Here is a 57671-nt window from a genome sequence, read left to right as displayed (position 1 = left end):
GACCTTGGTGCGACGCTTATCGAAGATGATGAGAAAGCTATTATTACAGGGTTTGGCAAACATCCAAAGGATGTTAAAGAATTGAATGTTGGTAATGCAGGAGCTGTTCTACGGTTCTTGATGGGGATTGCTACGCTCTGCCCAGATGTTACATTTGTGAATACATATCCAGATTCTCTAGGTAAAAGACCTCATGATGATCTAATTGTAGCCTTATCTCAACTGGGAGTTGAGGTTGAACATAATGCTGGACGATTGCCGATTACCATTCGTGGAGGTCATCCAACTGGTGGTAAGATCAAGGTGTCTGGTGAAGTTAGCTCTCAATATCTAAGTGCGTTACTATTTCTAACGCCGTTGTTGGAAGAGGACAGTGAGATTGAAGTTCTAGGTGATTTGAAGTCTAAGGTAGTTGTTGGACAGACACTTGAAGTTCTTGAACAGGCAGGGATTGTTATTCATGCTCGTGAGGACTATACGGTGTTCCAAGTTCCTGGTAGACAGTCCTATGAAGCAAAGACATACACGGTACAAGGCGATTATCCGGGTTCGGCAGCGATATTAGCAGCAGCGGCTGTGACGCAATCTGATGTTATTGTAGAACGTTTGTCTGCAACAAGTAAGCAGGGTGAACGTGCCATTGTGGATGTATTGAAGATGATGGAAGTTCCACTTACCCATGAGAATGATATTGTTCATGTTCAAGGTAACGGTACATTAAAAGCTATAGAATTTGACGGAGATGCAGCTACGGATGCAGTACTTGCTATGGTTGCGGCAGCAGTATTTGCTGAAGGGACATCACGATTCTATAATGTTGAGAACTTAAGGTATAAAGAATGTGACCGTATCACAGACTACTTGGCGGAGCTTCGTAAAGCAGGTGCTAATGTAGAGGAACGTCAGGCTGAGATTATTGTACATGGACGTCCTGAAGGGGTTGAAGGTGGTGTGGAGATCAATGCACATTACGATCATCGCGTGATTATGGCTTTGAGTATCGTTGGATTGAGATCTAAACAACCGATTCGTATTAAGGATGCTCATCATGTTGCTAAATCGTACCCACAGTTTTTTGATCACATGAAGACGCTTGGTGCACAGGTGGAATGGGTAGAATCTTTATAGACCAATAGGCTTAAAGAAATGGGGATGAAGCATGTCATTTATGAACCCAACACAGGAGCAAATAGGTCAAATACTGAAACAGGCTGGAAATATCGCAATCGTTGGTCTGTCCGATAAGTCGGATCGGATCTCGTATATTGTTGCCTATACGATGCAACAAAGAGGATATCGTATTATTCCAGTTAATCCCGCTGCAAGTGGAACGGAAATCCTTGGGGAAATGTGTTATGCGTCACTTCGTGATATTCCAGACAAAGTAGATATTGTAAATGTATTTCGTCGCAGTGAATATTGTGCTGAAGTGGCACGTGAAGCAGCTGAAATTGGTGCTAAAGTGCTATGGCTTCAACAGGGGATTATTAGCGAGGAATCCGCTGTGATCGCTGAAGAGAATGATATGGTTGCGATTATGGACCGTTGTATTAAAGTTGAGGATGCTATTTCCTTAAGGGATTCGTAAGCGAAATAAAGTCGACCTTTCGAGGTCTTCTTTTTGTTTTTGACAAAATGTCTATCAAGGCTTACGATTTAATGTACATAGGATCAACGATAAATGAAGAATCATTTGCTGTTGATCGTGTGGAGAAAGGGGAGTGTCACCTTGAATTGGTTGGGTTCTTTACAGCAGCTCGGTAGAGCAGTTATGCTCCCTACAATGGTGTTGCCTGCAGCAGCTATTCTGCTTAGTGTGGGCAGTTTGCCTTGGGACGCTTGGGGACTTCCATCCATTGGTGATGTTAGTACATGGGCAGGTCAAGGGATTTTCTTCTTCTTACCCTACTTTTTTGCGGTAGGAGTAGCCTGGGGACTTGCCAATCAAGCGGGACCGGCGGGGCTTGCTGCGCTGTCGGGCATGTTTATTTACGATCAGGTCACAAGGCATTTTAGTGATGGAAGCATTCAGCCATCTACGTTAATCGGAATTATCTTTGGTATGATGGCTGGTGGATTATATAATCGATTTAAACATATCAAGCTTCCGGAAGTAGTTCAGTTCTTTGGTGGATCGCGATTTGTTTTGCTGATTATGGGATTATCGTCCGCTGTATTCTCATGGTTTATGTTAGGGGTTGCGCCCTTTTTACAACGTGGTCTTGATGAACTTACGCAATTGATGCTTCATTTAGGTGGGTTTGGACTCTTTTTATATGGGATGATATATCGTATTCTTACCGCATTTGGTCTGCATCATTTGTTGAATAACGTGTTCTGGTTCCAAATGGGTACGTTTACTACGCCAGATGGAAGTATAGTGCAAGGGGATTTGCCGCGGTATTTCGCAGGCGATCCTACAGCAGGATCATTTATGGCAGGGTTATTTCCAATCATGATGTTTGCTTTGCCGGGTATTGCTTTAGCTATCATACATGAAGCTCGTGAGGATCTTAAGCCTAAAATTAAAAAGACATTTCTAACTGCAGCCTTAGTCTGTTTCGTTACAGGTGTATCTGAGCAAATTGAGTTTGCATTTTTGTTTGTTGCTCCTTATATGTTTATCGTTCACGTCATATTATCCGGAGTAGCAATGTGGATAACGTATGCGTTAGACATCCATCATGGATTTTCTTATTCAGCGGGTGTCATTGATTACATCCTCAATTTTCACTTATCACATAATGCATGGATGCTGATCCCTATTGGATTAGCGTATGGCGTGGTATATTACGTGTTATTTAGATGGGCCATCCACAGATTTGGGATCCCAACACCGGGACGTGAAGAAGGATCAACATTAGAAGATTGGGCGGGTAATATTCCTTATCAGGCTCCACTTATACTGGAAGCTCTTGGGGGTAAGGAAAATATTGTGCGGTTAGAATCTTGTGTTACTCGTCTTCGTCTTACGGTGAAGAATGATAGGCTTATTGATACTAGCGCACTTAAACTGCTGGGTTCCGCAGGATCGATGAAGTTGGGCGGTGGCAATGTTCAAGTGGTGTTTGGAACGTATTCAGAATTAATTCGTGAGGAAGTTAATAAGCTTATGCAGAGGGACTTACCTCAAGTGTTATTCTGTGCGCCAGTGCAGGGACGAATGTTACCCATTGGTGAGGTGCCAGATCATATATTTGCGGCCAAGTTAGTAGGCGATGGGGTAGCTTTTATACTTGAAAAAGACGAATTAGTCTCGCCGGTCTTTGGAACGATTCTTCATATATATCCGACGATGCATGCCATTGGGATATCGACACCTGAAGGTCTTGAAGTACTTCTTCATATCGGAATTGATACATCCCAACTGACTGGCGGGGATTTCCAAGCCGTAGTCAAAGAGGGGGATGTGGTAGTTCCGGGTCAGTTACTTATCAAATTTAATTTAGCGTATATTCGCAAGCACGCAGCATCTTTGGCCACTCCGATGGTCATTACCAATCCGCAACTAGTGAAATCATGGAGCTTTGCTCCTTTTAAAGGCGTTAAGAAAGGGCAGGCATCCGTGATGTCTGTTGTATTACACGACAGGAACGTTGGAGGGCACGAATCATGATACAAGGCATCGGAGCGGCAGCAGGGGTCGCAATAGGTAAAGCATTTGTTCTTCCAAGTTGGGAATGGGATTTGCCTGAATCTCGATTGGAAGCTATAGATCTAGCTAAAGAATTTGAAAGACTGTATGAAGGAATACGTACCTCAAAGCATGAAATTGAGTTCATAAGAAATGAATTCAAAGAGGTCGTGGGTGAAGAAGAATCGAGTATTTTCGATGCCCATCTTGCTATCTTGGAAGATCCGGTATTTATGAATGAAATTCAAGGTATCATCGAACGTCAATACAAAGCAGCTGAAGTTGCTGTAAAAGAAGCAATTGACCACTTTGTGACGATGTTCGATCTGCTGGATGATGAATATATGAAAGAGCGAGCTTTGGACATTAAGGATGTAGGAAATCGATTGTTAAAACATCTACTTGGTGCTCCTGAGATTACGTTACCGGTGGATACGCAACCCTATATTTTGGTTGCTAAGGAGTTATCACCTTCGCAGCTTGTGCATTTGAATCCTTCACACGTGCTTGGCATTGCCACACTCATTGGGGGGAAGACTTCTCATTCCGCCATTATGTCGCGAGCCATGGGTATCCCCCTTGTATGTGGATTAGAGAATAATCTTAAAACACCGATTCAGACAGGTGATATGCTCATTGTAGATGGTGACCAGGGTCATGTGTACGTTCATCCCAATGAATCAACGATAGCTCAATACTGTGAGATACGTACCAAGCAACAACACAAAAAAGAGCAACTTCAACTTCTAGCCTCTGTAGAAGCTGTGACTAAAGATGGGGTCCAAATTAATCTTTCTTCCAACATTAGCTCTGTCAAAGAAATGGATATTGCTTTGAAATATGGAGCTGTAGGCGTAGGACTATTTCGGACTGAGTTCTTATATATGGATCGTGTTACGTTCCCAAGCGAGAATGAGCAGTTCGAGGTATACCGCCATGTAGCAGAGAAGATGGGTACCGGTTCGGTTGTCATTCGTACGTTGGATATCGGAGGGGACAAGCATTTGGATTATTTCTCTCTTCCAGAAGAAGATAATCCATTCCTTGGGTATCGCGCCATTCGAATTAGTCTAGACCGTAAGGAACTGTTCAAAACCCAGTTGAGTGCGATTTTACGTGCAAGTCATTATGGTCATGTGAAAATTATGTATCCTATGATTTCATCGGTTGAAGAGGTGCGAGGAGCGAATGAACTTCTTCGTGAAGCGATGACTGAGTTAGATGCAAGAGGAATCGCCTATAACCGCGATATTCAGGTAGGGATTATGATTGAGGTACCTGCAGCAGTTGCGATCGCTGATTTGTTGGCAGAAGAAAGTGACTTCTTTAGTATAGGTACCAATGATCTCGTACAATATGTACTCGCGGTTGATCGGATGAATGAACAAATTGCTCATATGTACCATCCCTATCATCCAGCTATTCTGCGTATGCTTCGATCGACAGTGGAGGCTGCAAGAGATGCAGGAATCCCAGTTAGTGTGTGTGGTGAAATGGCTGGTGACGAGAGATCTATTCCTTTATGGATCGAACTCGGAGTGCATGAACTCAGCATGTCCCCACAATCATTGCTTAGGATCAAACATCGTCTTCTAAATACATCTGCTGAAGAAGATAAGCTCGTAGCTAAAGAATGTCTAAAGATGCATACGAATACAGAGATTGAGCAGTTGTTGAATGATTACCAAGCTTCTCATAGAAGTAGTCGTTCCATGACTGTAGAACAGCCATAATTATATTTATAAAAGAACAGCCTCCTTGAGATCCCATGTGGATTGAAAGGAGGCTGTTCTTATTTTGTTTCCTCTATATCTTGTTTCTTATTCACCTGCTAAAGCATCACAAAAGGCTTTGCCGTAGGGAGGAAGATCGGGAGGTCTACGAGCAGATATAATGTGTCCGTCAACGACAACAGCTTCATCTTTCCAAATCGCACCAGCATTCTCCATATCGTCTCGTATGCCTGGCGTTGATGTTACAGTTACGCCATCGAGTATACGCGCCGAGATGAGGACCCAACCTGCATGACAGATTTGTCCGATGGGTTTACGGTCTGCGTTCATTTCACGAATAAGTTCTAATACTTTGGTGTAACGACGTAATTTATCAGGAGACCAGCCTCCTGGAACAAGAATACCATCATAATGTTGGCTATTTACTTCTTCAAAGGCGTAGTCACTTTTCGCAGGGACCCCATATTTACCGATATACGTCTTATCTTTTTCTTCTGCTACAAGATGAACTTCGGCTCCTTCTTCGCGTAATCGATAGATTGGATACCATAATTCCAAATCCTCAAAGTCCTCGCTAACAAGAGCAATTACTTTTTTACCGGAAAGTCTCATTATATAATCACTCCATTTTTTGAGTATTTCAAATATTCCACACTTAGATAGAATGAACTTAAGGCGGACCCTTATCTATTCTAACAAAAAGGTTACCCTCAATCATAGTGAAGCATTCGTCTATTTGGAATTATTTGCATAAAGGGTGTTCTGCTATTTTATGCAGGATTTAATCTATCTAAGGTCGAATAGATGGATAGCAACTTATTTATTATTTTCTCAAGATATATATAGAAATATATGAGGTGTTAATAATGGATACACAATGTCATTGCGGTCAATGGATGAGACTAGAGTTGCGTACAATTCTCGCAGGTAAAGTACAAATTCTTCATGTACCCATGCGAGCATGTGAAGCGTGTTCTGCGTATCATCTTTTTCCACCTGTTAAATCTGTATTGACGGACTATGTGAGAGATCTTGGAAAAGAGTCAAGTAAGAAAAAGAGATCCTTCACAGAAGTGAATGAGATATCACAAATTATCTACGATGTGTTCTTACAAGAGACGTATGAGTCCTCTTCTGCAGATATGGAGAATGCAATGAAAGCTGCTATAAAGGATCGGATTAATCTATTACTTGATTTATTCCAACATGCGGAGAGTATACAAGATAGTATTTGGTTAGAGGATCTTCGACAAAGATTAAGTCAACTTTCGAGTCTGTTGGTAGAACTTGATCGAGATAAAGTTCATTCCCATAAATAATAGGTATATTTCATGTAGATTATTAGCTTTTTCCGTCTGTTTTTGTTACGATAGTAAAAGCATACCATGCTAGAGGAGGATGTATATCGAATGGCTACAATGACAAGACTGACTTCTATTGAACAGTTAAATGATGCATTGGGAGCTTCACATGATAGACCTCTATTTTTATTCAAACATAGCACTCGTTGTCCTATTAGTGCAGCTGCTTATCAACAGGTAACGTCCTATTTGGAGGATGAACCTAATGAGTCCATAGATTATCGAATGATTTATGTCGTCGAAGATCGTCCGGTTTCTCTCGAGGCTGCTGAACTGATCGGTATCCAACATGCATCACCACAAGTTATTCTAGTGAGTGGTGGTAATCCGATATGGAATACATCCCATTCTTATATTACATCTCATGCTCTAAAAGATGAGTTATTATAGTTGATGAAGCGCTATCATTGCGTAAAGCATTAAATTGTCGTAATATTAATAATATTAGGTTGAACGAATGAAAATTTATTTATAATGGAGCGAAAGAAATTGACAGTAACCATTTACGATGTGGCACGTGAGGCAGGCGTATCTATGGCTACGGTATCTAGGGTTGTCAATAACAACCCCAACGTTAAGCCACAGACCCGGAAGAAAGTATATGAGGCGATTGAACGTTTAGGATATCGTCCGAACGCTGTGGCGAGAGGCCTTGCGAGTAAGAAGACTACAACGGTTGGCGTTGTAATTCCTGATATTTCGAATTCTATTTTTGCTGAAATTGCTCGGGGCATAGAGGATATTGCGAATATGTACCATTACAATATCATTCTATGTAATGCGGACAAGAAGAAAGAAAAAGAAATACGTGTTATTAACACTTTGTTGGAGAAACAGGTCGATGGATTGTTGTTCATGGGCGGAACTGTAACAGAAGAACATATTCAAGCCTTCCAGACATCTGCAGTACCGGTTGTACTCTGTGCAACTAGTGATGTGAACGGTAACTATCCTTCGGTTGATATTGACCATGAAGCTGCTGCGTTTGATGCTGTGAATACGTTGATTCGACATGGACACCGTGAAATTGGGATGATTAGTGGAACACTACAGGATCCAGCGAATGGATTTTCCCGTTTCCAGGGTTACAAGCGAGCGTTAGAAAAAGCAGGAATCGATTATCGGGAAGACTGGGTCCGTATTGGTAATTATCGTTATGAATCTGGTGTAGAGGCTATGAAATACTTCCTTGGTCTAAGAAAGAAACCGACTGCAATCTTTGCTGCAACAGATGAGATGGCCATTGGAGCGATACATAGTATCCAAGATGAAGGACTTAAAGTGCCAGATGATTTCTCTATTATTAGTGTAGATAACATTCATATGGCATCGATGGTACGACCGCAACTGACAACAGTAGCTCAACCTATGTATGATTTGGGTGCTGTGGCCATGCGCCTTCTGACAAAACTAATGAAGAAAGAGAATGTTGATAATCCGCGGGTTATTCTACCGCATGAAACAATTCTCCGACTCTCGGTTAGTCATGTTAATGAGGACTAAGATTGTAATATCATAACATCGGTTTTATTGAAAGCTCCGATAAGGGGCTTTTTTTAAAAATATAAAAAAGTATAAGGTTCACTTGATACGCTACTTCTTATATTTTCGAAGAGACGGATACTCGCCCTTAAGGGACGGTGTAGCCGTTTCTTCTTGAGTGGAATGATATAGCATAGTACGAGTAATAAGGGTAATCAGATAAAGGAGGTTCATAGACTTGAACACAAATGAATTAACTATAGGTTTGATTGGTGCGATGGATGAAGAAATAGAGTTGTTGTTGGCTGGAATGGAACAAAGTGAGGAAATAACAAGAACGGGTATACGTTATGTTAAAGGGACCTTTCAAGGTAAATCGGTCGTTGTATGTAAGTCTGGTGTCGGTAAAGTAAATGCAGCGGTTACGACACAGATCTTGATTGATCACTTCGGAGTTTCTAAAGTATTGTTTACAGGTGTAGCGGGAGCTGTACATACTGATTTGAACATTGGTGATATCGTAATCTCTACCGAGTGTATTCAGCATGATATGGATGTGTCTGCACTAGGTTACCCTCGTGGTGTTATTCCTTATCAAGAGATCTCTGCATTTCCTGCGAATAAACAATTAGTAGATCTAGCTGAACAGGCTTGTCGTGAAATCTCAAATGGAAATTACAAGTTGGGGAAAGTGCTATCTGGAGATCAATTCATCGCAAGTAGAGATACGGTTGCTTCACTTCGTGAAGAATTGGATGGCGCTTGTGTGGAGATGGAAGGTGCTTCGGTTGCACAAGTGTGCTATATGAACGGTGTTCCGTTTGTCATTATTCGTTCGATGTCTGATAAGGCGGATGGATCGGCCCATGTCAATTTTGCTGAATTTACCATTGAAGCATCGCAACGCTCACATGCTATTCTAGAATATATAATTAGTCATATATAAAAGTGTTTTCATAAAAGCCCTTACCCTTCTGACCGTGATTTAGCGCCTTAAACGCTGAACTAGTAGGAAGAGTGAGGGCTTTTTATTATTTTGGAAAATATCAAAAGGTCAATACATGAAACGTTGTTGAAATCGGATATGATCGAATTGTTCTTTTGAAGAGAGAGGAACATCTCTTCCCATTCGGACCATGAGACAATTGGCTGGATGAGAGCATATCTCAGGATCGTCTGTAGCATACCATTCCATGTCAACGATTTTCATCAGTCGCTCCATCATTTTACGATAATCCCATACACTAAGGCCGCTGCCCTTGAGGTCCCAATGCCAATAATATTCTGTTGTAAATACAATATATTGTTCCATTTGATTATCTTCAAAGGCCGTTTTAATCATTTTTTGGCCAAGACCTAATGAACGGTATTCGTCAGCTACTTCGATGGCACCAAGCTCTATTAAATCAGTCATATGGTCTTGAGACCAACGTTCCTGCTCATCTGCATAATGGAATGTGACATATCCAACAATAGTATCTTCATCGCGGGTGATGATAATCCGTCCTTCTGGTAGGCCGGCAATTTCAATTAAAGCCACGTGTTGTTCCTTGGGACGACGAAAGGCATCAAGATCAGGGTGCAACGTGAATTGTAATAGAGTCTCGGCAGGAACAGGACCTTCAATGATGAGGCTACGCTCAAGAAAGGGAACAGAGTGAATATGATAGTGTTTAAGGTGATCCATAGCAGTGTCTCCTTCCTTTTATATCTACTTATAACAAATAAATAATTAAATGAAAAGTGATGACAGGGATTTAATACCTATGCTATAATCATTTTGACATAATTTAGTCACATATAATATTGCTAATATAATTGTTATTATGACAGAAGTTTACTAGATATGCGATCCTATACGACAATAAATAGCGATTATTGTAAGCGTTTTTTTAAGTATAGCTAAGAAGCTAACTATCGGAGGGATATAGGCGGATGGAAATCAATCATAATAATGAGTTACTACCTAGTGTTAACAGTTTAACCAATATGGACGATTATGAGCAAACTTACAAAGATTTTAATTGGGAAGATGTTGAACGTCATTTTACATGGTATGAAACAGGCAAGTGTAATATGGCGTATGAAGCTATTGATCAGCATGTAGAGGCAGGACGAGGAGATAAAATCGCGCTTATATATAGTGATGCTAAACGAGAAGAATCATATACTTTTAGACAATTAAGAGATAAATCGAATCAGTTCGGGAATGTCCTGCGTAAACAAGGTATTGGTAAAGGGGACCGTGTTTTCATATTTATGGCCCGTAGTCCAGAGTTATATATTTGTTTGCTTGGGATTCTTAAGATAGGTGCGGTGGTAGGTCCTTTATTTGAAGCTTTCATGGAGACAGCGGTGAAAGATCGCTTAGTAGATAGTAGTGCGGTAGCTTTGATTACAACGCCACAGTTATTAGGTAGAATTTCCAAATCAGAAACACCAGATTTAAAGCATATCATTGTTGTAGGTGAATTAGAGAATCCGGATGATTCTGTGATTAGTTATCATGCTGAAATGGAAGTAGCGTCTGAAGAGTTGGAGCTCGAATGGTTGAATCGTGATGACGGACTCATCATACATTATACTTCAGGGTCTACGGGTAAACCAAAAGGCGTGTATCATGTTCAGAATGCTATGATTCAACATTATTTCTCAGGTAAAGTAGTACTAGATTTACGTGACGATGATGTTTACTGGTGTACGGCAGATCCGGGTTGGGTAACAGGTACTTCGTATGGTATCTTTGCTCCATGGCTTCATGGCGTGACGAATGTCATTCGTGGTGGAAGATTCAGTCCGCAGGATTGGTATTCAACTATCGCTAAATATAAAGTAACGGTGTGGTATAGTGCTCCAACAGCCTTCAGGATGCTGATGGGTGCAGGAGATGAAGTTATATCGCAATATGATCTTAGCAGTCTACGACATGTTCTCTCTGTGGGAGAACCTTTAAACCCTGAAGTTGTACGTTGGGGATATAAGACTTATGGGCAACGAATTCATGATACATGGTGGATGACTGAAACTGGAGCTCAAATGATATGTAACTATCCAGGGATGGGAATTAAACCGGGTTCAATGGGACGTCCTCTTCCTGGAATAGAAGCTACGATTAAAGATGACAAAGGAAATACAGTACCTCCATATACTATGGGTAATTTAGCGATTAAGGCACCATGGCCATCCATGATGAATCGCATTTGGAATAATCCTGATAAATATGAAGAATATTTCCGAGTGCAGGGCTGGTACATCTCAGGCGACTCCGCTTATATGGATGATGAAGGTTATTTCTGGTTCCAAGGAAGAATCGATGACGTGATTAACTCTTCAGGGGAGCGGATAGGACCATTTGAAGTGGAAAGTAAACTATTGGAACATCCTGCTGTAGCTGAAGCTGGCGTTATTGGTAAACCAGATGCGATACGAGGAGAAATTATTAAGGCATTCATCTCACTTCGGGAAGGATATGTTGAATCACCCGAATTGAAAGAAGATATTTATCGTTTTGTTAAAGAAGGATTATCGGCACATGCTGCTCCTAGAGAAATTGAATTCAAGGAGAAGCTGCCTAAGACCCGTTCTGGTAAAATTATGCGTCGCGTGCTGAAGGCATGGGAGCTTAATCTTCCAACAGGTGATCTATCTACGATTGAGGATTAGATAATAATAAGGGGTATCCCAAAAGTCATTGATGAAATGGCTAGGGATACCCTTTTTATATTGGAGAAAAATAGATGCTGTGAAATCGACCGGAAAATCAAAATAGCAGGTAAAGGGTAACCCCTTAACCTGCTATTTGTAGTTGATCATTTTTGGTAACATAACGAATAGGTGTGCATCGACAGATTAAACTATTCTAGTCTAGCGACAGTTCAATTGTACTGTCTGTTAGAGTGATAAGCAGGCTATTTCCTCTCGAAATAGGTCGATGAAGAAGGCATGGATTCTCCGATACTATTGTTAGCTGTTACACGGAACCATCCTGAGATAGGGACATTGATATTGAATAAATAAGACGTTGATTGGCTTGAACCTAACTGTTCATAATGTCCATTCTGATCCTTACTGAAATAGATATTGTAGTGGTCTACCAGATCACTACTGTTAGTAGCCCAGTTCAACTGAATACCACTCTCTGTAGCCAACATAGCGGGCTGCCCAGGGGATGTAGGGATCGTCTGGACAGTCTCATCAACCGGTGGATCAATTGGAGTGCCTTGATCTGTCTCATCAGGAGGAATCACTTCTCCAGGGATGGTGCCATTGGGTTCAGTAGGTGGTTGGTAACCACCACTCCCAACAATCGCACTCGGTGACGATTCTTTACCAGCTACATCAACTGCTGTAACGTAAAAGTCATAAATGCCACTTGTGGAAATGGTACTTGTGAATACCCTAGGATCATCACTAAATATAGGAGTTCCTTGATATACAAAGGGACTACCATTTAATGACCGGTAAAGACGATATCCCACGACATCCTGCGATCCACTACGACTAAAGTTAATCTTGGCCGATCCATTATTAAGGGAGAAGATAACATCTCTAGGTGATGTAGGGATGTTACCATCATCCACTCTTGGATCGATTAGCGTTGGCATATCACTTGTTGCGTCTTTAGGTAAATAATATTCTAAAGATTCATGCTTTTTCATAATGGTGAATGCGGCTTGAAGCTCTTTAATTAAGTCTTGAATAGGATGTTCACGTTTAATAACAACCTTTTCTTTTAACATATCTTCTGGCGTAGTATCCTGAGGGATATAATTCACGCCATTATACGTAATATATTTCGCCTTAGCGATCCCATCATCACTTTCTTTAGGAACATATTTAGCATTAAACAAGTCCGTCACAAATTTATTAGTAAGTGATGTTGGAAGTTTACCGCTGTATGCTGACACTGTTTTCGTTGTAATTCCTGTAGGTCTTTCGAATGCGTTCGTGACAAATAGCTCTGGTTTCTTCGCTATCGTCTCATTCATGATGAGAGTCCAAATGTTTTGCGCATTCTTTCTCTGGTTACCTTCTAACGCGTTTATAGGCTCTTTGTAGCCGCCCCAGACTCCAAGAGTGATATCTGGAGAATAACCTACAAACCATACGTCAGCGTAGTTCTGCGTCGATCCTGTCTTACCAACGATGGGAACCGTTTTCCAATGTTTATAATTTTTCTTAACATTACTTGCAGTACCTTCAGTAATAACAGTACGTAACATATCCGTCATGAGATAAGCTGTTTGTTCAGAAAAAGCTTTGACAGGTTCTGGTGTATGCTGATAGACGATCGCACCATTTGAATCCGTAATCTTCTCAATCATATAAGCATCTAGAAATGTCCCGTGGTTAGCAATTGAACTATAGGCATTCGTCAGTTCTTCAACAGATACTCCATGTGCTAAGCCGCCGAGCACGCCTGTTGTTGCACCATAATCCTCTTTTTCAAGCGTTGTAATTCCAAGTTTCTTCGCAAATTCCCAAGCTTTATCAATAGTTATGACATTATTAAATAATTTCAATGCAATCGTATTCTTGGACTTATTGAGTGCATAACGAGCTGTGATGAGACCTTCGTACCCTCCCGATGAGTTTTTAGGGATATGGAATCCTTTTTGGCCATCTTTGAGAATAATAGGTGCGTCATCCACAATGCTAGCGGGCTGAATAGCTCCTGATTCAAGCGCTGGTAAATAAGCTGCAATTGGTTTCATGGCCGATCCTGGTTGGCGCACCATTTGTGTAGCGTAGTTCATTTGCTCCTGGTAGAAGTCACGTCCTTCAATCATGCCTAGAATAGCTCCGGTTTTGTTATCTATCATCATAGCGGCTGTTTGCTCCATACCTTTAGTTTTACTATCAGGACTGAAGTTATCGTCGTTCTCAGCAATGGCATGCATCGAATTATAGACGCTCTTATTAATGGTAGTATAAATGCGATAGCCGCCAGTCGTTAGTTGGAGTCTGGCTTCTTCTAAAAGATCGGCATTACCTTTAGTGGTAGGATCAATTTCCTCAGAAGATGTGGTATTTAATTTCATCAGAATTTCTGATGCTTTTCGTTCCGTTTCCATCATGAGATAAGGGAAGGTAGAATAAGCTTTTTCCGTTTGAGAAGCTAGAGATGATTTGATGTCGAACGCAACAGCTTCATTATATTGGCCGTTCGTAATTTTATTCTCTTCAAGCATACGGCGTAATACTAACTTTTGTCGGTCCATTGCACGTTGGAATGCAGTTGGATTGAATTCGCCTTTCCCATTAAATGCGGAATACTTAGATGGGAGTTGCGGCAGACCTGCTAAATAAGCAGCTTGAGCAATATTTATTTTGTTTAAGTCACCAATATTGAAAATTCCCTTTGCAGCAGCTTTGATACCATAGACATTGTAACCATTTGCGCCGTTACCGAAAGGTACCTTATTCAGATAAGCTGCAAATATTTGATCTTTGGTCATAATACGTTCGAGCCGTAAAGAGAGAAGCATTTCTTTGATTTTACGGTTATCTGTCCGATCTAGATTAAGAAATACGCGTCTGGCAAGTTGTTGCGTGAGTGTACTTCCACCTGTTTGGACAGATTCATTGAGCACTCTTTCCTTAACCGCCCGCAGTGTACCGCTCATATCCACCCCCATGTGCGTAAAGAAATTGTTATCTTCAATGGCGATAACGGCTTCTTTCACTATCGAAGGGATTTTTTCATACTCCACAGGCCGTCGATCCTCATCTGTACGGAGTTGGCCAATGGCCTGACCATCGCTGAAATAGGCGAATCCAGTAATGGAGTTCTGACTCATCTTCTGCAATATTTCAGCCCTTGTTCGTACAGGTTCATCATGAACGATAGAAGAAACATAGCCGAATCCAGCACCTGCCACAAACAGTGCCCCCATGATGATGAAGACAGTTAACCAAAGTAGCGTACTTCCTAGTATACGTCCAATCGATTTTTTCGAACGGAGCTCTTTTTTAGGTACCTTTTTATTTGTTTCAACCATTCGTAGTAGTGCCTCCTTTTAACGGAACTATTATAGCATAAAAAGCGACATTTGAATCTCTTTATCCTACGACCGCTAAAATAGTCCTAAAAGAGGACTGATTTGAGAGAGTGTAGGTACACATCTCTATATTATATCATGAAGTGAAAGGGGATTGTTGTAAGATATTATGCGAAATGTTGGATGTGTTGATGAAATAGTGAGAAATATCGGAGTATTAGCAACAAGAAGTGAAATGCCAGTTATTTATCGCAGAAAAAAAGCCTGGAACATGAGTTCCAGGCTTGTCTGAACTAGATCTTAACGGTTGTAGAATTCGACGATTTGTTTCTCATCGATATCTTGTGACAATTCAGAACGTTCAGGGAAACGAATGAATTTACCTTCTAAAGCTGTATCATTGAATTCCAAGTACGCTTGAAGGTGGCTACGGTTCTCAAGAGCTTCCTTGATAGAAGAAAGACCACGACTTTTTTCACGAAGACCGATAACATCACCAGTGTTCAACATGTAAGAAGCAATGTTTACTTTCTTACCGTTTACAGTGATATGACCGTGAGATACCAATTGACGAGCTCCTGCACGGGAATTTGCGAAACCTAGACGGTAAACCAAGTTGTCCAAGCGGCTTTCTAATTGGAACATGAAGTTCTCACCAGCAATACCTTGCATTTTTTGAGCTTTGTTGAAAAGTGTTTTAAACTGTTTCTCACCCAAACCGTACATGTGACGCAATTTTTGCTTCTCAAGCAACTGCATACCGTAGTTGCTGATTTTTCTGCGTTGGTTAGCGCCATGTTGACCCGGAGGGAAAGGGCGTTTCAAATCTTTACCTGTACCACTTAGTGAGATGCCTAGACGGCGACTTAGTTTAAATTTAGGACCAGTGTAACGTGCCATTGTATAGTAGACTCCTTTATAGTTGAAATTTCAGTAGGGTTCTATTTGTGCCGTATTTTGTTTAATGTGCTGCGGCTCATGGGCCCAAAACACAACTGATAGAGAGTTCAGCCGCTGTCTATTCAGTAACAAAATACGTGAGGGTGACACAACGTTACGCCCAAATTCTCTCGAACAAAAAATCGCTTGTTCAACAATTGATTCTATATGATAATGTGGGTAAAAGTCAAGTCTTATATATTTAGAAAAAGGTCTTATTTTGTCGATAGGGCTTTGGTCCTAATAAATTAGATAAATACATGAAATTTAGGTGCAAATATAGCGTGGAAAGAGTAGAATATGGTTATTGATACTAGTTCTTTTAACTTATGTCTTTAGACGTATTTTATTGTTGGGTTGCTTGTTATTCGCGGATCATAAAAGTGACATACAGATGACCTTTTCAAAACAGTGTAAAGGAGCAATATTTTTATGTCAGAATATCAAAGTAACGTTTCAAAGCATGAGAGGTTTCTTAAAAATAGTAAATCGGAGGAAGACTCCTTAGAATCGGTTAATTTCTGGATGAGTAATCTGGACATTACGACATATGATTTTCCTTATATCTATCATCTTTTGGTAAAAAGTTTCTTGGATTGGCAGCAGTTATCGTCTTCACAACCTATGATGGAATATTCAATGTGGACAATTCTAGGATTTGATGGTTCTTGGGTTACTGGGGATGTTACAATATCGGATTATCTGAAGAATGAAGCTCCACAGCTTTTGGACGAATGCTTAAAAGGTCAAATAAAAGTCATCGCGGATTGGAATTCGGAACTGAGTCCTTATTCGGAACTGAGTCCTTATAATGAAGAGCATACGATTTGTTTGTTTCCTTTGTTCACAAGGGGATATCAAGAACTCTACGCTATTATGGTGTGTGTTCTTCCAAGGCAGAAAGTTGAAAGTGGAGGCGTGGAAATTGCTTCTTCTATGTCAATTCTCTTTCAGAATTGTTTCTACAAAAGATTTGAATACATATTTGTAGAAGATATGATGAGTGAACAAAAAAAGGCTAACGATGAAGCAGCTCGTACAGCTATCTTGTATCAAATTGTAGAACGCATGCACGATCAAATTGATGTCGATATGATATTAACGGAAGTGCTGGACAGTATAGCTTTTCTGTACCCTACAGCTTCACTACAATTGTTCATGTCACAAGATCATCAGAGTAATAACCCACGTGTCAAACCACTCATTCTACAAACGTGGAAAGATGATGTCAGAGTGCGTACCTTTATGGATGGTAAATTGACGATTCAGGAAACGAAACAGGAGAATGGTGAGGACAAGCTGGAAATAGGATTTCCACTTGGAGGTACACAGGGAGTATATGGCGTGTTTTACTTGCTTGCAGACAAAGATTTCTTGAATGAAGTGGATTTACAATTAGTAACGACATTGGTCGATACTGCGGGTACCGCCTTTGAGAAATCTAAGTTATATGAGCAGTCTAACTTACTTATACAAGAGTTACGATTGATTAATGAGCTAACACAGCGGGTGAATCAAAGTCTTCGTTTATCTGAAATTTATCAATTTTCAAACGAAGAACTTTTAAATATTTTTAAAGCAGACTTTTGTTGTATTCTTCAGTTTAATAAGAAACTGGATGGATTAGAGGTCGTGTCTAGTAACGTACCTGCCCTGGCAAAAGAAGTCTTTGAAAAAGATTATGGCTTTGGTGGTTTGGTATATGGAAAAGGAGAACCGGTTATTCTTTCAGGTTACACGGTGAATATGAGGATTCCCTCTAAATTCATGGAATACTCCGGATCGGAATCACTTATTGCAGCTCCGCTAACTGTAAAAGGAGAAGTAATGGGGGCCATTCTGTTATCACACCGTAAATCACATTATTTCACTTATGATAATTACAGATTACTTCAAACATTATCTATTCATATTGCACTTTCAGTGAGTAATGCGTTGCTACATGCTGAGGTAAAACGAATGGCTAATCGGGATGTATTAACGGATCTTTATGTTCGACGTTATCTGGATGAAGTGATCCATGAGAGGCAGACGCATGATTTCTGTGGATCGTTGATCGTAGTGGATATTGATCAATTCAAACAAGTGAATGATATGCACGGACATCAGCAAGGAGATAAAATCCTTAAGCAGGTCAGTGAAATTGTCAGAACATCCATTCGAAAAAGTGATCTAGCCGCTCGTTGGGGTGGAGAGGAACTTGCTATATATTTACCTCAACTTGGGGTGAAACAGGCAATTGTTGTTGCAGAACGGATTCGAAGACGTGTGGAAGAAGAGACGTCTCCTTCTGTAACCGTGTCCTGTGGTATTTCTGAATGGAACTGGATGGATGATCAAGTGAGTGTTGATTCATTGTTTTATTTGGCAGATATGGCACTTTATCGAGCGAAGAACAATGGACGTAATCAAATTCAAACCGAAGATAAAAATATAACGAAAGCACCTGGATTGTAAAAGGTGCTTTTTTTTTTGGAGATTTAATAGAATCTTTTTTATATTCCAGATGAGATAGGGAACGATAAAGCAAAGTAAAGTGGTCAATATGTAGAGAAATTTAACTGGAATAAATATACGTATGAGGAGCAGATCAGGATGACATATGGTGTTTTGAAATTGCGGTCTTGGATCTCTATTGCAGGTTTATGTTGCTTATTATCTGGTTGTAACTCGATCTCGACTAGTGCGTCTCCTGAAGAGCAATTTCAAGTCTCAGTAAGTGGCTTGGCTGGTAGTGAGACCTTTTCCTTTGTAGGTGAAGCTGCGTTAAGGAGGAATGAACAGCGTCAGTTTGAACAACAATTCTCGTATGAAGGACAATTAACAAATCATGATGAGTTGGCTATGCAAAGTACATTACCTGTGCAAACTGCAACGAAAGCAAGTGCATCTGTGGTTCGAAAAGAGAAAAATAATTCAACTCCTATTTCCGCGGATTTCCGACGTATGAATGGGGGGTGGATTCATACGTCAAGTGCCAATGAACAAGCGGATCAGGCTCTTGTTAGATTTAATCCATTAGATCAATTAGAAGAGATTAGCGGATTGGATAAGATCATTACAAAGGAAATGGGTGCCTCAAGGGGGACTAGAGTTCTTCGGATTGAACTGAAATCTGAAGCTGCACTGAAATGGTTAGACAAGCAACTAAGTAGTGAAATGGATGGTTTACGAGATGAACTGGACAAGCAACAAACGACGTATTCTTTGAAGGTCCGTTCTGAGTTAGAGTCCATTTGGCAGCAAGGAAACAGGCAGTTACAGACGATGTTGAAACAGGCCAAGGTGGGTACTGTGTACCATATGACGATTGATACTAGAAGTGATCTCCCATTAAGGCTGACTTCGGAAAGTAAAATGTCCTATCTGGATCTTGAAGGAAATGAACAGAGTGAAACCGTGGTGAACGATGTTTCTTTTCAATTGTAAACCTTGTGTAGTCAGGCTATTTCCTGCTGACTTGGGACTTCGATCATGGTACAATGGTGTAAGAATTAACCGTTGTTCAAATAGATATGGATAGATTTGAAGGAGGAGAAATAAGTATGAAAGATCCTAGAATTCAAAAATTAGCGAAGAATTTGGTTGGATATTCTGTGAATGTGCAACCTGGTGAAAATGTATTGATAGAAATGATTGGTAATGAAAGAGATCTTCTAAAGGCTATTATTGAAGAGGTAGCTAATAAAGGTGGTAACTCTTTCGTTGAACTGACAGACAAATCAGTACAACGTACAATGTTTACTCATGCATCCTCGGAGCAAATGGAGACATGGGCTGAGCTTGATTTGGAACGCATGAAAAAAATGGACTGTTACATTGGTATTCGTGCAGGAGAAAATGTAAATGATATGTCTGATGTACCAGAAGAAAAAATGAAATTATACAATTCCATTTATAGTCATAAGGTACATAGTCAACAACGAGTTAATCACACGAAATGGGTTGTTCTTCGCTACCCGAACGCAAGTATGGCTCAATTGGCGAACAAAAGTACAGAAGCTTTTGAAGACTTCTATTTTGACGTGTGTAACCTTGATTATGCCAAGATGGATGTTGCTCAAGATCCCCTTGCAGAACTTATGAGAAGAACGGACAAAGTACGTATCACAAGTCCAGGTACTGACCTTACATTCTCTATTAAAGACATTGGTGCAGAGAAATGTTCGGGTGAAAAGAACATTCCTGATGGTGAAGTGTATAGCGCGCCTGTACGTAACTCGGTGAATGGAACAATTAGTTACAATACTCCGACTGTATATAATGGTATTTCTTTCGAAAATATCAAGTTTACATTTAAAGATGGAAAAATTGTTGAAGCAACAAGTAATGAAACTGCACGTCTTAATGACATCTTGGATTCAGATGAAGGCGCGCGTTATATTGGGGAATTTGCAATTGGTTTTAATCCATACATCCTTCATCCTATGAAAGATATTCTATTTGATGAGAAAATTGCAGGAAGTCTACATTTTACACCTGGCCAAGCTTATGATGTTACCAATAACGGGAACAACTCTTCGATCCATTGGGATTTGGTGCTAATCCAACGTCCTGATTACGGTGGTGGAGAGATTTACTTCGATGATATCCTAATTCGCAAGGATGGATTGTTTGTTATTCCTGAGCTTCAGGGACTTAACCCTGATCAATTGAAATAACATATAAATGACTTGCATCAGAAAGCAGATTCAAGGTATCATTATGGAGTTAATAACCATAATAATAAATTAAGTTACGGAGGGATCCTCTATGTCCAGTAACAATGCAGCAGTTGTAGAAATTGCTCAAACGGCAGGTAAGTTCAGTTCTTCCATCGTACTTCAAGCAGACAATAAGTACATCGATGTTAAGAGTATTTTGGGCTTATTTACTACGCTTGTCAGCCATAAGGACTATGAATTACATATTCATGGTACGGATGCTGAAGAAGCAAAAGCATCAATGACAGAAGTATTTGCAAAACATGGTTTGCAAATCGTCGTTATCACTGATTAATGTGAGTGAAAGCACCCTTACTTCTACAAGTAAGGGTGCTTTTTTTTCTGGGTTCTTGTATTGATGTGTATTATCGTCTAATATTAAGATTAGAATTAAAGCTGTGACTTTTGGACATAGGGGGAAGAGACATGACTTCGTCTGATTTACAGGAACATTTGAATCTCAAAGCGATCAATCTTCTACAAGAAGATGCAGATAAAATTCAAAAGCTTATTGAAGTACAAATGGAGAATTTAGCAACGCGTTACTGCCCTCTCTATGAGGAAGTGCTGGATACCCAAATGTATGGCTTCTCTAAAGAAGTTGATTTCGCGGTACGCATAGGTCTATTAGAGGAATTTGCGGGAAGACAGTTGGTTAGCCAACTTGAGCGTAACCTAGCCATTCTTTATGAGGCAATGAACAACAAAGAGTAGCCTGTGAACTACAGGCATACATAGAATTTTTAAAAAATGCATGCCGATAATCGGACATGCATTTTTATGATTTCAAAATATTGATCTAGACGAGATAAAAGGATACACCCAATATAACGTAGATGACTATCAGTAAAAGCCCTTCATACCAGTTGGTTGATCCATCTTGAATAATGGATTTAGCAATGAATACAGAGACCCCAATCGCCACCAATTCAATGGTTGTGAACACAATGTCCATGGTATTGCCTGTGAAATAACTGATGAAGATAAGTACAGGTGCTACGAATAGAGCAATCTGTAAGCTACTTCCGACAGCTATTTCAACAGAAGCACCGATCTTGTTCTTCATAGCGAGGAGAATCGCTGCACTATGTTCGGCTGCATTCCCGATAATCGCCACTAAGAAGGCACCTACGAATATCTCACTAAGGCCAAAACGAGCGGTTATTGAATCAAGCGTATCCACCATCCATTCACTTACAAACGCGACCATGACCGTTGCTATTATAAGGAAAACGATGGATTTTCGCTTAGACCAATGTACCGCATGTTCATGCTCAAGTTCTTCTTGAGATGCATCTGCAACATCGGATAAATACTTTTTGTGTGTGATCATAGAGAATAGAAGCCAAGCGATGTAGGCGAAGATTAGGATTCCTGCTACCACTAAGCTGAGGGTCGTTGTTTCGCTCGCCGTAATAGCGTGAGTGTTTAAGAAAACAGCGGGGATAAACAGGGCAATAACAGCTACGATCATGAGAGAACCATTAAGTCCTGCAAGCGTAACGTTGAAATTCTGTACTTTGAATTTCATTCCCCCAGCGAAGAGACTAAGCCCAAGAACTAAAAGAAGGTTCCCAATGATAGAGCCGGTTAAGCTGGCTTTTACCATATCGAAAAGTCCTTCTCTTACTAGAAAAATCGCAATGATAAGCTCAGCAGCATTCCCGAACGTAGCATTTAGAAATCCTCCTAGTCGCTGACCTGCATAATGAGCAACATTTTCGGTAGCTTTGCCAAGGAACCCCGCAACAAAAATGACGGAAATGGCTGACAAAATGAATTGGAGTGTAGGATCCCAACCTGCATAATGTCCTAATGCACTTAAAATAAATGTGATGACAAGCAGGGACGGAATAATCCGTTTTTTCATAATTAAACACCTCTATAGTTATGTATTTTCAAATTCTTATAAAATATACCCATTTAATGACATGCTGTAAACAATTTTTGTAAATGACTATTTGCATTTAGATCCTTTTGGATTTACAATTACGAATAATGAGTTATAAGGAGGGATGGGCATGACGGAACAACTTCGAGTGGAAGTAGGAAATATACGAATTTCGAATGATGTCGTCTCGAAAATTGCCGGCATGGCAGCACTGGAAACCCCGGGTATTGCTGCAATGTCTGGAGGGCTATCCGAAGGATGGGCTAAACGTCTTAGTGGGAAAAATGTTCAAAAAGGAGTTACGGTTGAAGTAGGTCAGCTAGAGGCTGCTATTGATTTACGTATCATCGTACTCTATGAGACACCTATACATGAAGTATGTCGTATGTTGCAGCAAAATGTGCGTGAAGCTGTAGAGAGTATGTCAGGTCTGCAAGTGGTTGAAGTAAATGTCAAAGTCGAAGGCGTTGCCTTCAAAGATGATGAGATTGAAGATTTAGTTATTCGAACTAAATAAATAATGATGGATTAAATCATACTAAAAAGACTATCGGGTTGCCCGATAGTCTTTTTGTGATTTAATATATTCCTGTTTCATAGGTTTGTTGCTTTCACGGGAAATACTCAATAGAACGCCCATACTCATTAACATAACTAGCGTAGATGAACCACCGTAACTTATGAAGGGTAGGGTAACCCCCGTTAGTGGTATGGTCTGAGTAACCCCGCCGATATTGATAAATGCTTGAATGGATATGAGTCCCATGACTCCTATGCCTACTAACGTTCCGAATGGGTCGGGACATCGAAGAGAAATCAATACCCCGCGCCAAATGAAGTATAAGTAGAATAAGAGAAAGAATGCAGTACCAATAAAACCAAACTCCTCACCAATGACAGCGAAGATAAAGTCATTATAGGAATTCGGGAGATAATGAAGTTTCTGAATACTTTTACCAAATCCAGACCCGGTAACCCCACCTTGTCCAATAGCCGTTAGGGATTGAATAAGATTGTATCCTGCGCCTTCCTCGTCTTCAAATGGATTTAAGAAAACAGAAATACGATCTTTCTTATAGTTCTGATTGGTAGTAGTTGGTGTATCTGAGTGAGAAAGAGAATCTATGAGTGAACTCATACCCAGTACTATAGCAGCCCCTAGAACAAATAATCCGATAGAGCCCATTATATGCTTCATACTAGCTCCACCTGCGTAGATAATAAGGCCGCAGGTACCGACCAGAATCATACAAGAGCCAAAATCAGGTTGCATCATGATGAGTCCCGCAACACCACCGGCAATCATCATAACAGGAATAAATCCTTTTTTGAGATCACGTAGTCGCTCACCTTTCTTGGTGATCAGAGCAGCAAGATAGAGTATGGTTGCAAGTTTAGCGAACTCAGTGGGTTGGATACTGAGCGGTCCGATACGATACCAGCTACGTGCTCCATTGACCAATTGACCAAGATAAGGTACTAGAGCGAGCATCACAATCGTGACTACAAAAAACGGTATAAACAATTTTTTGTATTTGTGATATGGAATATTCATCATGATAAGCATAAGAATGATACCGATACTAATGGAAACAAATTGACGCTTCGTGAAATACAGAGCATCATTGTTATATTTGGCATAGGCAATAGCTATGCTCGAACTATACACCATGACGAGGCCAAATCCCACGAGCAGTAAAGTAAGAATGAGTAATTGGAAATCGGGCGTCCCCTTGTTAGGCTGGGGCTTGTTTTCCTTCATAACTGTAATACCATATTAGGCTTCAAGTATTGCTTTGAATTGGCTCAATTTTTTATTTGCAATTGCTTGGATTGGTCCAGGAATCGGTGTTTCGTAATCCAGTCCATGAGGAAAAGTTCCCTTACCCATATACACAGCTTCTACTGCTAGAATCGTATCTGGTTTCTCTAATTTGCCCTCAATCGCGCGCGTATTAATACGTACGAAATATTCTTCCTTGTTATGCGCATCCTCAATTTTATATTCGTATGTAGCGCGATAATATTCCCATTGCCACCGGAAAAATCCTGATTTCTCTGCTGAATCATCCATATAAGCTAGGTCACACTTTAGGCCGTCTAGTCCTGAATTCTCAATAATCATCGCTTATTCATCTCCTTATTCGTTAACCTCTAAAGTTCTTTATTCATGATATTATGTTTCGAGAACTTCTGCAAGCAAGAGTGTATCGTGGTGAATACCCACTCGATAAGCCATTTCTGATACAATAGAAACAAGATAAGGATGGAATTTGGACTCTACATCCCGAAATGGAGCGGATTATGATGATTGAAGAACGGATTTTAAATGAAATACAGCTTAAAATGATCGCGTGGAGAAGGCATTTACACCGTCACCCAGAGTTGTCATATCATGAAAAGAATACAGCTGAATTCGTGGCTACGACATTACGTAAGCTTGGAATAGAGGTGCAGACGAGCTTCGGAGGGGGCTACGGTGTAGTTGCTTCTCTTAAAGGAGAACTACCTGGTAGGAAGATTGCATTGCGTGCAGATATGGATGCGCTTCCGATTCATGATGAGAAGCAATGTGAGTATACTTCAGAAGTAAAAGGCGTCATGCATGCGTGTGGTCACGATGGTCACACCGCCATACTGTTAGGTGTAGCGACTTACTTTAGCGATCATCGAAGTGAACTTCGAGGGGAACTTATATTTATCTTTCAACCTGCAGAGGAAGTGTGTCCTGGCGGAGCACAAGGTATGATTAAGGGTGGTGTGTTGCAAGGTGTAGATGTTATTTATGGTCTTCATTTGTGGACGCCACTTCCAGTAGGAACCATTGGGAGTGCTGCTGGCCCGTTTATGGCGGCTGCCGATGAATTCTTTATTGATATTATTGGAAAGGGTGGTCATGGGGGAATCCCTCATGTGACCATTGATAGTATCGTAGCGGGTTCAGCCCTTGTTATGCAATTGCAAAGTATCGTCAGTCGTTCTGTTGATCCGCTTCTACCAGCTGTTGTAACCGTAGGAACGATTAAGGGGGGGACTGCCCAGAATGTGATTGCAGAGAAATGTCAAATTTCAGGCACCGTTCGAACCTTTGATGAAGATACGAGGGGGCATATTCGACAAAGAATTGAATCGATGGCATCTCTAACGGCTCAAGCCTATGGTGCAGAAGCAATGGTAGACTATGTTATGGGATATCCTCCGCTTGTGAATGATACTAACGAAGTGCAACGTTTCTTTGATGAAGCATTGAAAATGTATGCACCTGAACATGTTCAGGCATTACCTAAACTAATGCCTGCAGAGGATTTCGCATATTATGTACAACAAGTTCCTGGATGCTTCATATTTATTGGAGCGGGTAACAAGGAAAGAGGAATGGACTATCCCCATCATCATGCTCTCTTTGACTTTGATGAAGCAGCAATGAGCGACGGGCTCAAAATGTTAGTAGCTATGGTTGAGTCACATAGGTTATAAGTAATGAATGCAAAACAAACTGAGTCTCCTAAGTATAGGGGCTCAGTTTGTTTTATATTGCATGATCCTCTCTGCTTTGGGAAAAGCTATAACAAGAAGTCCATCTCTAGCATGTTATGGAGATGGGCTTCTTCGCGACTAGAGAGGGAGGTAGTTATGGATAACAGCAAGCCATGTATTGTACAACATGATCGGATGGTGTTGCTCGAATGTGGACATTACGCATTTGAGGAGGCACGCGAACAGCTTTCCTGTTATGCAGAGTTAGTGAAGAGTCCTTCATCATTTCATACGTACAGAATTACGCCACTTTCTTTATGGAATGCTGCATCACTAGGATGGTCTGCGACAAGGGTTGTGGATAGTCTTCACTCGATGTCGCGCTGGGATGTTCCGTTAGGACTGATACAGGATATTCGCGATTTGGTCTGTCGATATGGAAAGCTGACGCTTGAAATAGATCCCCATGTCCCCTATCAACTCATACTGAAAAGTATTGATGCCCAACTGATGGATGAAGTCATTCAGAGGATCGGAATGCTTATGCTAGATATGCGAAGAATCTCTATGACAGAGATGGCTTTTCATGGCGCACGTCGTGGATGGATGAAACAAGAGTTAATAAGGCTAGGTTATCCGGTTATCGATCTGGCTGGTTACGATGATGGACAACGATTATCTTTTGCATGGAAAGAAGCGGGGGATAAAGAATCATTTCAATTGCGAGATTATCAGAAGGATGCGGTCAAAGCATTTGAAGGTTTACCTGGAAGTGGAGGCAGTGGGGTAGTTGTCCTTCCATGTGGTGGGGGAAAGACCGTAATCGGAATGGCTGTTATGGAACAATTACAATGTGAGACATTGATCTTAACGTCCAACACCACATCTGTTAGACAATGGATGGATGAACTAGCAGCTAAGACGACGCTTGTCTCTTCTGATATCGGTGAATATTCGGGACAGAAAAAAGAAGTTAAGCCTGTCACGGTAGCGACATATCAGATTCTTACACACCGCCGAACGAAAGAGAGTGAATTTGAACATATGAAACTCTTTAATGAACGGCAATGGGGTCTTATCATCTATGATGAGGTTCATCTTTTACCTGCGCCCGTATTTCGTGCGACGGCAGAAATACAGGCGACACGGCGCTTAGGCTTAACAGCGACATTGGTTCGTGAGGATGGTTGTGAACAAGATGTCTTCTCATTGGTTGGACCTAAACGTTATGATATGCCTTGGAGACAACTGGAATTAAAGGGTTGGATCGCAAAGGTTGACTGTGTAGAGATTAGAGTACCCATGACGATTGACCTGAAAGATAAGTATCACTGTGCTGAAGGTAAACATAAATTTAGGATTGCTGCGGAGAACCCAGCTAAATTAACGGTTATTAGCCGCATTATACAGCAACATCCGCAGTCGTGTGTTCTCGTGATCGGGCAATATTTAGATCAGCTTGAATGGATTGCAGCATCTATTGGGGCTCCGTTGATTAGCGGGAAAATGTCACAGCAGGATCGAAATGGTTTATATGATTCTTTTAGAAGAGGTGAGGTTCGAATTCTTGTCGTATCTAAAGTCGCTAACTTCGCCGTAGACCTGCCAGATGCATCTGTGGCTATTGAAGTGTCAGGAAGCTTTGGATCGCGTCAAGAGGAGGCTCAGAGGCTTGGGAGAATATTACGTCCAAAGTCAGCAGACAATCGAGCCTATTTCTATACGTTAGTGACTAAAGATAGTAAAGAGGAAGATTTTGCGATTCAACGCCAAATGTTTCTTATTGAACAAGGATATGAATATGCCATTCAGGTTCAACCGGATCCTGATATGTTGATGTCAATGGATTTGAAAGATAGCTATATAGAGGGAGGGCATATCCTCCAATGAACAGAGATCAACCCAATATGAACAAGGTCGCTGATTTATCATCATTAAGTGCTTGCGAGCAAGCGATATTGAGAAGAGTATATGCGTGTTTTGCAGGACAGTCATTTAATGATGCTAACTTTATGAAGTTACGATTACAGGGATATAGTGGGGCGGAACATCTTCTTTCGTTTCTAGTTCTTAGAAAAAAGGGTTATATACGTGCTCAAAAATGTTCTTGGGGGGAGCAGTTGTATTACATCCCATTAGATCAGCTACAGCTACTTCACCATATGTTGTACACACATGATTTACTAGAAGTGAAAGAAGAAGTGCAAATAATGAAAGAGGCTAAACCGGGGATCGTTCTTGACCTATTTCATACGCTAGTATTTGTTGCACTGGATCATCTGCCACTTACAACTAAAGGAACTGTACATAAAAAAAGTATTCAAAAGATAACAGAAAGATTGAATCTTAAAGAAGAGGATTTGAATGAGCTTATAATACAAATATCTGACGCTGAGAATATTCCTTTACATGTCGCAATCATCTTAGATTTACTTCACAATTTACAATTGGTTACGAGAGAACCGAAGCATATTGTAGTACAAGAGACACCGTTGTATAGGTGGCTAAACATGAATACGGAACAAATGACAAGTGTACTTGTTAAAATAGTAACCGAACGGTATGGGGCATATCATCCTGAAATGCAGCATTGGTGCAGTTTAATCTGCCAACCGGTATTTCTCTCAGGTCAGTGGGTTGAGATAGAACACCTGTTAGATTGGATGACTCGGGAAAAGATGATAAATAGCTCTCAGCGTGATGAGATGAGGATACGTGCTAAGGCGTGGTTACGGGCTCTTACTGGTTTCGGTTGGATGGATGTTGGGGTAGTATCAGGCAATCGTATTTGCTTTCGTTGGAGTATTTCTGCTGATGAAGTGTTGAATGCATTTCATGATGATAGAGGGAACTTGCCAACATCAGATGGTTCCACCACAAGTAGATTCTATGTACAACCCGATTTTGACATTATTGTATTACCGGATGTTCCCTATGTATTACGTTGGAAATTAATGATGTTCACGGAGATAGGGAAGAGTGACCGCATGTCCATATACAGACTTACGAAGGATAGTATAACGCAAGCTGTAAAAAGAGGTGTGGGTATTGATGAAATTATGAATTTCATGGCCGAATATTCAGAGACTGGCGTGCCGGAACATATTTCATTGACACTTAAACAATGGGATAAGGATACGAATCATTCTGAGGTAATCTTGTCTTCATCGGGAATAGAAACACGGATGGATTCTTTCTCAGAACAACAAGTGAAAAAAACATGGAATGATGACAGACATAACTTTATTAAGGAGCATGGTAGTGTTCATTCAATTCACATTGAAGATGATATGCCTTTACCCGAATCATTCTTTCCAGGGATTGAACAAATTCCGATGATGTGGACCAGAGAATTTAGAAGCTATCACTTCTCAACGGGTATTCAAATGATGGAACAAGCAATATTGTGGAGGACAAAGGTAAAGGTATCTCTTGGGGCCCAAGAAGTTGATTTTATTCCGTTACATATAATGCATAATCCTTATGTGATTTCAGGAGAAGTATATAACCCAGTGATGATGCAATATGAACGAATTCAACTGTCTCCAAGTGATTGGAAGGAACTGAGGTTGATTGTGCCTAATTTCACCTAATAAAACCAAGTGACACGATATGGAAAACGCTTCATAAGATGTGATTGATATGATATGATGGAATAGTCTACGAAAGATAAGTAGAACTTTTTATAGAGTAGAGGGTGAAGTTCATGAGCGTATCAGAATTACAAACAGTCGACATGGCACAAGTGTTGATGTACGCATATGAATTAGGCGATTTGATTAATCAGTCTGTCGATGTGTCAGATTATCTATATTGGAAGCGGCAAGTTGATGCTCATGAGGGCATTCAGTCATTAGTTAAAAAGTTAGCTGCTAAGAAAGAATTATTTGATGAAACACAACGTTTTGGGCATTTCCATCCTGATTATCATGCAGCTAAAGATGCTGTGAGTGCGGTGGAATTGGAGCTAGAAATGTATGAGGAAGTTCGGAACTTCCAAAGAGCAGAGAAGAGACTTGATGATATGCTACATCAGATGTCAGAGACGATTGCATTCTCGGTATCGGATACCATCAAAGTTCCTAGTAATGACCCGCAGCCTAAGGGTTGTAGTAGTGGTGGTTCATGTGGTTGCGGTTAGGTAAGAAGTCGTAGAAAGAGAGGTGGAAAGAAGATGTTTGCGGAACGAACAGGTTATATAATATGGGTGAATGATTTAAAAGCGGCCCGGAATCTGGAGAAATACGGAACGGTTCATTATATATCCAAAAAAATGCATTATGTAGCGATGTATGTAAATGCTGACCGTGCTGAAGAAGTTTCTAAGAACATTCGTCGGCTTTCCTATGTACGTAAGATTGAACGTTCATATCGTAATGAAATCCAGACTGAATATAGCAGTGATATCCCGGATAAAACGAGCTATTATGGTCTTTAAAGTAAGTGAAGAAGTGAGTCTATCACCATATTTATTAAATTTATAATGATATACGGCCCCTGTAGAGGGCCGTTTTTTTGTATGAATATAAGTCAGTACAAGGTTCACTTGATACGCTACTTCTTAGATTTCCGTTGAACGGATACCAGTCCTTAAAGAACGGTAGCGTTTCTTCTTGAGTTGTAGCCTTGCTTGTGATTCATAGGTATATAATGTAATATGATAGGTATAAATACATAACTAAATAGATATAAAGACCTATACGGTGGAGAGTGATACCGCATGCGCGACAAGGGAATGGAACGTTTCAGCACGTATGAACCGTTTTATGTGGTTCTTGGTGATAAACGGATAGCCGACATCGTCATCACTAGCCATGCGAGAATTCGATATATGGGTCGAGTTCAAGATGGAGAGGCTGATATTAATAAGATTGCAGCATGGATGTGGGAATGCTTAAAGCAGAACAGGATAACACCTTATTATCGCAATGAACAAGATGTGTATTTGATTGATGAGGATATTGTTGTTGTAGCTGAATTTAGCAAGCTGGAAAGTGAAGTTGACCTTATAGGAAATGCGCTACATAAGATGATCATTGTCACGTACTTAGGGAAAATGTCAGAGACGATTGAATTAAGAGATTTGAAATCTTATTACTCTTGGTTGAGGCATAGTCGTAGAATGACATTGGTCAAGAACACCCGTAAACGGAAATGAAGTGGGATATATATAGATTGTGATTCACCAAATATGCGACATGCAGCCTATGAACTGCATGTTTTTTTGTGTGATTATGGATATTTACGTTACAATAGTATCACGAAGAAGGGGGCGGCAAATTATGAATTTTCACCAGCTTCATATATTCCATACCGTTGCTGAACGTGGGAGCTTTTCCTCAGCGGCACAAGTGCTTCACATGACGCAACCTGCTGTAACGATGCAGGTGCAAGCGTTAGAGGATTATTTCGGGACAAAATTACTAAATCGATCCACTAAAAAAATTGAATTGTCTGAATCAGGGAAGGCCCTGTTTCCTTATGCTCAAAAAAGCATTGATATAGCAAGAGAGGCAGATGTAGCGATGTCTTCCTTTGCTCATATGTTAGAGGGAAGACTACAGCTTGGCGCAAGTTTAACGATTGGTGAATATGCGTTACCGAGGTTACTTGGGCCTTTCGGTCAGCAATATCCTCAAATTAATATCATGATGAAAGTGATGAATACGACTCAAATTATAGAGGAAATTTGTAAGCACCAGCTTAATTTCGGACTGATTGAAGCACCGATTCAGCACCCGGATATGGTTATTGATCCTGTCATGCAAGATGAGTTAAAGCTTATTGTTCCAGCTGCTCATCCATTGGCGGAGCAGGATGAAGTGAACTTAGAAGACGTGCTACATTATCCGTTTGTGTTACGTGAACAGGGATCTGGAACGCGTCAAGTCATGGAAGACCAATTGGTCCTGCAGGGATATAATCCTGGTGATATTAAGGCGGTGATGGAGCTTGGGAGTACAGGAGCCGTGAAGTCAGCTGTTGAAGCAGGCCTTGGGATTACGATGTTGTCCCCATCATCAGTGAAACATGAAACAGCTTTAGGGCTAGTTAAGATTATTGATATCAGAGACGTGGAGTTTAAAAGAAAGTTCTATGCGATACATCTGAAATCAACGCTCCTACCCATTTCAGCTGTTACATTCCTATCTTTCTTGCGGCAACAACAATAATAAATGAATTCCGATCTGTTGATTATGAAGGAGAAGGTGAGACGATGAACCAGGAGCACAAACGATGTGATCTTCATACGCATACCCAAGCTTCGGATGGTATGCAAGCACCAAAAGTTAATGTTCAGTTGGCTAAAGAAAAAGGGTTATCTGCTGTAAGTATCACCGATCATGATACGGTAGCCGGAGTGGAAGAGGCAATGGTAGCGGGCGAACAGTACGGCATCGTTGTCGTACCAGGTGTTGAGATCAGTACCCGTGCTAGCGGTAAAGATATTCATGTACTGGGTTATTATGTGGACTATAAGGATGATAAGTTCCAATTGAGGCTTGGAGAACTTCGTGAGACTCGGCAGTTACGGAATGGAAAAATCATTGCTAAACTTCAGGAGTTAGGTGTCGAGATCACCTTAGATGATGTAATTAAAGGTTTAGGTCGGCCGTTACTACCTGATGAGAGCATTGGGCGTCCGCATATAGCGGATGTTTTGGTTGAGAAAGGATATGCCTCCGATATGCGTGATGCGTTCGATCGTTATTTAGCGGAAGGAGCGCGAGCTTTCATATCTGAGACACGAATCTCGCCAGAAGATGCTTGTCATTGGATTAGGGAAGCGGGAGGGGCCCCGGTCATTGCGCATCCAGGATTGTATAAAGATGATGTACTCGTTCGAGATATTATTGAGAGGGCTAATCCTGCAGGGATTGAAGTCTATCATTCAGATCATGGGCGAGAGGAAGAATCCCGCTATCTGGCTATGGCAGAGGAATATGATCTGATTGTGACGGGTGGATCGGATTTCCATGGCGCAAGACAAGGTGTGGTATTTCATGGCGATATTGGAAGTGTAACGGTTCCAATAAACGTATTGGATCAATTGAAGAGGAAATAACGAAGAATGATCGAGCCTTGCCGCTACTTAATGTACGGTTTGCGCATGTTGATAAGCAAACAGCCACTCCAGAACAAGGGAGTGGCTGTTTGCTTATATGACTTATAGAACAGCTCCGTCCAGAAAATGGGTACAAGAGCGATCGGAGTTTTAATTATTTTAATTCTTAATGATGCTTGCTAATGCTTTGATTCGTCGCTCATCAGGTGTAACGAACAAAGTCTTCTGATGGTCATAAATGACAAAACCAGGTTTCGACCCACTTGGTTTACGTACATGACGGATTAACGTCGTGTCGACAGGCACGCTACTGGATTCTTTGGCTTGGCTGAAGTAAGCAGCAAGCTGAGCTGCTTCCTCTAGCGTGGCTTCTCCGAATTCTTCGCTGCGAATAACAACGTGTGATCCAGGGATATCTTTGGTGTGCAACCAAGTGTCATTTGGACCAGCCAAGCGGTTAGTGACATATTCATTTTGTAGATTATTTTTACCTACATAGATATCGATGCCTTCAGAAGATGTAAACACATGTAGCGTAGGACGATCGGTCTTCTTCTTGACCTTCTTCTTATTAGTCTTCTTATTTCGGTCTCGCAAGTATTGTTGTTGGATCAATTCTTCGCGAATTTCCTCAATATCATTCATGGAAGCATACGCAAGTTGTTGTAATAACTCTTCCATATATCGAATCTCTTCGCGTGTCTTGTGCAACTGTTCATCGATGACGACAAGACTATTTTTGTATTTATTATATTTCTTGAAATAGCGTTGTGCGTTATCAGTAGGGCTGAGTAGCGGATCGAGCGGGATTTCAATTGTCGCTTGTTCTTCATCATAGAAATTAACCAACTGTGCGGTGGAGTCCCCTTTATTGATCATGTAAAGGGAGGCGAAGATAAGCTCACCCCAGATACGATATTGATCAGCGTCTCCTGCTTCGATTAAATCTTCATTAAGATGATCGAGCTTCTTAATGTTCTTGGTCCGTTCATTATTAAGAAAGCGAAGTAAATCACTTACTTTCTGCTTGACGGTATCTCGTTCTGCCTTATCTCCATAATACTCCTCCATACATTCACTGATGGAATTGTACGTGGTTACCTCACTGTCAAGCATCTTAAGAGGTATCGCAGAGAACACGAGTTTCCCTTTGGCATTAGCTCCAATAACGGGTTCATACTGATGCAACTTTACAGTCTCCATAACTTGGGAAAAGGCTTGCCAAAGGATAGCTGCATCGATTCCTTCTTCTTGGTCTATACCATCTGCCGCTTGACGAGCACGAAATACGATTTCTTGTGCAATTAATGGGCTTAGACCACTGAATGAGTCGACAATCCATGAGATTGGCTCTTGGTCTGTCTCTTTGTCTTTGTAAGACGCCGTGAACGTATCATGATCGATTTCAAGTGGATTCAGTTTATTCTGTTCTGGGGGCTCTGTATAAGCGACTCCAGGCATGACAATACGAAAGCTACTGATTGCAGGTGTGACATGATGAATACCATCCAAAATGGTTCCGGTTGAAGCATCCATGAGAATAATGTTGCTGTGTCGTCCCATAAGCTCGATGATAATCTTCTTTAATGACACATCTCCAAGTTCGTCACGTTGGCGAATAGAGATATGTATAACGCGTTCCATCCCTACTTGCTGGATATCTTCTATCGTACCGCTCTCACAGTGTTTACGCATAAGCATACAGAACATAGGTGCTTCTTGTGGATTCAGAAAGCTGCTCGATGTAATTTGTACGCGTGGGTAAGTCGGATTAACTGAGAGTAGTAATTTCGAATTCCCTTCTCTAGAACGTAGAGTAAAAAGAATATCTCGGTTGTTTGGTTGATATATTTTGTTAATACGGGCACCTTTATATATTTGTAGTTCTTGTACAATCGCCCTTGTTACAATACCGTCTAATGCCATAATCTATATCTCCCATCTATCATGTTCAAGCATGATTCCGTCATTTCATTATTGTTTATATGGGTTCATTAAATCTTACTTTCTCTATGATGCCATAGTTTGGACAAAAACTTAAGAGGCGACTCTGTGATATTTTAACCCCTGTCCGAATATTATTACCTTATATCAGGTGGAAAAGCTGTTACGCCACCGAAACTGCAGATAGACCGGGAGGGAACGGGAAGCATGGAATTGAAAAAGTGGCATCAGATGGATGTGGAAGAGCTACAGCATGTCATGGGTGTTCAGCCGCAGCAAGGCCTCACGGAAGAGGAAGTGGAACAAGTCAGGAAAAAGAACGGACGCAATGAGTTGACCGAAGGGAAACGAATCTCCCCCATCATTCTCTTCTTGAACCAATTCAAAGATTTCATGGTTGTTGTATTAATGGGGGCAACTCTATTATCTGGTTTATTAGGCGAATATTTAGACGCGATTACGATCATTGCCATCATTCTCTTAAACGGCGTATTGGGATTTATTCAGGAGTTTCGAGCAGAACGTTCACTTCGGGCGCTAAAACAGTTATCTGCGCCAAATGCTAAAGTATTGCGTGGAGGTAAATTAGACATTATCTCAACGAGCTTACTCGTTCCTGGTGACGTGATTCTAATGGAAAGCGGCGACCGGGTTCCAGCAGATGTGCGATGGATTGAGACGAGCAGCTGTAGCATAGAGGAATCTGCACTGACGGGTGAATCATTGCCGGTTACGAAGCATTGTCATGTTATCAAGGAAGAGGACGTGCCACTCGGCGATCAGAAGAATATCGGTTTCATGGGTACGATGATGACTAGAGGTACTGCTAAAGGTATCGTTGTACGGACTGGTATGAACACGGAAATGGGCAAAATTGCTGATTTGATCCAAAATACCGAATCAATGGAAACACCTCTGCAGCATCGATTAGAGCAGCTTGGGAAAATTCTAATTATTCTTTCATTGGTCTTGACTATTATGGTCGTTGCTGCAGGTATTCTACACGGACAGCCTCCCATGGGCATGTTGCTAGCTGGGGTTAGTTTAGCTGTTGCTGCCATTCCTGAGGGGTTACCCGCTATTGTGACTGTAGCATTGGCACTTGGTGTGCAGCGTATGATTAAGCGTAAAGCCATCGTTCGTAAGCTACCGTCTGTGGAGACGCTTGGATGTGCATCCGTAATCTGCTCAGATAAGACGGGAACGTTAACTCAGAATAAGATGACGGTTACTTCTGTATGGGTTGGAGGTAGATCTTTGGAGGTTACAGGGGATGGTTATGCTCCGATAGGGCAAATACTAGAAGGAAAACGTCCTGTTGACCTGAAGAATGATCAAAGCTTACGTCGTTTGCTTCAGATCAGTGCATTGTGTAATAACTCTGAGATAGTAGAGAACGTAACGGATGAGATACGTGGCAAGAAAAAGTTGAAAGAGGAGACGGGAACTACTTCTTCTTGGGATTTGAAGGGGGACCCGACTGAGGGTGCGCTTGTAGCTCTTTCATCCAAAATGGGTATGTCACCACATTCACTTGGAAGTGTATATCAACGTGAGCAAGAGTTTCCTTTTGACTCAGAACGTAAACTCATGTCCGTTATTGTGACGCATCAAGGGGGGAGACTTTTATACACCAAAGGCGCACCAGATGTGCTACTTCATCAATGTTCTCATATTCTGTGGGGTGGAAATGTTATTCCATTTACAGGCATGATGCGAAAGCTTGTGTTGACTGCGAATGAAGAGATGGCTTCTAGCGCATTACGAGTTCTTGGTACAGCTTACCGGGAATTACGTCCACAAGAGAAGGTGGCCAGTGAGTCGGAAGCGGAGTCACAATTGGTCTTTGTAGGACTTGCTGGGATGATTGATCCGCCGCGTCGTGAAGTGAGAGACGCTATAGCGACATGTCGCCGTGCAGGTATTAAGACCGTCATGATTACAGGAGACCATGGTACGACAGCGGAAGCCATTGCTCATCAGCTTGGCATTCTCCCTAGGGGTGGTATTGCGGTATCAGGACAAGAGTTATCACGACTAAGTGATGATGAACTGGATGCTAAGGTCGATCAAATCTATGTTTATGCTCGCGTATCTCCAGAACATAAGCTGCGCATCGTCAAATCGTTACAACGTAAAGGACATGTGGTTGCCATGACGGGCGATGGTGTGAATGATGCGCCTGCCATTAAGGCAGCGGATATAGGTATAGCGATGGGTATTACAGGAACAGATGTAACGAAGGAAGCATCCTCTTTAATTCTAAGTGACGATAATTTCTCTACGATTGTAGCTGCGATTGAGGAAGGGCGTAACATCTACGAGAATATTCGTAAATTTATTAGGTATCTACTCGCTTCGAACGTTGGTGAGATCTTAACGATGTTCTTCGCCATGATGCTTGCACTTCCATTACCGCTACTTCCGATTCAGATATTATGGGTTAATCTGGTCACAGATGGGTTACCTGCGATGGCTTTAGGCGTTGACCAACCAGAGAAAGACCTCATGGAGCACAAACCACGTGGTGCCAAAGAAAACATATTTGCTCGTCGTCTTGGGTGGAAAATTATTAGCCGCGGATTTCTAATCGGAATGTGTACATTAGGTGCCTTTTGGCTCACATTACGTGTCGCTCCTGACCAACCTGGTCAGCTCTTGAAAGCACAGTCCGTTGCGTTTGCTACACTAGTTATGGCGCAGTTGTTCCATGTGTTCGATTGCCGTAGTTCACGTTCTGTGTTCCATCGAAATCCATTTCAGAATAAATATTTAGTTCTGGCTGTTCTCTCTTCGATTCTTCTGATGTTGGGCGTGTTCTATATTGAGCCGCTTCAACCGATATTCAAGACTGTACCACTCGGATTACGTGAATGGGCACTTACCATTGTAGCTGCTGGTATTCCTACGTTCTTGATGGGGGCAGGTAGTGTCTGGGGAGGAAGAAAGAAAAGAACAGGTGGAAATCAACGAATCGTGGCAAAAAGTACAAAGATTTCAGCATAAAATCAATAGATTCTAGCAAGGACTGTACGGTATGCTATTTTACAGTAGATGTAGATGCTGTAGAGGAGCGAGATGCAAATGGAATTCACAAAAATGCACGGATTAGGTAATGACTTTATTGTAGTATACGGAGAACAGGAACTACCGCATAATGCTTCGGAGTTGGCTGTTAGTTTATGTCATAGATTCTTTGGTATTGGTGCTGACGGACTTGTCTATATACTGCCTTCAGATGTTGCAGATTTCCGGATGCGGATTATCAATTCAGATGGTTCAGAAGCGGAACAGTGTGGAAATGCCATTCGGTGTGTGGCGAAGTATGTGTATGATCATGGCTATGTTACGAAGGATAAGATTACGATCGAAACCTTAGGAGCGGGTGCACAACATGTACAGCTTCAAGTGAAGGATGGGAATGTTGAGAAAGTAACCGTTGATATGGGAGAGCCTATACTAGATGGCGTTCAAATACCGACGACACTTCAAAGCAATCCAGTCGTGAATCATCCCCTTGAGGTGGAAGGGCAGTTGTATCATTTCACTGCCGTATCTATGGGTAACCCCCACTGTGTCATTTATGTGGAAGATGCTGTCTCATTTGACTTAGGTAAATGGGGGCCTCTGCTTGAGGTGCATCCGTTCTTTCCTAAAAAAGTGAATGTAGAATTTGCAACAGTTCAAGACCGGAATCATGTGGATATGCGGGTGTGGGAACGCGGTGCGGGTCCTACATTAGCTTGTGGAACGGGTGCATGTGCGACACTTGTCTCCTCTGTGCTGAATGGAAAGACAGATCGCTCAGCCTGGATAAGTCTTAAGGGCGGTGACCTGTTCATTGAATGGAATGAAGATGATAGCCATGTGTATATGACAGGGCCGGCATCGGTTGTGTATACAGGAACAATAGAAGTGTAAGCGACTAGATTCAATCTTAATACGATTAACCTTAGCTTGTAGCTTAAGTATCGAAAGATATAGGCTACAGGCTTTTCCTTGTTAATCTCCTAATTCCTAGAATTATTTTTCATATAGAATGTCTTATCTTTACTAGTGATCTATGTTACATTTATACGAAACTATTATCTGGGTTGGAGGACGGCAATCATGAAACCGGATTTACGGAAAGCATGGGAGAACAATGTGTTAATCGGAGACGGGGCGATGGGTACATTTTTATATCAAATGGGCTTCCCCGTGGGAATTTCTTATGAAGAATTAAACTTGACTGCACCTGAAGTCATTAAGGATGTTCATCGTCGATATGTGGAGGTAGGGGCACAGGTATTGGAATCGAATACCTTCTCTGCTAATTTTGATAAATTGTCTAAGTATGGGTTGGAATCCAAGGTAGAAGAGATTAATCGCGCTGGTGTGAGAATTGCTCGCGATGCAGCGGGTCCTGACGGATATGTGCTAGGTGCTGTGGGCTCGATACGTGGAGGAAAGCGCACGAATGTATCTACGAAGAAGCTTAAACTATATTTTGAACAACAAATTACGGCTCTTCTTGCAGAAGGGGTAGACGGCATCTTACTGGAATCATTCTACGATGTTGAAGAGTTGAGTATTGCATTATCTCGAGTACGTAAGCTCAGTGATTTACCTGTCGTATGCCAATTTGCCATAGAAGATGTAGCGCGAACACTAGATGGATATACGATGACTGAAGCTTTACATATTTTACAGCAAGAAGGCGCTGATGTGATTGGTTTTAATTGCCGTACCGGTCCCAATGGGATGATGCGAGCTGTTGAAAGTCTTGGGAATCAATTGAGCGTACCTGTATCTGTGTTCCCGAATGCTGGGGTAGCAGACTATGTGGATGGAGAAGTTCGATATACGGCAACGCCAGAGTATTTTGGGACGATGGCTTTGCGATTTGCCGATTTGGGCGTGCGAATTATTGGGGGATGCTGCGGAACAACACCTGAGCATATTAAAGAGATATCAAAGGCATTAACAGGTTATGTTCCTAGTCCTATTGATAAAAACCACGTGGTAGCAACACCGGTGGCAAGGATAGTACATGAACATACGAATGACACTGTAGAGGATGATCGTGAACCAACGATTGTTGATTTAGTTAAACAACGGCATACCGTTATTGTTGAACTAGATCCTCCACGTGACTTAGACATTAATAAATTTATGCTCGGGGCTGAGGCGTTAAAGAAATCAGGTTGTGATGCACTAACACTAGCTGATAACTCGCTTGCAGTGACTCGAATGAGCAATATGGCCTTAGGCTATTTAATACAAGATCAGACTGGAATGCGACCGTTGATTCATATCGCATGTAGGGATCGTAACTTAATTGGAACCCAGTCTCATTTAATGGGGTTTGATGCGCTTGGGATTGATCATGTCCTCGCGGTGACAGGGGATCCTGCCAAGTTCGGGGATTTACCAGGATCAAGTTCGGTATATGATTTAACATCCTTTGAAATTATACGAATGATCAAACAGCTCAATGATGGCATAGCCTTCTCTGGAAAGCCATTGAAGCAGAAAGCGAACTTTGTAGTAGGAGCGGCATTCAATCCAAATGTGAAGCATCTTGATAAAGCTGTACAGCGTTTAGAAAAGAAGATTGCTGCTGGGGCTGACTACATTATGACGCAACCTGTGTATGATCCTAAATTGATCGGTGCTATTAAGGAAGCTACAGCGCATTTGGATACGCCAATCTTTCTTGGTATTATGCCGCTCGCAAGTGGTCGTAATGCTGAATATTTACACAATGAAGTTCCAGGTATTCAATTGTCTGACGAAGTTCGTGCACGTATGGTTGGCCTTGAAGGGGAAGAAGGAAGAGCGATGGGCGTTACCATTGCAAAAGAATTGATTGATGAGGCGATGAAACACTTTAATGGAATCTACATTATGACGCCATTTATGTTTTATGGGATGAGTGTTGAATTGACGGAGTATGTCTGGAAGAGGTCAGGTCGCGAAGTAACCCCCTTGTTTCGTTCATAATTATCAATTACAATAGAATAATGGATGTGGTGCCGATGTCATTCAGTATGACCGGATACGGTCAATCTGCCCTGCAATATGGAGGGTATAAGGTTGAAATAGAGATCAAATCCGTGAATCATCGTTACTGTGAAGTTGTACTCAGGATGCCTCGGGAATGGACGTGCTTCGAGGATGTTCTGAGAAGAACGGTACAGCAGTACGTGAAGCGCGGACGGGTTGATATTTATATGAATAAAGAGGCGGAATTGGAACATGTGGCGTTCGCCACATTAAATCATTCCGCCGTTAAGGCGTATATGCAAGCTGTTGATATCCTTCGTGATCAATATGGTCTGGAAGGCAAGTTGACCGTAAAGGATATACTCGCCCTTCCTGATGTCATGCACTCCCCTGATCGTCTACCTAGCGTTGATGAAGCAGATATGGAGGCGTGGGGCGAAGTTCTTCAGGAAGGACTTCGGAAGGCACTTGAGAATCTGAAGGCTATGCGTTTCAAGGAAGGGCTTCATTTAGCTCAGGATGTTGAACAACGATTACATCGTTTGCAAGTTCTACATGATGAGATGATAGCTCTTGCGCCGTATGTGGTGGATGAACATCGCATAAGGCTGAGACAAAGGCTTACGGAATTACAAGACCATTCATTTAGTCTGGATGACTATAAGTTCTCAATGGAGATTGCTCTTTATGCGGATCGGTCCAATATTGATGAAGAATTAATTCGAATGCAAAGTCATTTGAAACAATGTAAAGAATTATTTCTTTCGGGTGAGTCAATCGGGCGTAAATTGGATTTCCTCATTCAGGAGATGAATAGGGAAGTCAACACGATTGGATCGAAAGCTAATCATTTGCCACTGGTCAACCGTGTTGTTGAAATGAAAGCAGAACTAGAGAAAATTCGAGAACAAGCAGCGAATATTGAATAAGCATCATGCATTTCTGGACAGCATTGTGTCAAATGTATAGGGGGAAGAACTGAGATATGGCAATCAAACTCATTAACATCGGCTTCGGGAACATCGTATCAGCTAACCGTATTATTTCAATCGTTAGCCCGGAATCTGCGCCCATTAAACGGATTATCCAGGAAGCGAGAGACCGGCATATGCTGATCGATGCAACCTACGGACGCCGGACGAGAGCTGTCATTATTACTGACAGTGATCATGTCATATTATCAGCGGTACAACCGGAGACGGTTGCTCATCGTCTATCCAGCAAAGATGATGATAATGACGAATAAGATGGAGAGTAATATGTCTAAAGGATTATTAATTGTGTTGTCTGGCCCTTCAGGGGTTGGTAAAGGAACTGTATGTAATGCGCTTCGAGGTAAGATGGATAATTTGGTATATTCGGTGTCTGCAACGACACGTGTTCCTCGCATTGGTGAAGAGAATGGTGTGAACTATTTCTTCAAGTCCCATGATGAATTCAAATATATGATGGAAAATGAACAACTTCTTGAATATGCTGAATATGTTGGTAACTACTATGGTACACCTCGTGATTTCGTAGAAGAAACACTGCAAAGTGGAAAAGACATTATTCTAGAAATTGAAGTGCAGGGTGCACTTAAGGTGAAAGAGAAGTTTCCAGAAGGCATATTTATTTTCTTGCTTCCACCATCATTGGATGAGTTGAAGGATCGTATTTGCGGTCGGGGCACGGAGACTCAGGCAACGATTGATCATAGACTTTCGGTTGCGGTTGATGAGATTGGTTTAGTAGGGCATTATGATTATGCTGTGGTGAACGATCAGATCGATGAGGCATGTAAGCGAATAGAATCTATTGTTATTGCCGAACATTGTAAGGTTAGAGGTTAGTAGTAGTTCACAGTATGACTACTACTAGTGAACTTCATAATAAAAGAAGAGGTGTCCTATCATGTTATATCCTTCCATTGATGAAATGATGAACAAAGTTGACAGTAAGTATTCGTTGGTTGTAGCTTCTTCCCGTCGTGCAAGACAATTGCGTGAAGGCGGTAAAACAACGCTTAAAGAAGCTAAATCTCATAAGAACGTTGGGATTGCTCTTGAAGAAATTTATGCCGATCTAATTGTTATTGAACCCGGAACTGGCGAAGAGAACAACAAGTAATATTGTTTGTTTATGTAGCATGGTTATCTAGCGTTTATGTAATATCCGTATGGCGTCTTGTTACCCAACAACCGTAAGGTTGTTGTTTTTTTTCGAAATGTAAGAAAGTATAAGTTTCACTTGATAGATTGAACTAAAGTTTGCGCTCCCATATTCAATCATTTCTAAGGAAATTCATGAATATGGGTATCGTCTTTAGTTCAATCTATATTGATACGCTATTTCTTATATTTCCGCGAAGACGGATACCGTCCTTGAAAGAGGAGGTATTGCCGTTTGTTGCTTGAAGAAACGGATGTCTTCCTTAAAAAAAGGAGGGCACAACCGTTTCTTCTTATGTATTCCAGATGAAAGGTGGGGGTATACATGTTGAACGGGAAAAAAATAGTGCTTGGTGTTACCGGTGGAATTGCTGCCTACAAAGCGGCAACGCTGTGCAGTAAACTTGTGCAAAAGGGTGCAGATGTCCACGTCATCATGACTTCTTCAGCACAACAATTCATAACGGAGCTCACATTACAGTCACTATCTAAAAATCCGGTGTACAGTGATACTTTTGACGAACGTGAACCTTCGGTCGTTTCCCATATTAATTTGGCTGATCTAGCAGATTTGGTAATTGTCGCGCCTGCGACCGCCAATATGATAGCCAAAATGGCTCATGGACTTGCTGATGATATGCTGTCAACGACGTTGTTAGCTACGACAGCACCTATTATGGTAGCACCCGCTATGAATGTGCATATGTATCAGCATCCTGCTGTCATAGAGAATATGAGGATACTTGAGTCACGTGGTGTATCTTTTATAGAGCCAGGGGAAGGTTTGTTGGCCTGTGGCTATGTTGGAAAAGGGCGTATGGAAGAACCAGAGAGTATTGTACAAGTGATTGAACAGTATTTTACTGAAGAGATTCAAGACAAGCCTAGGCTATTAGAAGGCAAGAAGATCATCGTTACCGCAGGTGGGACAATCGAGCGAATCGATCCTGTTCGTTACATTACGAATGATTCATCAGGTAAAATGGGAATCGCGATTGCTAAGGTAGCACGTGATATGGGAGCAGAAGTATCTCTCGTGGTAGGACATATTGATGTAGCGCCTCCGAAAGGTATTCATGTGATTCCTGTTCAGTCTGCTCAAGATATGTATGATGCTATTCTGGAATTGTGGGAAAATACGGATGTCGTCATTAAAGCTGCTGCCGTAGCCGATTACCGTCCTCGGAATACCGCAGATCAGAAGATGAAGAAGTCCGGTGAAACGATGACACTTGAGATGGTGAAAACGGTCGATATTTTGGAGCAACTTGGTCAAATGAAGAAGTCTCAGTTCCTGATAGGTTTTGCAGCTGAAACCAATGATGTAGAGACTTATACACGAGAGAAGTTGATTCGCAAAAACTGTGATTTGATGGTTGCCAATGACGTTACAACGGTAGGGGCAGGATTTCGCTCAGATACGAATATTGTGCAAATTTACGATAAGAACGGTCTTGTAGAACAATTGCCTATGCTCTCTAAAGAGGAAGTTGCTCACCGCTTACTTTCGGTTATGGCACAACGATTATGTGGTGTTCACTCTTGATGCAAATAGCTAAAGTCATCGTCGATGTTCCTGCTCGGGGAACCGATCGTCCGTTCGACTATCTGATCCCGGAATCAATGAAAGATTGGGTAGAAGTTGGAAGCCGGGTTGGCGTACCTTTTGGACATCGAACGGTTCAGGGATTCGTAATATCGCTCGATCCACAGTCACAGACGGAAACGTTCAAAATGAAGCCGATACAAGAAGTGCTAGATATCATTCCACCTCTTTCCCCTGATCTTGTAGAATTGGCACAGTGGATGAGTCGTCAGTATGCATGTCGATTCATTACAGCACTGCAAGTGATGATTCCTACTGCTCTGAAGGGAAAAGCAGAACGTCATATTTCTATCAATCATTCAGATGTACCTGAACATGAGAATAATGAATATCGTGATACGCTCTTTGCGGAAGTGTCATCTGTGAATAAAGAAGAACAGGACATTATTTCATTCATTGATCAAAAGGGTAGCGTGACTACACAACAACTAAGTAGGGCTTTTCCAGAATGCGCAGTGGCTTTGAAATCCTTGTTAAAGCGAGGTGTTCTGCTAGAGAATCAGTCTATTAAGGACAAGATGCAGAAAAAGACGCTCAAGGGCGTTAATTTAGCGATCAGTAGCGAAGATGCTCAAGAAATGATTGATCAATTTCCAGCTAAAGCCATTCGCCAGAAGGAAGTACTTCAATTTATTGTGGACTCGAAGGACTTTCTCCCAGTTGCTATGAAAACGATTATGTCTGCTCTTCAGGTATCTTCAGGAACGGTGAAAAGTCTAGTTGATAAGGGATATGTGACGGTTGATGATTACGAAGTGTTGCGAGACCCTTATAAGGGTCGGCATTTCAAACCGACAACGCCACTGACTCTGAACGAAGAACAACGACGCGCTTATGACCAAATCATGAATCCTTTGAATTCTTATAAGCATGGTGTGTTTCTGCTTCATGGGGTGACCGGTAGTGGTAAGACTGAAGTCTATCTGCAAAGCATACAACGTTGTTTGGAACAAGACCGACAGGCTATTGTTCTCGTACCTGAGATTTCATTGACACCTCAAATGGTGGAACGTTTCAAAGGACGCTTCGGTGATTTGGTTGCGGTTATGCACAGCCGATTATCTGCTGGAGAACGGTATGATGAATGGCGTAAAATCCGTGAAGGTAAGGCTTCGGTCGTGGTAGGAGCTAGGTCTGCGGTATTTGCCCCTTTTACAAACTTGGGGTTAATCATCATGGATGAAGAACATGAGTCGTCCTACAAGCAAGAGGAGAGTCCGAAATATCACGCCAGAAATGTTGCCGTACGTCGTGCGCAAGGTTCTGGGGCGGTGGTCATCCTAGGGTCTGCAACACCTTCCTTGGAGACTTATCATGCTGCTAAATCTCAATCGAATCCTGACTTCTCACCTTGGTTACTTGAAATGCCAACACGTGCCTTGGGAAATAAATTGCCTGATGTTGAAATTGTTGATATGCGTGAGGAATTGCGTGAAGGTAACCGGTCGATGTTTAGTCGATCGTTACATGCTGCTATCGTTTCACGATTAGAGAAGAAAGAACAAATGGTACTGTTACTAAATCGCCGTGGATATTCCACTTTTGTAATGTGCCGTGGTTGTGGTTATGTAGCGGGTTGTTCGGAATGTGATATTTCACTTACGTTTCATCAGAAGTCGAATAATTTACGTTGCCATTACTGTGGTTATGCGGAACCCGTTCCTCAAGTGTGCCCAGAGTGTGGTAGCGAGCATATTCGGTATTTCGGTACAGGTACTCAGCGTGTGGAAGAAGAATTAGCGAAGTTGTTTCCTGGTATTCGTGTCATTCGGATGGATGTGGATACGACAACAGAGAAGGGTTCCCATGAAAAGTTACTGAAGCAGTTCGGCGATAGACAAGCGGATGTACTTCTAGGAACTCAAATGGTGGCTAAGGGCTTGGATTTCCCTGATGTTACACTCGTAGGTGTTATTACCGCAGATTCTGCATTGAATTTACCTGATTTCCGTGCTGCGGAGAAAACATTTCAGCTGTTAACGCAGGTCGCGGGTCGTGCAGGACGACATCATTTACCGGGAGAGGTACTAATCCAGTCCTATACGCCTGAGCATTATTCTATTATTCATGCGAGTGGTCACGATTATAGCTCATTTGTAAGAGAAGAGTTCGATCATCGTCGTGTACTTCATTATCCACCATACTGTCGATTAATTCTTGTAACGATGTCTCATGAACAACTGCCGCTACTCCTGAGGATGGCTGAGAACATGGCTTCAACCCTACAAGGAAAGGCTAGACAACGTGGATGGTTCGGCAATCTCGATCGATTAACACCGGATGCACTAGATGTACTGGGACCTGTTGCTTCACCCATTCCTAGGATTAAAAATAGATACAGATTCCAATGTATGATAAAATGGCGGGGGAACATCGATGCGATCGGGCTTGTCTTAGATTCCGCTACACAGATAGAAGATTCGCTTCACGACAAGAATTTTCAGATTAGCATAGATATCGATCCACAAATGCTAATGTGAGGAACATATAGTAAGTATGAATCGTATGATTAAACATGAGACTTTTGTTAAGGAAGGTGTTACGACCAATGGCAATCCGAATTATTGTGTTAGAACCTGATGAAGTGCTTCATCAAATCGCTAAAGAGGTAACTAAAATTACACCGAATGTTCAGAAATTATTGAATGATATGGCTGATACGATGTATGACGCAGAAGGTGTAGGTCTTGCAGCACCTCAAGTTGGCATTCTAAAACGCTTAATTGTAGTGGACGTAGGAGACGAGAATGGCCTGATCAAGATGATCAATCCTGAGTTGGTCTCATCCGAAGGAGAGCAGTTCGGTCCTGAAGGATGTCTGAGTATACCTGGAATCAATGGGGATGTTCGACGTGCAGAGACAGTTACAGTTAAGGGACTTGATCAAGACGGTAAGGAAATAACGATCACAGGAAGCGGGCTACTAGCACGTTGCTTCTTACATGAGATTGATCACCTGAATGGTGTAATCTTTACCGACATTGCGGAGAAGGTATACGAACAAATTCCAGAACGACTTGGAAAGGAATGACGGCTTCATGAATATCGTATTTATGGGTACACCTGCCTTTGCAGTTCCCAGCTTGCGAATGTTACTTGAAAATGGGTACAATGTTGTCGCAGTTGTGACTCAGCCCGATCGTCCACAGGGACGTAAACGGGTACTTACTCCGACGCCTGTGAAGGAAGTTGCTCTTGAATACGGATTGCCTGTACTACAGCCACAGCGTATGCGTAGTCCTGAAGCAGTGGCTGAACTCGCAGCTTATAAGCCTGATTTAATTGTAACTGCAGCTTATGGGCAGATCCTGCCCAAAGCAGTATTGGACCTTCCTTCCCGTGGATGTGTTAATATCCATGGTTCTCTGTTGCCCAAGTATAGAGGCGGAGCACCTATTCAACGTTCGATCATGAATGGGGAGGCCGTAACGGGTATTACCCTTATGTACATGGCTGAAGGGCTAGATACGGGGGATATGATTGCGCAGGTTGAAGTCGTTATTGAGGACGAAGATACTTCGGGAACGATTTTCGAGAAGCTTAGTATAGTAGGAGCCACGTTACTTCAAGAACAACTAGGCAATCTTCTCGAAGGAGAAGTGACTAGCATTCCACAGAACGATGACGAAGCGACCTATTCACCTAATCTTAAGCGTGAAGATGAACAAATCGATTGGAGTCGTAGCGCTCGAGATATTTATAATCAGGTACGAGGATTAGTTCCTTTCTCAGGAGCTTTTACCATCTGGGGAGAAGAAGTATTCAAAATATGGGCAGTTACGCCGTCTTCTGAATCGTCATCTGATCATTCAGTCGTTCCTGGTACCGTTCTTCAGTTGAATGAACGTGGAATAGAAGTGAAGACAGGTGACGGATCTATCTGGCTTACTAAAGTGCAGCCAAGTGGAAAGAAAGTGTTAGAAGTCGATGCCTTCATTCGAGGAACCAGTATGGTTGAAGGAACGGTGCTGACATGAGTAACGAACGTAAGCCATCCAAAGGCCATAAACTCACAGCTCGTGAGTTGGCGATGGATGTACTGACTCGTGTGGAACAAGAAGGAGCTTATAGCAATTTGCAGTTGAATGCGGGGCTACAGAGAGCATCGCTTATCCGAGAAGATGCTGCATTAGCAACGGAATTGGTATATGGTTCAATCGCGCGTCTAAATACGCTCGATTATTTCTTGAGACCTTTTGTTAGTAAAGGGATGGACAAGCTTCAGCCTTGGGTACGCAGTTTATTACGTATGAGCTTATACCAATTGATGTACTTGGACCGCATTCCACCTCATGCTGTCGTGAATGAAGCGGTTAATATCGCTAAGAGTAGAGGACATCAAGGGATCTCGGGTATGGTGAATGGTGTGTTGCGAAGTGTAATACGCGGTAAGGATGATTTAATCTTGCCAGAAGGACTTACTCCCCTTGAAAGAATATCGTTAGAACAGTCGCATCCAAGGTGGTTGGTGAAGCGCTGGATCAAGCAATATGGAGAGCAGACAGCAGAGGCTATCTGCGCTGCGAACAATGAACCCCCGTCAATCAGTGTACGTGTTAATACTACGATGATCAGTCGTGAGAAGCTACTTCAAGAAATGTCAGAACATGGAATGGAAGTTATCCCTTCTCCTCTAACGTCAGTTGGTATTCTCGTTAAGAGCGGTGGGAACATGGCTTTAACAGATTGGTATCGAGACGGGTTCTTATCCGTTCAAGATGAAAGCTCCATGCTTGTTGGTGAAGCTGTCGGTTCGAAGCCTGGTATGAGAGTCTTGGACTGTTGTGCCGCACCTGGTGGTAAGTCAGTGCATATCGCCGAATTAATGAAAGATGATGGTGTAGTCATTGCTAACGATCAGTATCCCCATAAAGAGAAGCTTATTCGGGAACAGGCCGAGCGTCTGGGGCTTGATTCTATCGAGACGACTGTTGGGGATGCATTGAATTTGGGAGATAAATATGCTGAAGCATCCTTCGACCGCATTTTATTGGACGCTCCTTGCTCAGGACTTGGCGTGATACGTCGGAAGCCGGATCTGAAATGGACCAAAACAACTGCAGATATTGAAGAGATCGCGAGCTTACAATATGAAATGCTAGAGAAGATCTCACCATTGTTAAAAGTGGGAGGTATTCTGGTGTATAGCACGTGTACAATCGAACCGCAGGAGAATGAAGAGATGATCAGTCGATTCTTGGATAATCATCCAGAATTCGGTCTTCCTGTGGACGAGCCATCATCATGGTCTGAACTACACAAAATGACTGGATCTCAGGGTCAAGGCATACAAATATTACCTCAACACTTTAGAAGTGACGGGTTTTTCATTGCACGGATGCAACGAAATTCTTAGTATTTGATGGTTTTAGCTTTATTTAAACCCGCTAGCCCCAAGGTTTAGCGGGTTTTCTCTTTTATTGTTCCATTTATTTGTGTTAAAATAGGAAGAATGAGAAACGATATGTATATCAATATGTATATTGAATAAAAAAGCAGGTGGGATAAAAATGAAACCCTTTATATATGATTACAACTTAGACGATCTTCAAGAGTGGGCTAAAGAGAACGGTGAACCAGCATTCCGCGCAGGACAAATTTTTGACTGGGTGTATGTAAAGAGAGTTAGTAATTTTCAAGACATGAGTAACTTATCCAAAGAGTTACGCCAAAAGTTGGAGGATCAATTCCAATTCGTAACCCTTTCTGAAATAACAAAGTTCGAGTCCAAGGATGGAACCGTTAAATTCTTATTTGGACTACATGATGATCATGCGATTGAGACCGTTGTTATGAAACATAATTACGGCAACAGTGTTTGCGTAACGACTCAAGTGGGTTGCCGAGTTGGTTGTACCTTCTGTGCTTCTACTTTAGGTGGGTTGAAGCGGGATTTGACCGCTGGTGAGATCGTGGCTCAAGTCGTCCAAGCTCAAAAAATATTGGATGCTAAAAATGAGCGTGTCAGCAGTATTGTTATTATGGGTACTGGTGAACCATTTGAGAATTACGATGCTACAATGAAATTCTTGCGAATTATGATTCATGAGAAAGGCCTAAATATTGGTCAACGGCACATTACCGTTTCAACAAGCGGGATTGTTCCGAACATATATAAATTTGCTGATGAGAATACACAAATTAATCTTGCGATTTCTATCCATGCACCAAATGATAAGTTGCGCTCGAAGCTAATGCCAGTTAATCGACGTTTTCCATTTGATGACGTGATGGAGTCTTTAAGATATTATCAAGCTAAGACAGGTCGTAGAATCTCCTTCGAGTATGCCTTAATTGGAGGCGTCAATGATCAGCCTGAGCATGCTGAGGAGCTTGCAGGTGTTCTCAAAGATATGTTATGTCATGTAAATCTAATTCCAGTCAACCATGTACCAGAACGTAAATATGTACGAACATCACGTAGTGATATTTTTCAATTTCAACGTATTCTTGCAGAAAATGGAGTGAATGTAACCATTCGGCGGGAACAGGGCCACGATATCGCGGCCGCCTGTGGACAGCTACGGGCCAAGCATATGGAGTTGAGGTGAGATAACTTTGATCAATCATATTCATGTTAGCCATATCGGACGCGTGCGTTCGGTAAATGAGGATTCTGTGAGGGTATGTTATACGGATTCAGGGTATACGCTTGGAATTGTTGCGGATGGCATGGGTGGACATCAAGCGGGGGACAAGGCAAGCCAACTTGCAGTGGATACAATATTTACTGATTTATCTGCTCTGGAAAAAGGTATGTCCTCCGAAGGCTTACGTGCAGCACTTAGCGATGCAATTTTACATGCAAATGATATTATACATCGAGAAGCTGCGAACAACGAAAAATATCACAATATGGGAACAACGGTTGTTGCTTTGTTATTGGATGGATGTTCGGGATGGATTGGACATGTTGGAGATAGTCGTGCTTACAAAGTGAGTGAAAGTAAAGCTATTCAACTGACGGAAGATCATACACTTGTTAATGAACTATATAAAAGTGGACAGATCACCCAGGCCGAATTAGAAACTCATCCAAGACGAAATGTTCTTACTAAAGCATTGGGGACAGATCCAGAAGTTACTGTCGATTTCGATCCGGTTACACTTGCACAGGGGGAAGTATTGCTTCTATGTAGTGATGGTCTTAGCAATAGAGTGAGTTGTCAACACTTAGGGCAAATCGCTGGAATACAAGAAATAACGCTTGCGGAACGAGCAGATCGTCTATTGCAACTAGCACTTCTAGCAGGAGGCGAGGATAATATCACTGTCGCCCTGTTTGAACTTAATGATGAAGTTCTAGTGGCAAGTATAAAGGAGTGGGATTCATGATCGGACACGAATTGGGTGGTCGTTATGAGATTATAGAGCGAATCGGCGGAGGTGGGATGGCACTCGTATACAAAGCCCATGACATTTTGTTAGGGAGAAACGTTGCCATTAAAGTATTACGCCAACAGTTCGTGCATGATGAAGAGTTTATTCGGCGTTTCCGTCGGGAGGCACAGTCTGCCGCTTCTCTTTCACATCCAAACGTTGTGAGTATTTACGATGTAGGACAAGAAGATGAAATTCATTATATCGTCATGGAATATATAGAAGGATATAATTTGAACGAGATTATAAAAGAACGGGCACCCTTGCAGGTGGAAGAATCTGTGAGGATTGCATCGCAAATTTGTGATGCGCTCGATCATGCACATCAGAATCAAATCATTCATAGGGACATCAAGCCTCATAATATTCTTATTGGTCGGAATGGGCGTGTGAAGGTAACTGATTTTGGAATCGCTCGTGCTGTAACATCGACGACCATTACTCAGACAGGCTCTGTCATCGGATCCGTTCATTATTTCTCCCCTGAACATGCAAAAGGGGTGAATACAGGTGAAAAGTCAGATCTGTATTCTTTGGGGATTGTATTATATCAAATGTTGACTGCAACGTTACCCTTCTTAGGGGAAAGTCCGATTAGTGTGGCCTTGAAACATTTGCAAGAAGATTTCGATGATCCTCGGGATACTAATCCACTTATTCCACAAAGTGTAGAGAATGTTATTCTCAGATCGATGCGTAAGAATCCGCAGGAACGATATCAATCTGCCAAAGAGATGTTAAAGGATTTGGAGACTTGTCTACTTCCTGAGAGGCGCAATGAGCCTAGAATACAGTTCTCTGAAGTGGACGTGGATCAGACCCGCGCTATGCCTGCCATTAAGCCAGTATCAAGGGGAGCTGTTTCTAACAAACGAAACAAGTCGTCTCTGTTTGATGAGGATGATGAAGGTGAGAAGCCTGTAAATAGCGGACAAAAGAAGAAGTGGGTAAGACCGACACTTTGGATTTCACTGACTTTATTTATATTGATAAGTATGGTTGGTGTGATCTGGTATGTAAAAACAATAATAGTCGTACAAGATGTAACCATTCCGAATGTTGTTAATATTCAAGAAGAAAAGGCTGTGGCTGAATTAACAGCACTTGGGCTTGTCATTGAGGATCCTATAATACGCACTTATAAAGAAGGTTTTGACGAAGGTGTTGTGTATGATCAGAGTAAGAAGGAAGGGACTGTAGTTAAGGAAGGTTCCTCCGTTCGGCTTTATGTAAGCAAAGCGAAACCTTTACCTGTGATGCCTTCTCTTAAGGACAAAACCTTCGACGATGCATCAAAATTACTGATAGAACTTGGGGTTAAAGAAGCGAACATTACTGAAAAACCTGAGTTCAGCGATCAACCCTCTGGAACGGTTTTAGGACAAGATCCAGAAGCTAATACTCAAATTGATGATCTGGATACAGCTCAAATTGTTCTAACGGTCAGTCAGGGTGAGGAAACCATTAAAATGCCGAATTTGGTTGGGAAGACTCAGAAACAAGCCGAAAGTATGCTTAAGGAAGCTGGCTTATTGCTAGGTCTTGTCCAGGAATCCTCAGATTTCAAGATGGAAAAAGGGAAAGTCATGATGCAGTGGCCTGTTGACGCCAACAAACCTATTTCTGTAGGTGATAGTGTTACTATTACTGTTAGTACTGGGTATCCAAAAGATGCTTTGAATTATACGTTTAATGTGCCAGTCGCACCCGCTGAAGAGGGCAAAAAGAGCAAAATCCGTATTGATTATTCTGATGCGCGATATGAAGATAGTGAAAAGAAGGATTGGGGTACAAGAACCATTAATACAACTCAAGTGCTCTCGATTGATTTAGTAGTAGCTCCTGATAAGGATGCTGTTGTGTATCTCTATCGTGATGGAGAATTATTTGATACGTATCATATCTCTTATCGAGATGTTAAGAATGGTTCTGTTCCAGAGATAGTCATTCCTCAGACCGATCCAGTGTTACCAACGGATGTACCTGAGACGCCTCCGGATCCCAATCAGAATCCGGACAATCCAGAAGATGTGGATACAACGGCCTTGAATACTTCTGGTAAAGATAAAGCTAACAAACATAAACAGGATAAATCCAATAAGGGTAATAACGGTAATAACGGTAATAGTAAAGGGATGGTAGTGACTTCTGCTAAACCTTGAGAATTCGTATAACCATCCATAGTTCTTTGGAAAGTGAGGCCATTCATGTATGCCAGATGGTGTAATCGTAAAAGCACTGAGCGGATATTATTACGTTAAGCCGATTGAAAACGGCAAGGCGGTAACGACAGAAGGGCAGCCAGCGATTCAATGTAGAGGTCGTGGAGTATTTAGGAATAGAGGGATAACTCCTTTGGTAGGAGATCATGTCGTGTATTCCTTATCGGACCACAATGAAGGTACGGTAAATGAAATCATGCCACGCCATTCTGAGTTGATACGTCCTCCCATTGCCAACGTCCAGTTTGCAGTGTTGTTATTTTCTTTACGTGAGCCGGACTTGAATTTACCCCTTCTGGATAAGTTCTTAGTACATATCGAGCACTCTGGACTTGATACGTTGATATGCCTGACGAAGCAGGACTTGCTAGAGGGTGAAGAGATTTCTAAGGATGATCCAATAACGTATGTACAAGAGCTCTACGAACGAATCGGTTATGAGGTTATTGTAACAAGTACCCGTACGGGTAGAGGAAGAGAGCAATTACGCGAACGTCTTGCTGGACACATTTGTGTATTCTCTGGACAATCAGGCGTAGGTAAATCATCTCTTCTCAACGCATTAATGCCGAGTCTTAACCTAGAGACGAATGAGATTAGTATGAAGCTAGGTCGAGGTAAACATACGACCCGGCATGTTGAGCTCATTGAATTGGATAATGGCGCATTTGTTGCAGATACCCCAGGGTTTAGTCAACTGGACTTTTTAGAGATGGAAGTGGGTGACTTATCCGCTTGTTTCAGGGAGTTCGAATCTTACGCTGCAGTGTGTAAGTTCAGGGGATGTAGTCATCTACATGAACCTGGTTGTAAGGTGATTGAAGCTAAGGATAAAGGTGAAATTGCACAGATACGCTATGATAATTATGTTCATTTCTATGCAGAGATGAAAGATAAAAAGCGGAGGTATTGACAGAAATGATCAAAATTGCGCCATCCATATTGTCTGCTGATTTTGCTAAGTTAGGAATGGAGATTGCCGAAGTTGAAGCAGGAGGGGCAGATTGGATCCACGTTGACGTAATGGACGGACATTTTGTCCCTAACATTACGTTAGGTCCCCCTATTGTTAGTGCTATCCAGCACCATACAACGCTTCCTCTTGATGTGCATTTAATGATCGAACAACCTGAACGTTATATCGCCGACTTCGTGAAGGCTGGTGCGAAGGTCATTACTGTACATGCGGAAGCTTGTACACATTTGCACCGTGTCGTGCATATGATAAAGGAAATGGGCGTGCAAGTTGGGGTTGCTATTAATCCTGGGACTCACGTATCGGTCTTACAAGAAGTATTGCCAGATCTTGATATGGTCCTGATTATGACCGTGAATCCTGGGTTTGGAGGACAGTCATTTATTCCTCGTACACTTCACAAAATACGTGAGGTACGTCAAATGTTGAATGAATCTTCGCTATTCGATGTGCACATACAGGTGGATGGTGGAGTTACCGTAGATACGGCTCCGTTGGTTGTAGAAGCAGGTGCGGATGTACTGGTTGCTGGTAGTGCAGTGTTTGGCCAAAGCAATAGAGCCCTTGCGATTTCCCAGATTAGAGATAGCATAGAAGGAAAGTAAGAGTAATTTCACCTTTGTCCCTTATGACTATGAGTCATAGGGCACGCTGTCCTCGCATAAATATGGTTACATGAGCAGAATTCTCATGTAGCCTTTTTTGTTGTCAGTCACAGTGAAGGCTCAGTGGATCAATATCGGAAGGCATGAGAATGATGGGGAGGGTGAGACATGAAATTTTACACATTCAAGTTACCAAGGTTTTTGGGAGGGTTTGTCAAAGCCATTCTTAACACATTTCACAAGAATTGACCGCTATCGTTCGCTGGCATGCCGTCCAATGAAAAAAAACCTCGGACCGCGGCTTAGGATAGAATCAAAATACACACGGTCTGAGGAATGAAAAAAGCACCTGATGAAAACAAGGTGCTTTTTGCTTATATGCTGTTGTAGATATTAGGCGCGAGTGACTTTACCTGACTTCAAAGCACGAGTACTAACGTAGACGCGTTTTAGTTTACCATCCACCAAAATACGAACTTTTTGAACGTTAACGCCCCAAGTACGACGATTGCGGTTGTTGGCGTGAGATACATGGTTACCAGTGCCTGGTTTTTTACCTGTAATATAACATTTGCGAGACATAGATTACACCTCCTTGTTCCAATACACCTGCATAAAACAATACTTATATATTCTATCACAGCAAAAAATGCTTAGTCAACCATCCTAAAAACATTTATTTCTTTTGGTTCTTATAGTACAATATTATATAGTCAATATTAAACGTATAAATACGAGTGAATTAAGCTGGTGTGATAGGGTTTTCTCTTGATTTGACAACATAGACCTTAGGGGTTTCACACATCGAAAAAAAATTATTGATCTTTGATTGATGAATGAAAGAACATAAATTCGATTGTGAATGTAGTATTAACAAATAAAATATAAATTAAAGATGCCAGTTGTTTATGTATCAAGGTAGGAAGGGGATATCTCACTTGAGTATACGTACTTTGAATGGAATAGATTTTGCCGCGATGGTCTTGCTCGGAGCGGAACAATTACAGCAACATGCAGAGCATGTCAATACCCTTAATGTATTTCCGGTGCCAGATGGAGATACGGGGACAAATATGAATTTGACGATGACTGCGGGTGTGACTGAATTAAAGAAGAATAACTCTGAGTCTATAGGACATATCTCGGGTATATTGTCTAAAGGTCTCCTAATGGGAGCGCGAGGAAATTCAGGGGTTATTCTGTCTCAGTTATTCCGTGGGTTCGGACGTTATGCAGCACCATATCAAGAACTGAACACGCAACAATTCGCTGCTGCCTTACAGGTTGGCGTTGAGACGGCATATAAGGCCGTAGTTAAGCCTGTAGAGGGTACAATCCTTACGGTAGCCAAGGAGTCTGCTAAGCATGCTGTACACTTCGCCAGACGAACCAACGATATCATAGAGTTGATGGAACAAGTACTTATGCAGGCGAAAGAAACACTCTCCCAGACACCAGAACTATTGCCAATTCTTAAGCAGGTAGGCGTAGTTGATTCGGGTGGACAGGGTCT

General features: G+C 41.7%; 51 protein-coding genes (2 of these 51 cut by a window edge). 42 read left to right on the top strand and 9 right to left on the bottom strand.

The window, feature by feature from the left end:
- The 4 genes from aroA to ptsP all read left to right on the top strand — a co-directional run.
- A protein-coding gene (gene aroA / locus BW961_RS02345) for a 3-phosphoshikimate 1-carboxyvinyltransferase (protein ID WP_068589536.1) crosses the window boundary here: on the top strand, positions 1 to 1128 show its 3' portion. The gene continues 171 nt to the left of window position 1, outside the view; 1128 of the gene's 1299 nt are visible here — the last part of the coding sequence; its start codon lies beyond the left edge, outside the window; the stop codon is at positions 1126 to 1128.
- A 31-nt stretch (positions 1129 to 1159) separates the two neighbouring features.
- Positions 1160 to 1588: a CoA-binding protein gene (locus BW961_RS02340; RefSeq protein WP_068589539.1), complete on the top strand. Its 429-nt coding sequence runs from the start codon at positions 1160 to 1162 to the stop codon at positions 1586 to 1588.
- 141 nt (positions 1589 to 1729) lie between these two features.
- On the top strand, positions 1730 to 3616 hold the full coding sequence (locus tag BW961_RS02335) for a glucose PTS transporter subunit IIA (RefSeq protein WP_068589543.1): 1887 nt from the start codon (positions 1730 to 1732) through the stop codon (positions 3614 to 3616).
- The gene (gene ptsP / locus BW961_RS02330) at positions 3613 to 5367 is read left to right on the top strand and encodes a phosphoenolpyruvate--protein phosphotransferase (RefSeq protein WP_068589546.1); all 1755 of its coding nucleotides are present in this window, start codon (positions 3613 to 3615) and stop codon (positions 5365 to 5367) included. The genes BW961_RS02335 and ptsP overlap by 4 nt, the downstream gene beginning before the upstream one ends.
- 87 nt (positions 5368 to 5454) lie before the next feature.
- Here ptsP and BW961_RS02325 read toward each other — a convergent pair whose 3' ends face one another.
- Complete coding sequence (locus tag BW961_RS02325; protein WP_068589549.1) at positions 5455 to 5979, bottom strand: type 1 glutamine amidotransferase domain-containing protein; 525 nt, start codon at positions 5977 to 5979, stop codon at positions 5455 to 5457.
- A 254-nt stretch (positions 5980 to 6233) separates the two neighbouring features.
- Here BW961_RS02325 and BW961_RS02320 point away from each other — a divergent pair, with 254 nt between their 5' ends.
- From BW961_RS02320 to BW961_RS02305, 4 genes are all read left to right on the top strand, one after another.
- Entirely contained in the window at positions 6234 to 6686 is a 453-nt protein-coding gene (locus BW961_RS02320; RefSeq protein ID WP_068589553.1) for a hypothetical protein, read from the top strand.
- Between the two features lie 90 nt (positions 6687 to 6776).
- Positions 6777 to 7118, top strand: coding sequence for a bacillithiol system redox-active protein YtxJ (gene ytxJ / locus BW961_RS02315; RefSeq protein WP_068589556.1), 342 nt, complete (start codon positions 6777 to 6779; stop codon positions 7116 to 7118).
- A gap of 99 nt (positions 7119 to 7217) precedes the next feature.
- Positions 7218 to 8231 (top strand): catabolite control protein A, encoded by a 1014-nt coding sequence (ccpA, locus tag BW961_RS02310; RefSeq protein WP_068589558.1) that lies wholly within the window; start codon positions 7218 to 7220, stop codon positions 8229 to 8231.
- A 217-nt stretch (positions 8232 to 8448) separates the two neighbouring features.
- Positions 8449 to 9156, top strand: coding sequence for a 5'-methylthioadenosine/adenosylhomocysteine nucleosidase (locus tag BW961_RS02305; RefSeq protein ID WP_280175175.1), 708 nt, complete (start codon positions 8449 to 8451; stop codon positions 9154 to 9156).
- Positions 9157 to 9264: 108 nt separating this feature from the next.
- Here the strand turns inward: BW961_RS02305 and BW961_RS02300 are convergent, their stop codons facing one another.
- Entirely contained in the window at positions 9265 to 9897 is a 633-nt protein-coding gene (locus BW961_RS02300) for a GNAT family N-acetyltransferase (protein WP_068589560.1), read from the bottom strand.
- 248 nt (positions 9898 to 10145) lie between these two features.
- Between BW961_RS02300 and acsA the strand changes: the two genes are divergently transcribed.
- On the top strand, positions 10146 to 11873 hold the full coding sequence (acsA, locus tag BW961_RS02295) for an acetate--CoA ligase (RefSeq protein WP_068589563.1): 1728 nt from the start codon (positions 10146 to 10148) through the stop codon (positions 11871 to 11873).
- Between the two features lie 245 nt (positions 11874 to 12118).
- Here acsA and BW961_RS02290 read toward each other — a convergent pair whose 3' ends face one another.
- Together BW961_RS02290 and rpsD are read right to left on the bottom strand one after the other, a co-directional pair.
- Positions 12119 to 15211 (bottom strand): transglycosylase domain-containing protein, encoded by a 3093-nt coding sequence (locus BW961_RS02290; protein WP_068589566.1) that lies wholly within the window; start codon positions 15209 to 15211, stop codon positions 12119 to 12121.
- A gap of 300 nt (positions 15212 to 15511) precedes the next feature.
- A complete protein-coding gene (rpsD, locus tag BW961_RS02285; RefSeq protein ID WP_068589569.1) occupies positions 15512 to 16111 on the bottom strand; it encodes a 30S ribosomal protein S4 in 600 nt (199 codons plus the stop codon).
- A gap of 471 nt (positions 16112 to 16582) precedes the next feature.
- Between rpsD and BW961_RS02280 the strand changes: the two genes are divergently transcribed.
- The 5 genes from BW961_RS02280 to BW961_RS02260 all read left to right on the top strand — a co-directional run bounded on the left by BW961_RS02280 (position 16583) and on the right by BW961_RS02260 (position 21567).
- Positions 16583 to 18607 carry a sensor domain-containing diguanylate cyclase gene (locus BW961_RS02280; protein WP_068589572.1) on the top strand — a complete coding sequence of 675 codons (2025 nt, stop codon included), beginning with the start codon at positions 16583 to 16585 and terminating at the stop codon, positions 18605 to 18607.
- Between the two features lie 138 nt (positions 18608 to 18745).
- Positions 18746 to 19579, top strand: a complete 834-nt coding sequence (locus BW961_RS02275; RefSeq protein WP_068589575.1) for a hypothetical protein — start codon at positions 18746 to 18748, stop codon at positions 19577 to 19579.
- A 116-nt stretch (positions 19580 to 19695) separates the two neighbouring features.
- On the top strand, positions 19696 to 20811 hold the full coding sequence (locus BW961_RS02270) for an aminopeptidase (protein ID WP_068589578.1): 1116 nt from the start codon (positions 19696 to 19698) through the stop codon (positions 20809 to 20811).
- 91 nt (positions 20812 to 20902) lie between these two features.
- Positions 20903 to 21148, top strand: a complete 246-nt coding sequence (locus BW961_RS02265; RefSeq protein WP_068589582.1) for an HPr family phosphocarrier protein — start codon at positions 20903 to 20905, stop codon at positions 21146 to 21148.
- Positions 21149 to 21279: 131 nt separating this feature from the next.
- Positions 21280 to 21567, top strand: a complete 288-nt coding sequence (locus BW961_RS02260; protein ID WP_068589585.1) for an Fpa/YlaN family protein — start codon at positions 21280 to 21282, stop codon at positions 21565 to 21567.
- An 85-nt stretch (positions 21568 to 21652) separates the two neighbouring features.
- Here BW961_RS02260 and cax read toward each other — a convergent pair whose 3' ends face one another.
- On the bottom strand, positions 21653 to 22723 hold the full coding sequence (cax, locus tag BW961_RS02255; RefSeq protein WP_068589587.1) for a calcium/proton exchanger: 1071 nt from the start codon (positions 22721 to 22723) through the stop codon (positions 21653 to 21655).
- A 151-nt stretch (positions 22724 to 22874) separates the two neighbouring features.
- Here cax and BW961_RS02250 point away from each other — a divergent pair, with 151 nt between their 5' ends.
- Positions 22875 to 23261 (top strand): Asp23/Gls24 family envelope stress response protein, encoded by a 387-nt coding sequence (locus BW961_RS02250; RefSeq protein WP_068589589.1) that lies wholly within the window; start codon positions 22875 to 22877, stop codon positions 23259 to 23261.
- Positions 23262 to 23291: 30 nt separating this feature from the next.
- Here the strand turns inward: BW961_RS02250 and ftsW are convergent, their stop codons facing one another.
- The gene (gene ftsW / locus BW961_RS02245; protein WP_068589592.1) at positions 23292 to 24506 is read right to left on the bottom strand and encodes a putative lipid II flippase FtsW; all 1215 of its coding nucleotides are present in this window, start codon (positions 24504 to 24506) and stop codon (positions 23292 to 23294) included.
- Positions 24507 to 24521: 15 nt separating this feature from the next.
- Positions 24522 to 24869: a YugN family protein gene (locus BW961_RS02240; protein WP_068589595.1), complete on the bottom strand. Its 348-nt coding sequence runs from the start codon at positions 24867 to 24869 to the stop codon at positions 24522 to 24524.
- Between the two features lie 179 nt (positions 24870 to 25048).
- On the opposite strand from BW961_RS02240, the gene BW961_RS02235 reads away from it, so the two are divergent.
- The 8 genes from BW961_RS02235 (at position 25049) to BW961_RS02200 (ending at position 33287) form a co-directional block, all read left to right on the top strand.
- Positions 25049 to 26221 (top strand): amidohydrolase, encoded by a 1173-nt coding sequence (locus BW961_RS02235; RefSeq protein ID WP_425298636.1) that lies wholly within the window; start codon positions 25049 to 25051, stop codon positions 26219 to 26221.
- A gap of 156 nt (positions 26222 to 26377) precedes the next feature.
- On the top strand, positions 26378 to 28111 hold the full coding sequence (locus tag BW961_RS02230) for a DNA repair helicase XPB (protein ID WP_068589601.1): 1734 nt from the start codon (positions 26378 to 26380) through the stop codon (positions 28109 to 28111).
- Positions 28108 to 29814, top strand: coding sequence for a helicase-associated domain-containing protein (locus BW961_RS02225; protein ID WP_068589604.1), 1707 nt, complete (start codon positions 28108 to 28110; stop codon positions 29812 to 29814). Before BW961_RS02230 ends, BW961_RS02225 begins: the two co-directional genes overlap by 4 nt.
- Positions 29815 to 29927: 113 nt before the next feature.
- Positions 29928 to 30362 carry a YlbF/YmcA family competence regulator gene (locus BW961_RS02220; protein WP_068589608.1) on the top strand — a complete coding sequence of 145 codons (435 nt, stop codon included), beginning with the start codon at positions 29928 to 29930 and terminating at the stop codon, positions 30360 to 30362.
- A 33-nt stretch (positions 30363 to 30395) separates the two neighbouring features.
- On the top strand, positions 30396 to 30659 hold the full coding sequence (locus BW961_RS02215) for a YlbG family protein (protein ID WP_068589610.1): 264 nt from the start codon (positions 30396 to 30398) through the stop codon (positions 30657 to 30659).
- Positions 30660 to 30941: 282 nt separating this feature from the next.
- Positions 30942 to 31379 (top strand): hypothetical protein, encoded by a 438-nt coding sequence (locus BW961_RS02210; RefSeq protein WP_068589613.1) that lies wholly within the window; start codon positions 30942 to 30944, stop codon positions 31377 to 31379.
- Positions 31380 to 31503: 124 nt separating this feature from the next.
- A complete protein-coding gene (locus tag BW961_RS02205; protein ID WP_068589617.1) occupies positions 31504 to 32394 on the top strand; it encodes a selenium metabolism-associated LysR family transcriptional regulator in 891 nt (296 codons plus the stop codon).
- Positions 32395 to 32438: 44 nt separating this feature from the next.
- Positions 32439 to 33287 (top strand): PHP domain-containing protein, encoded by an 849-nt coding sequence (locus BW961_RS02200; RefSeq protein ID WP_068589622.1) that lies wholly within the window; start codon positions 32439 to 32441, stop codon positions 33285 to 33287.
- Between the two features lie 159 nt (positions 33288 to 33446).
- On the opposite strand, the gene BW961_RS02195 is transcribed toward BW961_RS02200, so the two are convergent.
- On the bottom strand, positions 33447 to 35213 hold the full coding sequence (locus BW961_RS02195; RefSeq protein ID WP_068589624.1) for an Rqc2 family fibronectin-binding protein: 1767 nt from the start codon (positions 35211 to 35213) through the stop codon (positions 33447 to 33449).
- 225 nt (positions 35214 to 35438) lie between these two features.
- On the opposite strand from BW961_RS02195, the gene BW961_RS02190 reads away from it, so the two are divergent.
- The 18 genes from BW961_RS02190 to spoVM all read left to right on the top strand — a co-directional run bounded on the left by BW961_RS02190 (position 35439) and on the right by spoVM (position 56407).
- Positions 35439 to 38237: a calcium-translocating P-type ATPase, SERCA-type gene (locus tag BW961_RS02190; RefSeq protein WP_068589626.1), complete on the top strand. Its 2799-nt coding sequence runs from the start codon at positions 35439 to 35441 to the stop codon at positions 38235 to 38237.
- 78 nt (positions 38238 to 38315) lie between these two features.
- A complete protein-coding gene (dapF, locus tag BW961_RS02185; RefSeq protein ID WP_068589628.1) occupies positions 38316 to 39152 on the top strand; it encodes a diaminopimelate epimerase in 837 nt (278 codons plus the stop codon).
- A gap of 189 nt (positions 39153 to 39341) precedes the next feature.
- Entirely contained in the window at positions 39342 to 41216 is a 1875-nt protein-coding gene (locus tag BW961_RS02180) for a bifunctional homocysteine S-methyltransferase/methylenetetrahydrofolate reductase (RefSeq protein ID WP_068589630.1), read from the top strand.
- Between the two features lie 35 nt (positions 41217 to 41251).
- Positions 41252 to 42148 carry a YicC/YloC family endoribonuclease gene (locus tag BW961_RS02175; protein WP_068589632.1) on the top strand — a complete coding sequence of 299 codons (897 nt, stop codon included), beginning with the start codon at positions 41252 to 41254 and terminating at the stop codon, positions 42146 to 42148.
- A 56-nt stretch (positions 42149 to 42204) separates the two neighbouring features.
- Positions 42205 to 42465 (top strand): extracellular matrix/biofilm regulator RemA, encoded by a 261-nt coding sequence (remA, locus tag BW961_RS02170; protein ID WP_006209218.1) that lies wholly within the window; start codon positions 42205 to 42207, stop codon positions 42463 to 42465.
- 13 nt (positions 42466 to 42478) lie between these two features.
- Positions 42479 to 43051, top strand: coding sequence for a guanylate kinase (gene gmk, locus BW961_RS02165; RefSeq protein ID WP_068589928.1), 573 nt, complete (start codon positions 42479 to 42481; stop codon positions 43049 to 43051).
- 61 nt (positions 43052 to 43112) lie between these two features.
- Positions 43113 to 43328, top strand: a complete 216-nt coding sequence (rpoZ, locus tag BW961_RS02160; RefSeq protein WP_068589634.1) for a DNA-directed RNA polymerase subunit omega — start codon at positions 43113 to 43115, stop codon at positions 43326 to 43328.
- 366 nt (positions 43329 to 43694) lie between these two features.
- Positions 43695 to 44915, top strand: a complete 1221-nt coding sequence (gene coaBC, locus BW961_RS02155) for a bifunctional phosphopantothenoylcysteine decarboxylase/phosphopantothenate--cysteine ligase CoaBC (RefSeq protein ID WP_068589635.1) — start codon at positions 43695 to 43697, stop codon at positions 44913 to 44915.
- Positions 44915 to 47455, top strand: coding sequence for a primosomal protein N' (gene priA, locus BW961_RS02150; RefSeq protein ID WP_068589636.1), 2541 nt, complete (start codon positions 44915 to 44917; stop codon positions 47453 to 47455). The genes coaBC and priA overlap by 1 nt, the downstream gene beginning before the upstream one ends.
- A 68-nt stretch (positions 47456 to 47523) precedes the next feature.
- The gene (gene def, locus BW961_RS02145; RefSeq protein ID WP_068589637.1) at positions 47524 to 48006 is read left to right on the top strand and encodes a peptide deformylase; all 483 of its coding nucleotides are present in this window, start codon (positions 47524 to 47526) and stop codon (positions 48004 to 48006) included.
- Between the two features lie 7 nt (positions 48007 to 48013).
- Positions 48014 to 48952: a methionyl-tRNA formyltransferase gene (fmt, locus tag BW961_RS02140; protein WP_068589639.1), complete on the top strand. Its 939-nt coding sequence runs from the start codon at positions 48014 to 48016 to the stop codon at positions 48950 to 48952.
- Entirely contained in the window at positions 48949 to 50331 is a 1383-nt protein-coding gene (rsmB, locus tag BW961_RS02135) for a 16S rRNA (cytosine(967)-C(5))-methyltransferase RsmB (protein ID WP_076576643.1), read from the top strand. Before fmt ends, rsmB begins: the two co-directional genes overlap by 4 nt.
- A 154-nt stretch (positions 50332 to 50485) precedes the next feature.
- On the top strand, positions 50486 to 51526 hold the full coding sequence (rlmN, locus tag BW961_RS02130) for a dual-specificity RNA methyltransferase RlmN (RefSeq protein WP_068589641.1): 1041 nt from the start codon (positions 50486 to 50488) through the stop codon (positions 51524 to 51526).
- Positions 51527 to 51533: 7 nt separating this feature from the next.
- Positions 51534 to 52310 (top strand): Stp1/IreP family PP2C-type Ser/Thr phosphatase, encoded by a 777-nt coding sequence (locus BW961_RS02125; protein WP_068589643.1) that lies wholly within the window; start codon positions 51534 to 51536, stop codon positions 52308 to 52310.
- Positions 52307 to 54517, top strand: a complete 2211-nt coding sequence (gene pknB, locus BW961_RS02120; RefSeq protein WP_068589646.1) for a Stk1 family PASTA domain-containing Ser/Thr kinase — start codon at positions 52307 to 52309, stop codon at positions 54515 to 54517. Before BW961_RS02125 ends, pknB begins: the two co-directional genes overlap by 4 nt.
- 49 nt (positions 54518 to 54566) lie before the next feature.
- Positions 54567 to 55490 carry a ribosome small subunit-dependent GTPase A gene (rsgA, locus tag BW961_RS02115; RefSeq protein ID WP_068589647.1) on the top strand — a complete coding sequence of 308 codons (924 nt, stop codon included), beginning with the start codon at positions 54567 to 54569 and terminating at the stop codon, positions 55488 to 55490.
- A gap of 5 nt (positions 55491 to 55495) precedes the next feature.
- Positions 55496 to 56158 carry a ribulose-phosphate 3-epimerase gene (gene rpe / locus BW961_RS02110; protein ID WP_068589648.1) on the top strand — a complete coding sequence of 221 codons (663 nt, stop codon included), beginning with the start codon at positions 55496 to 55498 and terminating at the stop codon, positions 56156 to 56158.
- Positions 56159 to 56326: 168 nt separating this feature from the next.
- The gene (spoVM, locus tag BW961_RS02105; protein ID WP_068537489.1) at positions 56327 to 56407 is read left to right on the top strand and encodes a stage V sporulation protein SpoVM; all 81 of its coding nucleotides are present in this window, start codon (positions 56327 to 56329) and stop codon (positions 56405 to 56407) included.
- A gap of 144 nt (positions 56408 to 56551) precedes the next feature.
- Here the strand turns inward: spoVM and rpmB are convergent, their stop codons facing one another.
- Positions 56552 to 56740, bottom strand: a complete 189-nt coding sequence (rpmB, locus tag BW961_RS02100; RefSeq protein WP_068537487.1) for a 50S ribosomal protein L28 — start codon at positions 56738 to 56740, stop codon at positions 56552 to 56554.
- Positions 56741 to 57096: 356 nt separating this feature from the next.
- Between rpmB and BW961_RS02095 the strand changes: the two genes are divergently transcribed.
- Positions 57097 to 57671 carry the beginning of a DAK2 domain-containing protein gene (locus BW961_RS02095; RefSeq protein ID WP_068589650.1) on the top strand. 1201 nt of this gene lie beyond the right edge of the window, so only the first 575 of its 1776 coding nucleotides appear in the window; its start codon is at positions 57097 to 57099; the stop codon falls past the right edge of the window.

It is taken from the genome of Paenibacillus macquariensis, assembly GCF_900156375.1.
Classification (GTDB): domain Bacteria; phylum Bacillota; class Bacilli; order Paenibacillales; family Paenibacillaceae; genus Paenibacillus_AQ; species Paenibacillus_AQ macquariensis.
This window is presented reverse-complemented; position numbering and strand designations above follow the sequence as displayed.

Excerpts from the sequence above, each read along its gene's own strand:
- BW961_RS02340 (WP_068589539.1), top strand. The coding sequence starts at position 1,160 with ATGTCATTTATGAACCCAACACAGGAGCAAATAGGTCAAATACTGAAA.
- ptsP (WP_068589546.1), top strand. The coding sequence starts at position 3,613 with ATGATACAAGGCATCGGAGCGGCAGCAGGGGTCGCAATAGGTAAAGCA.
- BW961_RS02325 (WP_068589549.1), bottom strand. The coding sequence starts at position 5,979 with ATGAGACTTTCCGGTAAAAAAGTAATTGCTCTTGTTAGCGAGGACTTT.
- BW961_RS02320 (WP_068589553.1), top strand. The coding sequence starts at position 6,234 with ATGGATACACAATGTCATTGCGGTCAATGGATGAGACTAGAGTTGCGT.
- ytxJ (WP_068589556.1), top strand. The coding sequence starts at position 6,777 with ATGGCTACAATGACAAGACTGACTTCTATTGAACAGTTAAATGATGCA.
- BW961_RS02300 (WP_068589560.1), bottom strand. The coding sequence starts at position 9,897 with ATGGATCACCTTAAACACTATCATATTCACTCTGTTCCCTTTCTTGAG.
- acsA (WP_068589563.1), top strand. The coding sequence starts at position 10,146 with ATGGAAATCAATCATAATAATGAGTTACTACCTAGTGTTAACAGTTTA.
- BW961_RS02290 (WP_068589566.1), bottom strand. The coding sequence starts at position 15,211 with ATGGTTGAAACAAATAAAAAGGTACCTAAAAAAGAGCTCCGTTCGAAA.
- rpsD (WP_068589569.1), bottom strand. The coding sequence starts at position 16,111 with ATGGCACGTTACACTGGTCCTAAATTTAAACTAAGTCGCCGTCTAGGC.
- BW961_RS02280 (WP_068589572.1), top strand. The coding sequence starts at position 16,583 with ATGTCAGAATATCAAAGTAACGTTTCAAAGCATGAGAGGTTTCTTAAA.
- BW961_RS02275 (WP_068589575.1), top strand. The coding sequence starts at position 18,746 with ATGACATATGGTGTTTTGAAATTGCGGTCTTGGATCTCTATTGCAGGT.
- BW961_RS02270 (WP_068589578.1), top strand. The coding sequence starts at position 19,696 with ATGAAAGATCCTAGAATTCAAAAATTAGCGAAGAATTTGGTTGGATAT.
- BW961_RS02265 (WP_068589582.1), top strand. The coding sequence starts at position 20,903 with ATGTCCAGTAACAATGCAGCAGTTGTAGAAATTGCTCAAACGGCAGGT.
- BW961_RS02260 (WP_068589585.1), top strand. The coding sequence starts at position 21,280 with ATGACTTCGTCTGATTTACAGGAACATTTGAATCTCAAAGCGATCAAT.
- cax (WP_068589587.1), bottom strand. The coding sequence starts at position 22,723 with ATGAAAAAACGGATTATTCCGTCCCTGCTTGTCATCACATTTATTTTA.
- BW961_RS02250 (WP_068589589.1), top strand. The coding sequence starts at position 22,875 with ATGACGGAACAACTTCGAGTGGAAGTAGGAAATATACGAATTTCGAAT.
- ftsW (WP_068589592.1), bottom strand. The coding sequence starts at position 24,506 with ATGAAGGAAAACAAGCCCCAGCCTAACAAGGGGACGCCCGATTTCCAA.
- BW961_RS02240 (WP_068589595.1), bottom strand. The coding sequence starts at position 24,869 with ATGATTATTGAGAATTCAGGACTAGACGGCCTAAAGTGTGACCTAGCT.
- BW961_RS02235 (WP_425298636.1), top strand. The coding sequence starts at position 25,049 with ATGATGATTGAAGAACGGATTTTAAATGAAATACAGCTTAAAATGATC.
- BW961_RS02230 (WP_068589601.1), top strand. The coding sequence starts at position 26,378 with ATGGATAACAGCAAGCCATGTATTGTACAACATGATCGGATGGTGTTG.
- BW961_RS02225 (WP_068589604.1), top strand. The coding sequence starts at position 28,108 with ATGAACAGAGATCAACCCAATATGAACAAGGTCGCTGATTTATCATCA.
- BW961_RS02220 (WP_068589608.1), top strand. The coding sequence starts at position 29,928 with ATGAGCGTATCAGAATTACAAACAGTCGACATGGCACAAGTGTTGATG.
- BW961_RS02215 (WP_068589610.1), top strand. The coding sequence starts at position 30,396 with ATGTTTGCGGAACGAACAGGTTATATAATATGGGTGAATGATTTAAAA.
- BW961_RS02210 (WP_068589613.1), top strand. The coding sequence starts at position 30,942 with ATGCGCGACAAGGGAATGGAACGTTTCAGCACGTATGAACCGTTTTAT.
- BW961_RS02205 (WP_068589617.1), top strand. The coding sequence starts at position 31,504 with ATGAATTTTCACCAGCTTCATATATTCCATACCGTTGCTGAACGTGGG.
- BW961_RS02200 (WP_068589622.1), top strand. The coding sequence starts at position 32,439 with ATGAACCAGGAGCACAAACGATGTGATCTTCATACGCATACCCAAGCT.
- BW961_RS02195 (WP_068589624.1), bottom strand. The coding sequence starts at position 35,213 with ATGGCATTAGACGGTATTGTAACAAGGGCGATTGTACAAGAACTACAA.
- BW961_RS02190 (WP_068589626.1), top strand. The coding sequence starts at position 35,439 with ATGGAATTGAAAAAGTGGCATCAGATGGATGTGGAAGAGCTACAGCAT.
- dapF (WP_068589628.1), top strand. The coding sequence starts at position 38,316 with ATGGAATTCACAAAAATGCACGGATTAGGTAATGACTTTATTGTAGTA.
- BW961_RS02180 (WP_068589630.1), top strand. The coding sequence starts at position 39,342 with ATGAAACCGGATTTACGGAAAGCATGGGAGAACAATGTGTTAATCGGA.
- BW961_RS02175 (WP_068589632.1), top strand. The coding sequence starts at position 41,252 with ATGTCATTCAGTATGACCGGATACGGTCAATCTGCCCTGCAATATGGA.
- remA (WP_006209218.1), top strand. The coding sequence starts at position 42,205 with ATGGCAATCAAACTCATTAACATCGGCTTCGGGAACATCGTATCAGCT.
- gmk (WP_068589928.1), top strand. The coding sequence starts at position 42,479 with ATGTCTAAAGGATTATTAATTGTGTTGTCTGGCCCTTCAGGGGTTGGT.
- rpoZ (WP_068589634.1), top strand. The coding sequence starts at position 43,113 with ATGTTATATCCTTCCATTGATGAAATGATGAACAAAGTTGACAGTAAG.
- coaBC (WP_068589635.1), top strand. The coding sequence starts at position 43,695 with ATGTTGAACGGGAAAAAAATAGTGCTTGGTGTTACCGGTGGAATTGCT.
- priA (WP_068589636.1), top strand. The coding sequence starts at position 44,915 with ATGCAAATAGCTAAAGTCATCGTCGATGTTCCTGCTCGGGGAACCGAT.
- def (WP_068589637.1), top strand. The coding sequence starts at position 47,524 with ATGGCAATCCGAATTATTGTGTTAGAACCTGATGAAGTGCTTCATCAA.
- fmt (WP_068589639.1), top strand. The coding sequence starts at position 48,014 with ATGAATATCGTATTTATGGGTACACCTGCCTTTGCAGTTCCCAGCTTG.
- rsmB (WP_076576643.1), top strand. The coding sequence starts at position 48,949 with ATGAGTAACGAACGTAAGCCATCCAAAGGCCATAAACTCACAGCTCGT.
- rlmN (WP_068589641.1), top strand. The coding sequence starts at position 50,486 with ATGAAACCCTTTATATATGATTACAACTTAGACGATCTTCAAGAGTGG.
- pknB (WP_068589646.1), top strand. The coding sequence starts at position 52,307 with ATGATCGGACACGAATTGGGTGGTCGTTATGAGATTATAGAGCGAATC.
- rsgA (WP_068589647.1), top strand. The coding sequence starts at position 54,567 with ATGCCAGATGGTGTAATCGTAAAAGCACTGAGCGGATATTATTACGTT.
- rpe (WP_068589648.1), top strand. The coding sequence starts at position 55,496 with ATGATCAAAATTGCGCCATCCATATTGTCTGCTGATTTTGCTAAGTTA.
- spoVM (WP_068537489.1), top strand. The coding sequence starts at position 56,327 with ATGAAATTTTACACATTCAAGTTACCAAGGTTTTTGGGAGGGTTTGTC.
- rpmB (WP_068537487.1), bottom strand. The coding sequence starts at position 56,740 with ATGTCTCGCAAATGTTATATTACAGGTAAAAAACCAGGCACTGGTAAC.